This is a genomic window from Haloarcula onubensis (assembly GCF_031624605.1).
GTDB classification, from domain to species: Archaea; Halobacteriota; Halobacteria; order Halobacteriales; family Haloarculaceae; genus Haloarcula; species Haloarcula onubensis.
Map to the genome: position 1 here is coordinate 385763 of NZ_JAMQOS010000002.1, position 54120 is coordinate 439882.

Sequence of the window (54120 nt, forward strand, 5' to 3'; positions counted from 1 at the left end):
ATCTTCCGCATGAAGAAGATCAAGGCCAAGAAGGAGGAAGAGGAAGACGCTATCGCGGCCGAGGAGGCCGAGAAGTCGGACGCCGAGCGACTGACCGCCGACGACTGACGCTCGGACGCTTTCTCTCTCTCTCTATGTCCTGCCAGTCCTGTGGTGGCGAGACGCTCGCCGTGCCGGTGTCCACGGAGCTACGCGAGTATCTCCCCGGCGACGCCCCCGCTGTCACGGTCTGTCGCGCCTGTCTGGCGATGGAGCCGACCGACGACGCCCCCGAGACAGTTCCTGACCTGACGGCCATCGACGACGCCGTTCCCCGGAACGCCGAGGCAGCCGTCCCGCTGATGTTGCTCGTCGGCTTGCTCGACTCGCTGGCGCTGCACCGCGCGGAGATTACCGCCTTGCTCGAACGGGTCGAACGGGCCGGTACCGACCCGCTGCTCGTCGTGGACCGACTCGCCGACAGCTACGGCGCCGAGGCCCACGTCGACCTCGCGGCCCGTCGGCACCAGCTCGAACAGCTCCTCTGACGCGCGAGCCTAATTTGTTAGGCAGCGTTGTTTTACCCCTACGACCGCTCGTATCTAATGCGGTTGACGGAGCGTGTGTCCGCTCGCGGACCGACACTCTGTCCACTCCCCCCCACCCCACCCCATTCCCGTTTTACCGCTCTAGACGCCAGTCGAGTAGCGTAACAGTCCGGCGACGCCGCCGAAGGCCGTCAGTAGCTGCTCGCCCTTCTCGAAGTCCGTCGAGATGAAGACCGTCTCGGTCCCTCGCTGGTCGGCCAGTTCCATCAGGTGGTCGATGGCGTCCTCCCGCTCGCCGGCGTCGGCGTCGACCGTGGCGCTACAGCGCGTGCAGTCGTGGTCGGGCGTCGACTTGGTGCTCTCTATGAGCTCGAACTCGTCGTGGCCGTTCTCGCAGGTGTAGGCGACGACGTCTTTCCGGAGGTCCTCCGAGATGAGTAGCTCCTCGACGGCGCCCATGTTCAGGTTCTGGCGGGTCTGGTCGAAGCCGTAGGTTGCCTTGTCCCCGTCGTGGAGCTGTTTGAAGAACTCCTCCATGACCTGCTTGTCCTGGAGCATCTCGTGCTCGGCGAGGACGTCGTCGGCGGCGTCGACGAGGTCGTACAGCCCGGACTCGTCGGTGTAGGCGATGTCGAACTTCCCAAGCACCATGTCCTGTAGCTCGTGGTGGAGGTAGTCGCCGTCGAGGAACTCGTCTTTCGTCGGCGAGGGGCCGCCCACGAGGACGCCGTCCATCTCGTGGCGGTCCGGGACCATCAGGTCGTTGGCCATGCCGGCGACCTCCTGGTAGAAATTGTCGATGGCCTCCAGCCGCAGTCGGGCGAACCGCTGGGCGGACTGGCCACCTTTGCGCTGTTTGCCCGGCACCAGCGAGGAGGCGGACTTGACGGGTTCGACGCGCTTGCCCTTGAGCCAGCCGACGTTGGCCTCTCGCCGGTCGAGCACGATGAGGCCAAAGAGCCCCTTGTCGGCCAGCATGTTCTCCAGGGGCTCGGTGAGGAAATCGGAGTCACAGTGATAGCGAAAGGACTCGATGGGGTCCGGGGGCGACTCCAGCACTTTGGTGACCATGTCGGTCCGGCCGCCGCCGCTGTCGATGGCGCCCGAGAACAGCACCATCCCGTTTTCCGGCGGACGGGTCTCGTAGTAGCGCAGCCGGTCCTTGATGGAGGTCAGGGCGTCCTGGACGGCGGTGCGTGTGTCCTTGGACTTGATGTTCGACGCCTCCGAGTGCTCCTGGGTGACGTGGGCGACGACGTCGCTGAGGAGCTTGTCCTCGGGGACGTAGATAGAGACCAGCTGGGTCCCCGAGCCCTGATACCCCTTGAGTTCCTCGATGACCTTCTTGAACTCGTACTTCTGTTTGTCAGATTGCTCCTGTCCTTCCTGCTCACTCATTGTCTTTGTTTCGGTGAGGCCGCGTAAGAACCTGTTGACAGCGGGGAGTGCGAACGCAGTGAGAATCCCTCGAGCCGTGGCGCGACGGAGCGGGGTGTGTCTCTGGGGCGAACGGTGAACCCGCGAGCAGGGGCGCCCGGGGGGCCTCCGGACGGTCGAGCGGCGACCGTAGGGAGCCCGAGACGACGCGAGCGACCGGTGTAGAGTTCGATACGACACCGCCCGCACCCGCTGCATGCCCTCGCAGGTGATTACCGTACGGCGGGACCCCCGGCCGTGGGTCACGTGGCCGGAACTCGGGCTGTTGGACGGCTGTCATGACGACTGACGGACAGCCGGGTTTATATGACTGCCACTATTGGGAACAGACAACAGATTATGGCGGGGTATGTTTGTACCATCGCAGGCGGCAAAGGCGGGGTCGGCAAGACCACGACTGCTGTCAACGTCGGCGCGGGACTGCAGGAACTGGGCTACGACGTCGCCGTCGTCGACGCCGACCTCGGGATGGCCAATCTGGGCTCGATGCTGGCGGTCGAACCGGAGAAGAGCGTCCACGAGATTCTGGCCGGCGACGCGGCCGTCAGCGAGGCGCTCACGGACGCCCCCGGCGGACTGACCGTCATCGCCGGCGAGCAGTCGCTGGACGCCTTCGCCGACGCCGACCCCGCGAAGCTCCGCACGGTCATCAAGACGCTCCGGGCCGCCTACGACGTGGTCATCATCGACACCGGCGCCGGCCTGAGCCACGAAGTGGCCGTTCCCCTGGGACTCGCGGACGGCATCGTCCTCGTCACGACCCCCGACGAAGTCGCCGTCGGCGACACCGTAAAGACCGCCCAGCTGGCCGAGCGTATCGACGGCAACGTCATCGGTGGCCTCATCACCCGCGTCACCCGCCACACCGACGTCGCAGACATCAACGAGCGCTTCGAGTTCCCGCTGCTCGCCGTCATCCCCGACGACCCGCAGGCGACCCACGAGGAGCCGCTGGTCCGCAACGAGCCCGACAGCCCCGCCGCGGACGCCTATCTGCGCCTGACCGACGCGCTGGAGGGCGTCTTCTTCGAGGACGACACCGCCGAGGCCGACCTCGACACCATCGTCGACGACGCGTGGTTCCTCGACGAGGAGGCCGACGCCGAGAAGGACGACGCCGACGAGGAGAGCTCCGGCGGCGTCTTCGGCCTGTTCAACTGACCGGCGTTCAGACACTCAGCAGGATGGCGGTGTAGCCGACCAGCCCGACGGCGAAGGCCGGGACGCTGCTCTCGCGTTCCTCGGGAAGCTCTTCTTTGATGACGTTGAGGATGACGCCCCCCGCCAGGAACGCGAGCAGAAGGCCCAGAACCGTGGTCGAGACGGCGACCAGGACGCCGACGAGGGCGCCACAGCCGATACTCGCGACGAGTACCCATCGACCGATTCGACTGTACGCCGCCCGGTGGCGCTCGCGGAGGCCGTGGTCGTTGACGACGAAGTGCAGCGCCATCGCGACGAAGTAAAGCAGCAGGGCGACCGTCCCCGTCGCCTCCCGGTGGAACAGGAAGTAGCCGACGAGCACGTTGTACACCGCGAAAGAACCGATGTGGAGCCAGAAGACTCGCTCCGAGGTGGGTGTCGTCGCCCCGCCGGCGACAGCTCCCGGCCCCGACCGCCGGCGCGACCGTGCGGCGAGCTGTTCGAGCGCGTAGAAGACGGCGAAGCCGGCCAGTGCGACCGTAAACAGCGCCTGTTCGCCGGCGAAGACGCCGGGAAGCGGTGACTCGGCGGCCGCCGCGAGTTCCGCCTGACGGGCCGTTACCTCCGGGAGGAGGTGAGCGAAGACGTAGGCGACCGAGACACTGCCGGCCAGCGAGAGATACTGGCTCCGCGGTATCGACGTCAGGAACCGGAGACGCCCGGCGACGGCGTGGACGGCGGCCAGTCCGCCCGCGAGGAGGACGGCGACGCCGGTGGATGTGGCTGCCATTCCCGGCGGTAAGTCGGTCCCGCAGGTGAGCGGTCGCCTTGCAGTTGCAACCGCCGTCGGCGCTACATCGAGGTCGGGGCGTCGACGCCGATAGCGTCCAGCGCGTTCGCAACGGTGTGGCGGGTGCCGGCGACGAGCGCGAGTCGGGCCGCCCGCGTCTCCTCGTCCGCGTCGAGGACGGGACACTCCCGATAGAAGGCGTTGAACGTCTCCGCGACGGTCCGGGTGTACGTGGCGACGGTGTGGGGCTGGAGGTCGTCGGCCGCTTCCTCGACGACGGCGGGAAATCGTGCGAGCACGCGCAGGAGGTCTCGCTCCTCGGGTTCGCCCAGCCGGTCGAAGTCGGGCTCGTCGGGTATCTCGCCGTCGCCCGCTTCCTCCAGAATGCCACAGCAGCGCGCGTGGACGTACTGGACGTACGGGGCCGACTGGGCCTCGAAGTCGAGCGCGCGGTCCCACTCGAAGGTGATGCCCTTCGTGGGCTGTTTCGAGACGATATCGTAGCGGACGGCGCCGATACCGACCTGGTGGGCGATGCGCTCGATGTCCCCGTCCGTGAGGTCGCCCCGCGTCCGGTCGTCCAGTCTGGATTCGACTTCCTCGCGGGCGCGTGCGATGGCCTCGTCCAGCAGGTCGTCTAAGTCGATACCGGTGCCCTCGCGGGTGCTCATGCCGCCCTCGGGGAGGTTGACCCACGAGTAGAACACCTGGCTGAGCTGGTCGGTGTCGTCCCCGAGCAGTTCCAGCGCGGCGGCGAGCTGGTCGGCCTGCAGGCGGTGGTCCTCGCCCAGCACGGTGACCGCGCGGTCGTAGTTGGCGAACTTCCACTCGTGGTGGGCGAGGTCACGCGTCGTGTAGAGGGAGGTGCCGTCCGAGCGCAGGAAGACGAGGTTCTTCTCGAAATCGTCGAGTTCGAGCTGCCAGGCGTCGTCGTCGTAGACCGCACAGTCCAGTTCCTTGAGCCGGTCGACCAGTGCGTCGGTGTCGCCGTTGCGCATGAACCGCGTCTCCTTGACGAACTCGTCGAACTCGGCGGGGAGCCGTTCGAGGGTCGTCTGCATCCCGCCCAGCACGGTGTCGACCACTTCGGCGACCCGGTCGTAGGTGTCGTCGTCACCGTCTTCCAGCCCCTGCAGGATGGCCTGAATCTCGTCCTCGGCCGCTTCGACCTCGCTTTCGTCGCCCTCTTCGAGGAACGTGTTGCCCTTCCGGTAGTACCGGACCATCTCGTACTCGGGTGAGTCCCGCTCGGGCTCCGGGAGGTCGGACTCGTCGAACGTCTCGTAGGCCCAGGTGAACACCGCTATCTGGCGGCCGGCGTCGTTGACGTAGTAGTGGCGGTCGACGTCGTAGCCGGCGTAGTCCAGCACGCGGGCGACGGCGTCGCCGATGATGGGGTTGCGCGCTCGACCGACGTGGACCGGGCCGGTCGGGTTCGCGGAGGTGTGTTCCACGACGACGCGTTCCTCGCGGTCGGGCAGGCGGCCGTAGCCACCGTCCGTGGCCTCCGTCAGCGTCTCGGCGAAGTAGGCCTCGCTCGGCAGGAAGTTGACGTAGGGCCCCTGCGTGGTCACCTCGCTGACGTAGTCGAGGTCGTCGGCGTCGATGGCGTCGGCGACGTCGGCGGCCACCTTCGGCGGTGGCGCGCCGACCTCACCGGCCAGGCGGAAGGCGGCGCTCGACGCGAGGACGGCGTCGACGTCCTCCGGCGGCTCCTCGATACCGAGGTCGTCGGTCGGGAGGGAAAGCGCCGTCAACGCCGAACGGAGCGCGTCTTCGGCCTCGGAGCGGAGCTGTCTGAACATACGCCCACCTCCATCGGCGGGGAGTAAATGGGTAACGAAACGCCGGGCCAGCGGGGCCGTTGTCCATCAGTCCGGGACGTGCCGGTCCCGGGCGGCACGTCCCGGAACTCGGCACGATGGGGCCCCTCTCACGCGAAAAAGCGCGGGCCAAACAGCATCACGAAGAGGCCGCCTATCATCGACACCGTCACGGCGAGTGTCACGGCCGTCGTGAGGCTCCGGCGGTCAGGGACGGGGAGCCGCGAGACGACCGACTCGGTCGAGGCCCGGAGGATGTGGCCGCCGTCGAGCGGGAACGTCGGAATGAGGTTGAACTGCCCGATGACGATGTTTATCCACCCGGTCCAGAACAGGGCGTTCGCCAGCACGAAGACGGTCGAGTCACCCAGCAGCGAGAGCGGTCCCTGGACGGTGTAGAAGTCCGCCCAGAAGCCGGTGAAGCCGGGGAAGTTGTAGCCGAGGCCGCCGCCCGGGGCCTCACCGATGACGGGGAGGATGAACGCGAAGTAAATCTGGCGGAAGAAGCCGGTGTCGGCCCCGCCACCGCCGTCCCCGCCGATACCGTTCAGGAACGCCGCCGCGGGGTACTGGTCGAGGCCGAAGTCGCTGACCTCGATACCGGAGACGCCCGCCTGGGGGAGGATGCCCAGCAACGCGCCGCCCTCGCCGTCGTCGCCGGCGGTGACGTTGTAGGTCCGCCGGTCACCGTCGACGTAGGCGGTGACGGTGACCGTCTCGCCGGCCGAGCGGTTGTCGAGTACGGCACGCAGCGCGGCCGTGTTCACCGTCCGCTCGCCGTCTATCTGCGTGATGACGACACCGGTCTCGGCGGGTGCGCCGGCCCCGGCGAGGGCGCCCTCGGCGCTGACCAGCGCGTAGCTCCCGGTCGGCATCTGAACCGTGCGGCCCTCAGCCGTCCGAATATCCGCGACCGGGTTGGCCCGCGCGGCGTCGACGAACTGCTCGGTCGTCGAGACCTCGGTCCCGTTGACGCTGGCGACGGTCTCCCCGCTCTCTAGGGGCGCGCTCTGGATGGCGCTGCTGACGACCGCCGAGCGCTGGACCGTCACCGACTCCTTCTCCCGGAAGTTCACCGTCACGCGCGTCTCGTCGGTCGCCGCGAGCGTCGATTCGAGGTCGGCGGGCCGTTGCACCTCCTGGCCGTTGATACCCGTTATCACGTCACCCGACTCGATGCCGGCCTGGGCCGCGGGCGTCGACTCGACGGTGCCGCCGACGTGGTAGCCGTCGACGACGGCGATAGAGCCCGCTATCGGCCCGAACAGGAGCAACAGCGCGATGAAGGCGAGCGCGAAGTTGTTGGTCACACCGGCCGCGTACATCCGGACCTGTGCCCCGCGATTGGAGCGCAGCAGCTCCGACTCGTCGGGCTCGACGAACGCCCCGATGGGGACGACCGCCAGGAGCGCCAGCCCCATCGACTCGATGTCGATGTCCTCGACCCGGCAGAACAGCCCGTGACCGCCCTCGTGGACGACGAGCGCGAGGGCCAGTCCCAGGAGAATCTCGGGCGCGACCGACAGGGGCAAGAAGTCGTTGACGCCCGGTATCGCCAGCGCGTTGCGGGGTTCGTTCAGCGCCGACGGCTGCGGGTTGACCACCGCCTCGTAGGCGCTGAAAACGACCAGCAGGAACGAGCCGACCATCACGACGAGGCCGGCACCGACTCCCAGGTTCCCCCAGGCCCGCCAGAAGCGCTTGGGCCGGGCCAACCGCGTCAGTATCTGCTTCCCTCGCTGCGTGTGAACCGTCGCGAGCGGGCCGCTGATGTTTACGTACTCCGGTAACAGGCCGCGGGACTCGAGCGCCATCGCCGCCAGCGTGTACGCGGCGACCCCCGCGAGAACCCACGTCAGCGTACCTACCATTGCCCGACCTAAAGTGCCAGTGAGGGAAGAGCGCTTCCCTTCGACCTTTTTTCTGCGGGGGGTTTCCTCGGGCCTCTGGCCCTGCGGGAACCCCCGCTTGAAAAAACGTCGATGAAAAAGGCCGGAATCTCACTGCGTTCGATTCCGGTGAAACGGCGGCGGAGCCGCCGTATGCTAACAGCAACGTATCGTATCTCCGCAACTCACTGGAGTCCGCTGCGTTTGGTACGGCTTCAGCTACTCCCGACTGGCGACACCGAACAGCGCCAGCGCCGTCCCGAGCAGCGCGGCGTTTTTCAGGAAGTTAATCTGCTCCTGCTGTTTCTCGTCCTCGTCGGCGGCCCAGAAGTCGTGCATCATCGGGGTCACGCCGACGAAGAAGCTCGCGACGGCGAGGGCGGCCAGTCGCGGCAGTTTCCACAGCGCGACGCCGGCGCCGCCAAACAGCAACAGGCCGTGGGCGGCCTTGTTCGACACCTCGGGCATCGGGACGCCCTTCGCTTCGGCGTAGGCTGCGCGCTCATCGGCGTTTTGCAACCCGTCGACGGCCATCATCGCGAGGATACCGCCGTAGAGCAGTCGGCCGAGCCGAAACGTCGACGCCGTCGTGGGGGACCGGTCAGTGCCGTCCCTCGGTTCGTCGGACATGTACGTGAGAACGGTTCCCACGTACTTAGGGACACGTGTCAGTTGCGTCGTCCCGCGACAGACTCACGCCTCGCGGCTGAGCCGCTGCACGACGAACTCCCGGTCGAGCTTGCCCATGAACGGGCCCAGCTGTGGACCCTCGGTGTCGTCGAACAGCAGGCGGTAGCCGGCGGCGAAGAACTCCGAAATCTCGATGTCGTGTCGCTTTGCCGTCTCGTAGATTTCGCTCTGAATCTCATCGCCGTCGTGGCCCTCGGCGACGAAGTCGGCCAGTTCGTCGAGCGCCGCTTCCATCTCGGGGGCAAAGTCCACGTCGGGTAGCTCGGCGCGTTTGAGTTCGTAGTCGAACTCGTTGCCGGTGCGACGCGCCCAGCGCTGGGCGCGCTCGACGCGGGCGAGGGCCGCGTCGACGGCCCATTCGGGGGCGTCTTCGGGGATGTGGCCCTCCTTGCGAGCTATCTGCTCTCGCAGTTCCGGGTCCTCGGTCATCCCCAGGACGGCGGCGAAGGTGTAGGGGATGCGCACGCGCTGCTCGCGCACCTCGTCGACGACCATCGGATAGGCCCGCTCGGCGAGTTCGCGCTCGGCCTCGTCGCGGGGCTCCACGTCGCCGAAGTAGACGGCCTCGAACCGGTCGAACTCCTCGACCAACTGGTCGATGTGCTCGACGGAGAAATCGCGCTGCTTGCGCGGGTTCTTCACGAAGAAGTACCGCAGGACTTCGGGTTCGAGAATCGAAAGTACTTCGTCGACGGTGACGACGTTGCCCGACGACGAGGAGAGGGGTTCGCCCTCCAGCGTGAACCACTCGTACACCATCGGTACCGGCGGCTGGATGTCCAGCACGTTCTCGGCGATGTCCTCCCCGGAGGGCCAGGAGCCCTCCGCGTGGTCCTTCCCGAACGGCTCGAAGTCCACCCCGAGAATCTCCCACTGGCCGGGCCACTCGAAGCGCCAGGGCAGTTTCCCCTCGCGGAGGGTGGCGACGCCGTCGTGCCCGCAGCCCTCGATGGTCTGGTCGCCCGCCTCCACGTCCGCACAGACGTAGTGGACCTCGCCGGCCGCCAGGTCGACCTCGGTGACGCCTTCCGTGAGCTTGCCACACGCCGCACACTGGGGCAGGAAGGGAACGTAGTCGTCGTCGACCTTGTTCTGGTAGTCGGCCAGCACCTGGCGGGCGCGATCGGCCCGCTCCAGCACGCGCCGGGTGACGGCCTCGAACTCGCCGGCTTCGTACAGCTCGGTGTTGGAGACGAACTCGACGTCGACGCCGACGAGCTCGGCGCTCTTTCTCAGCAGGTTCGTGAAGTGGGCGCCGTAGGAGCCACAGTCGCAGTCGAAGGGGTCCGGGATGTCCGTGTAGGGCTTCCCGAGGTTGCGCCCGAGCGCGCCGGCGTCGACCTCTCCCAGCCCCACGATGTTCCAGTCGAGGTCCGCGAGCTGTCGGGGCACCGCCCGCAGGCGGTCCTTGTCGTCGGCGGTGAACACCTGACGGACCTCGTGGCCCCGTTCGCGCAGCGCCTCGGCGACGTAGTAGCCACGCATAATCTCGTTGAAGTGGCCGATGTGGGGCACGCCGGAGGGAGAGACGCCGCCCTTGACGACGATGGGCTCGTCGGGGTCGCGGGCCTCGACGGCGTCGGCGACCGAGTCGGCCCAGAACGCCCGCTCGCTGCCGCGGCCGACCTCGTAGGGGTCCTCGGCCATCTACGCCTCCGGGAGGATTTCCGTGCCGTCGAACGTCCCCGATTCGACCGCGTCGACGACGCGCTGGGGGTCGGTGCCGTCCAGCACGATGGTTCGGATGCCCGACCGCTCTATCACTTTGGCGGCCAGCAGGTCCACCGGCGCGCTGGAGCCGGCGTCCATCTCGATGTCGGCGATGACGTCGACCAGTTCGCCGGCTGTCAGCTGGTCGAACCGGGTCGCGTCGGCGTCGGTGTTCGGGTCGGCGTCGTAGACGCCGGGGACGGAGGTCGCGTACACCAGCAGGTCCGCGCCGACGTACTCGGCGAAGGCGGCGGCGACGGCGTCGGTGGTCTGGGCGGCGACGACGCCGCCCAGCACGGGGATGTCACCGCGGCGGATGGCCTCGCGGCCGGTCTCGTAGTCCTCGGCCGGTGTGGGCGCGGCACGGTCGTCCAGCGCCGCGATGAGCAGCCGGCCGTTCAGTCGGGTGACGGCGATGCCAAGCTGGTCGAGTTCGATCTCGTTGGCGCCCAGTTCGCGGGCGGTCGTGATGTACTCGCGGGCCGTGGGGCCGCCACCGACGACCGCGCCCAGGGTGTGGCCCGATTCGTCGAGCGATTGCACCGCGGCCGCGTAGTCTGCAACCCGGTCCGGTTCGAGGTCGGGGGCCAGCACGCTCCCGCCGACGGAGACGACGACTTTCATTGGCCCGGCGTAACCGCGAAAGGCGCTTAAGAGTTGTCAAGCCCGGACGGACAGCGTCTGACGAAGATGGGGTAATATATGCTGCTAAACGGCGCTGGAACCGGCACCGTTCGCCGTTTCACGGCCCCGATACGGTGGTCTCCCCCGAACCCAAACGACGGCTTCAGAGGTGCGTATGAAATGTCTCGGGGCTTCAGAAAGCGTTATAAAAAGTACTATTTAGCATGATTTGGCCTGAAAGTCCCCAAAGCGACGCGAACCTTCCTTCCTTTATATACTACTGCCGGACCACTGGAGAAGTGAGGTGACACAGATGAGCGCAACTACGCAGCCCTCCGGTGAGGAAGAGCCCTCGAAAGAACAGCGACTCAAGTCGTTCCTGGCCGAGAAGGCGGCCGACGGTGAGATGTACTTCAAGAGCAAGTTCATCGCAGACGAAGTCGGGCTCTCCCCGAAGGAAATCGGTGCGCTGATGGTCAAACTCAAGGACAGCGCGACGGAGATACACGTCGAGAAGTGGTCGTACACGAGCGCGACCACCTGGCGTATCGAACCCGCGTAGTGCCGGTCACACCCTGGTCCCCCTCCTCTCTCTCCGGTTCGCGGGAACACCGAGTATTAATGTCCTCGCCGTCTACCCGTAGTCGATGAGTGGTCACGGCGACGACGCGCCGTCCCCCGACGAACTCGCAGGCGTCTTTCGCGTGGCAGCCGTCGACCGGACCGACGGCGCCGTCCGGTACTTCGGCGAGCCGCTGGTCCGACCCGACGCCGTCGTCGAGACGCTCCGACCGCAGTTCTCCCAGTCGGGGTACTCGCTGTCGCTCGAACGACAGCCGGCGCCGCCCGGCCAGTCGGGCCCGAACTCCCACGCCCGGCCGGCCAGTGACGGGCTCGGCGTGCCACAGACCGAGCAGTACGCGCTGGTGGCCGAACCAAAAGACGACGGCGGGATTCCGTGGCTCAACGTCGTCTTGCTGGTCGCGACCATCGGGTCGACGCTGTTCGTCGGCGCGAGTAGCTGGTACTACATTCCCGTCACGGACGAGCCGCTGCGCATCTTCGAGGCCTGGCCCTTCGTCGTCGCGATGCTGGGCGTGCTGGGCATCCACGAACTGGGCCACTACGCCGCCGCCCGCTACCACGGCGTCGACGTGACGCTGCCCTACTTCATCCCCTTCCCGTCGCTGCTGGGGACGATGGGGGCCGTCATCAACATCCGCGGTCGCATCCCCTCCCGCAAGGCGCTGTTCGATATCGGCGTCGCGGGGCCGCTCGCGGGGCTGGTCGCGACGGTCGTCGTCACCGTCGTCGGCTTCACGCTCGACCCGATAGCGGTGCCCGAGCGCGTCCGCTCGGGCGGGGCCGAGTACGCCATCAACTTCCACGACCCACTGCTCATGCAGGCCATCGAGGGGTTCGTCACGACGCTGGGAATCGGGACGTCGGTCGGGCCCACGGAGGCGGTCCACCCCGTCGTCTTCGCCGGCTGGGCGGGGATGTTCTTCACGTTCCTGAACCTCCTGCCGGTCGGCCAACTCGACGGGGGTCACATCGTCCGCTCCATCGTCGGCCACCGCCAGGAGACCGTCGCCGCCGCCGTCCCCGGCGGCCTGTTCGCGCTGGCCGGCTTCCTCTATTTCACTCAGGACGCCCCGCCCGTCGGCTTCGGCGTCTGGACACTGTGGGTGTTCTGGGGACTGCTCGCGGCGGGGATGGCTTACGCCGGCCCCGCGCGTCCGACCGTCGACGAACCGCTGGACCGGCGGCGAGCGATACTGGGCGGCGTCACGTTCGCCCTCGGGCTGGCCTGTTTCACGCCGATTCCGTTCGAGATAGTCGCCGCCTGACCGGTCGAAACCGCCGAGAGAGAACGGTATAAGCCGCTTTTACTCAACGGTCGATAATCGGGGTTCACGCCCATCGCGACTGAAATCACGCGAATCGTGTAAACAGAACTGAACTATCGGCCGTTTATACCTATCTGTGGCGCCACTGTCCTGACAATACATGCCCTCCGACGCCGACGCCGCGGCCGACGACCCGCCGCCTGATGACCCGCCAGCGGGGTTGACCCACGAGGAGCGCGAAGGCGCCGCGACCAGAGCCGTCGAACAGGTGGCGCTGACGCTCGCCGCCCAGCGCCGGTAACGTACGGACTGTCGTAGCGTAGCCGGACCGTCCCGCCCTCTCGCTACGGCGGCCCGTCTCAGTGTGAGTAGCCCCGGTCGGGCAGCACCGTCCCGTCCAGCGTGACGCCCGACTCGGTGACAGTCCCGACCCGATGCAACGGGCAGGGCGTCGCCGCCCGCGCCGCCGCTAGCTCGGTCTCGGGCACCGTACACACCAGTTCGAAGTCCTCGCCGAAGAAGACCCCAAGCTCGCGCCGGTCCGTCTCGTCCGTCGCCACCTCGTCGACCCGTTCGTCGATGGGTAACGGCTCCGTCAGGGCTGTGCCGCAGTCGCTGGCCTCGACGAGTTGGTGGACCGACCGCGCCAGCCCGTCGCTGGAGTCGAGCATCGCCGAGGCGTGGGGGGCCAGCGCCCGCCCCGCGGCCACCCGCGGCGTGAACCGGAACAGCTCGTTTGCCCCATCGACGTCGCCTCGCTCGAACAGCCGCATCGCCGCTCCCGTCCGGCCAAGCGTACCGGTGACACAGAGCGCGTCCCCGGGGTCGGCCCCGGAGCGCCGGACGGGGGCGTCCGTCTCGCCCAGCGCCGTCGTGGCGACGGTGAACTCGTCGTGTCCGTCCAGGTCGCCGCCGACGTACTCGGCGCCGACCGCGTCACAGACCGCCGTCGCGCCGTCGAGGAAGGCCGCCAGTTCCGTCGCGTCGAACGCCGGGGCGGCGTACACCGCGACCGCCGCCGTGGCCTCGGCTCCCATCGCGGCCACGTCCGACAGCGACGCGCCGACGGCCCGCCAGCCGGCGGTGTAACGGGTCGTCCCCTCGGGGAAGTCCGTCCGCTCGTGGAGCATGTCCGTCGTGATGACCTGCCCGTCGACGACCGCGCAGTCGTCGCCGGCGGCCGGCAACCGGTCGCCGATAAGTCCGAGGGCGGTCTGTTCGTCCATACGCGGTCCTAGCTTTCGTCGGTAAAAACGGCCGTGGATGTCGTGTGCTCGTCGCGGAGACAGGAGCGTTCTGGCTGTCCCAACTGCCGTCCCCACAGCCTTCACGCACAGCCTCAGTCGACTGGTCGGTACGTTCAAACCCGAGACGGCCCACCGACACGATATGGACGGCAATCGCGCGGCGACGATAGCGGGCTTTCTGGGCGCGCTCGCCGTGCTCGGCGTGCTCGTGTGGGTCGTCGGCGTCGACCGGACCATCACGGCCTTGCTGACGGCGGACCCGGTCGCGCTCGTCCTCGTGGTCGTCGTCGCGGGGCTCTGGCTCACGACCTGGGGGCTGGCGCTGTGGTCGGTCCTGCGGGCGCTGGGGAGCCCGGTCCGGACCCACATGGCGGTGCTCGTCTACGCTGGCGCCGTCTTCTCGAACAACGTCACGCCCTTCGGACAGGCCGGCGGCGAACCGCTCTCGGCGCTGCTCATCTCCTCGGCGGCCGACACGGAGTACGAGACGGGGCTGGCGGCTATCGCGAGCGTCGACACGGCCCACTTCGTCCCTTCGGTCGGCTTCGCCATCGCCGGGTTCACGTTCGTCACGGCGGGGGCCGTCCAGCTCGGGCGGAACCTCGTCTTCGCCGCGGTGGCCATCGCGGCGCTGGCGGTCGGGCTCCCGGTCGCGGCCTTCCTCGGCTGGCGCTACCGCTACGAACTGGAGGAGACCGTCGTCCGCCTGCTCACGCCGGTCATCCGCTGGCTCGGGAAGACGGTGCCGAGGTGGTCGCCGCCGACGGCCGAAAGCATCCGGGCCCGAATCGAGAGCTTCTTCGCCGCCATCGACCGCATCGCCACCGATCGGCGGACGCTGTTGCAGACGCTCGGTTTCTCGGGGCTCGGCTGGGCCTGTCTGGCCGGTTCGCTGTGGCTCTCGCTGTACGCCGTGGGCTACGTGGTCCCCGTCTCCGTCCCCCTGCTGGTGGTCCCCATCGGCAGTATCGCCAGTCTCGCCCCGCTGCCCGGCGGCTCCGGTGCCATCGAGGCCGTGCTGGTGACGCTGCTGGTCTCGACCACTGCCGTCCCGGCGGCCGTGGCGGCGTCGGCGGTGCTCATCCACCGCGGGGCGACGTATCTGCTCCCGCTGCTCCTGGGCGCCGGTGTCGCCAGCGCGCTCGGTGCCGACCACGCGGCTACGAGTGCGAACGACTAGGGGGAGCGACTCCGAGGCCACGCGGTAGGACTGCGGTGCTGTGAGTGGACCCGGCGGCCCGGAGCGCCGACCCGGCGCCTCCTCCGGCCGTGTCGACCGTTCACGTCCCGGACCGGACAACGATGCGCTTAAATGACGCCGACGGGAACCAAGGGCCAATGACGACACTCTACGACGTGCCTGCGGAGGACCTCATCGAGGCCCTCACCGAGACGTTCGAGGACGAAGACGACATCGAGGCCCCCGAGTGGGCCGCCGTGGCGAAGACCGGCGTCGACCGCGAACTCCCGCCCGAGCAGCCCGACTTCTGGGAGCGACGCGCCGCCAGCCTGCTCCGGAAGGTCGCCGTCGACGGCCCCGTCGGCGTCAACAAGCTCCGCACCGAGTACGGCACCGCGAAGCAGGGGACGACCCGCTACCGCGTCCGCCCGCACCAGAAGGCTGAGGGGTCGGGCTCTATCATCCGCACCGTGCTCCAGCAACTCGAGGACGCGGGCTACGTCGAGACCAGCGAGGCCGACGGCCGCCGCGTCACCGGCGAGGGCCGCAGCCTGCTCGACGACACCGCCGGCGAGGTCATGGAGTCGCTCGACAACCCCGAACTCGAACGCTACGCGTAAGCCTCTCCGAAATCGTTTTCCGACCGAACGCGGTACCTTCTCGTATCTATGAGTGGCGACCCCAGCGAGGAGGAACTCGAAGAGCTCCGCAAGCAGAAGATGGAACAGCTCAAGGAGCAACAGGGCGAGGGCGACGCCGAGGCCCAGCAGGCCGCCCAGGAGCAGGCCGAGGCCCAGAAGAAGGCCATCCTCCGTCAGCACCTGACCGACGGCGCCCGCAAGCGGCTCAACACCGTCAAGATGTCCAAACCCGACGTGGGCGAGCAGGTCGAACAGCAGATAGTCGCGCTGGCCCGCAGCGGCCGCGTCGGTGACACCATCGACGAGGAGCAGATGAAACAGCTCCTCTCGGAGCTGACACCCGACTCGAAGAGCTTCGACATCAAGCGCCGGTAGATGCGCGCGGCCCTGCTGTACAGCGCCGGGAAAGACTCCACACTGGCGGCGCTCCTGCTGGAGGAGTTCTACGACGTGACGCTCGTCACCGCCAGCTTCGGCGTCGTCGACCCCGAACCCGCCCGCGAGGCCGCCGCCGCGCTCGGCTTCCCCCACGAGACGGTCGACCTGGACCCCGACGTGGCCCGCGAGGCGGTCGACCGGATGCACGAGGACGGCTACCCCCGTAACGGCATCCAGCGGGTCCACGAACACGCCGTCGAGCGAGTGGCCCACGTGACTGACTTCGACACCGTCGCCGACGGCACCCGCCGCGACGACCGCGTGCCCACCGTCGACCGCCCGCTGGCCCAGAGCGTCGAGGACCGCTTCGACGTGGACTATCTGGCCCCGCTCGCGGGTATCGGTCGCGGCGCCATCGACGACATGGTCGCCGACCGACTGGTCGTCGAGACCGGGCCGAGCGAGGCGATTCCCAAGGCCGACTACGAGGTGGAGCTACGCGCGCTGCTCGCCGACGAGTACGGCGAGACTGCCGTCGACGACGTCTTCCCGGACCACGTCCAGTCTCGGGTGCGCGGCCGCCGGTAGCGGGGGTATCTCGTCGTCGCGACGGGCTGGCGCCGATTTCACAGCCCAGGTGTCGGGTCATCGACGGCTCTGTACGACTGGACGGCCAGCGCCAGGCCGAGGAGGAACAGGGCACTGAACGACCAGACCTCGTTCAGAGCCGCGTAGGCGCTCAACCCGACCGCGACGAGACAGAGCGCTACCGACGCCAGCTTCTGGACGCTGGCGACGGACCGGTTCACCGGGACGAACTCGCTGTCATCGGTCGACGTCACTGTCCGGACTCCTGTGGCAGGACGGTGTAACTCTTTTCATGCCGACCGGGCAGTATATATATGCGGAGTGACAGGAGCGGGGCGGCTGGAAGCCGACAGCGGCGGCCGACCGCCCGGGACGCGAACGAACAGTTTCAAGCGCGCCCTCAGTGTACGCGGAGGTATGTACGACTCCGTCAAGGGATTTCGCGACTTCTACCCCGAGGAGATGGGCGCGCGGCGCTGGGCGATAGACACCATCGAGGAGACGGCGCGGCGCTACGGCTTCCGTGAGATAGGGACGCCGGCGCTGGAGCCGACGCGTATGTACACGGACAAGAGCGGCGAGGAGATAGTCGAGGAGCTGTACAGCTTCGAGGACAAGGGCGGCCGCGAGGTGGCGCTGACCCCGGAACTCACGCCGACGGTCGCGCGGATGGTCGTCGCCAAACAGCAGGAGCTCCAGAAACCCATCAAATGGGTGTCGACGCGGCCGTTCTGGCGCTACGAGCAGGTCCAGCAGGGCCGGTTCCGGGAGTTCTACCAGACCAACGTCGACATCTTCGGCTCCAGCGAACCCGACGCCGACGCCGAGATTCTGGCCGTCGCCGTCGACATGCTCACCGGGCTCGGCCTCGACGACGAGGACTTCGAGATTCGGGTCTCCCACCGGGACATCCTCTCGGGGCTGCTCGAATCGTTCGACGCCGACGTGAACACCCGCGCGGCCATCCGCGCCGTCGACAAGCGCGCGAAGGTCGACCGCGACGAGTACCTCGACTCGCTGTACCAGGCGGGGCTTTCCTACGAGGACGCCGAGCAGTTCGACGCCCTGCTTGAGACCGGCGAGGACGACCTCGACGCGCTCGCCGACCGCTCCGAGGACGTGGCCGCGGCGACCGAGAACCTCCGCGCGGTGCTCGCGGCCGCCGACGACTTCGGGGTCCGTGACCGGCTCACCCTCTCGCTGTCGACCGCCCGCGGGCTCGACTACTACACGGGCGTCGTCTTCGAGTGTTTCGACGCGACGGGCGAGGTGTCCCGGTCGGTCTTTGGCGGCGGGCGCTACGACGACCTCATCGAGGGCTTTGGCGGCCAGCCGACCCCCGCCGTGGGTTTCGCGCCGGGGCACGCCACGCTGCAGTTGCTCTGTGAACGGGCCGGCGTCTGGCCCGGAGAGGGGCTCGAAACGGACTACTACGTCCTGCAGGTGGGCGACACGCGGCCGACGGCGGCCCGCATCGCCCGCGACTTGCGCGAGAAGGGCCACGTCGTCGAGACCGACATCGCAGACCGCTCCTTTGGCGCACAGATGGGCTACGCCGACAACGTCGACGCCGAGACGGTCGTCATCGTCGGCGAGCGCGACCTGGAGAACGACGAGGTGACGCTAAAAGAGATGGACGACGGCGAGCAGGTGAGCGTCCCAGTCGCCGAGTTCCCGGGCGACCGCGACCGGCCGACCTTCGAGGACTTCCTATAGATCGCGTTCCATCTCGATTTCGACGTGCTCGCGCAGCCGGGTCTCGAAGCCGACCGCCCGGTAGACCCGCATCGCGACGTGGTTGCGCTGTGAGACGGCCAGCCAGACGTGGTCGAGACCCTCCGCCTGGCCGTGGCCCAGCAACACCTCGATGAGCCGGGTGCCGATGCCCGCCGACTGGTACTCTGGGTGGACGAAGATGGCCAACTCGGCGCTCCCGTCCTCGACCGGAACCAGGACGGCGTGGCCGACCGGCCGGTCGTCGTGGTGGACCACGACGTTGAGCCCCTCAGCTAGCAGCTCTTGCACCCACTCGCGGATGGCGGGTTCCTTCCGCGGCGGGACGCCCTGCGAGCGGGAGTTGGCGTCGAAATCGGTGTACATCGCCACCAGCGGTTCGGCGTCGCCGTCGTACGCCTCCATGGTCACCGTCCGGCCCTCGCCGTCGGTGAACTCCTGTGGCGGGCGCGGGAACTGTCGCGTGTCCTCGCCGGATGCTTCCATTCTGTTGCCAGCTACGGGCCGGACCCTGGTAAACCCCGCCGCTGTCCTCGCCGCGTGAGAACCGCCCCACTCGTCCGCGGACGGGACACACCAGCAGGGCGGCGCCGGACGGACACAAAGCCGAGGCCCACAAGTGCAAGGCCGCCAAACCCCGGTGCATGCGTGCCTACCGGGTCGCCTACGACGGCCGGCCATATAGCGGCTTCCAGCGCCAGCCCGACGTCCCGACCGTCGAGGGGGCCCTCCTCTCGGGCCTGGCCCGACTGGGCGTCTGCGAGCGCGACGCCGTTCCCGACGGCTACGCTGCGGCCGGCCGCACCGACGCCGGCGTCTCGGCGGTCGCACAGACCGTCGCCTTCGACGCCCCCGACTGGCTCACGCCCGCGGCCTTCACCAGCGAACTGCCCGCTGCCGTCCGCGTCTGGGCCAGCGCCGACGTTCCCGACGACTTCCACGCGACCCACGACGCCAGCGAGCGCCGCTACACCTACTTCCTCCACGCACCCGGGGCCGACGACGGCCTTGCTGCCGAGGCGCTCGCGGCCCTCTGTGGCCGCCACGACTACCACAACCTCACGACCGACGCCGAGGGGACGGTGCGGGAACTGGACGGCCGTGTCGAGCGAGACGGCGACTCGCTGGTCGTCCGACTTCGGGCTGGTGGGTTCTGTCGCCAACTGGTCCGCCGGGTCGTCGGCCTGCTCGACGAGATGCTCCGCGGCGAGGCCACGCTGGCGAAGGTCGACCGCGTCTTCTCGGCCGAGTCCCTGCCCGGTCCCGAGGGGGTTGCCCCCGCGCCCGCCTACCCGCTCGTTCTTTCCGGGGTCGACTATCCGGGGGTGGCGTTCGAGGCCGACGAGGACGCTATCGAGGACGCCCGCTCGGCGTTCGAGGCCCTGCGGGTCGAACGGCAAACGGCTGCGCGGGTTGCCAGGTATGTGGTTTCCGGACTGGAGTGATTCGGTGCTACTACCGACGGAGTGGATGGCTACACCAGCCCGAAAGCCCCGGCCGTGTCGACTCGGGGCTTTCTGGCTGGTGGCAGTAGCTCCCGTGGCACAGAATCCACACACTGCTAGCCCGGAAAGGCTTACTTCGGCGCCTTCCCTACGGCGAGCCATGAGTTCGGTACCCGCACGCGACGACATCGACGAGGAGTACAAGTGGGCGCTCGAATCCCTCTATGCCGACGACGAGGCGTGGGAGGCGGCCTACGAGGAAGCCGAGGACCTCATCGAGGACCTGGCGGCCTACGAGGGCCGCTGTACGGACGACGCCGCCACCCTCCTGGCGACGCTGGAGACCTACGAGGCGTTGATGCGGAAAGTCTCGAACGTCGCCTCCTACGCCCGGATGCGCCGGGACGAGGACACGACCGACGACACCTATCAGGCGCTGACCGCGCGCTCGCAGTCGCTCTCCTCCGAGGCGAGTTCGGCCGCGTCCTTCCTCGACCCGGAACTGCAGGAACTCGACGAGCGCGACATCGACGGCCTCGTCGAGGCGGAACCCGCCCTCGCGGAGTACGAGCACTACTTCGACGACGTGCTGCGGATGAAACCCCACACCCGCTCGACGGAGGTCGAGAACCTGCTGGCGGAACTGGGTGAGGTCACCGGCGCCGCCGGCGAGGTGTACAACATGCTCGCCAACGCCGACATGGAGTTCCCGACCGTGGAGGGGCCCGACGGCGGCGACCAGCCCATCACGCTGAACAACTTCACGACGCTGCAGAAAGAGTCCGACCGCGACTTCCGCCAGCGGGTCTACGAGACGTTCTACGACGAGTGGGAGGGGGTACGCAACGCCGTCGGCACCGCCTACAAGAACTCGGTGAAGACGGACGTGAAGCTCGCACAGGCCCGCAACTACGACACCGCACGGGAAGCCGCGCTGAACGGCCCCAACGTCCCGGTCGAGGTGTACGACACGCTCGTCGACACCGTCCACGACAACCTCGACAAACTCCACCGCCACGCCGAACTGAAGGCCGACACCGTCGCAGGTGACGACCTGCGGATGTGGGACCTCTACGTCCCGCTCGTCCAGGAGGAGTCACCCGAGGTCAGCTACGAAGCGGCCTGTGAGTACGTCACCGAGGCCGTCGCGCCGCTGGGCGAGGACTACCAGTCCCGGCTCGCCGAGGGCCTCGATTCGCGGTGGGTCGACGTCTACGAGACCAAGCACAAGCAGTCGGGCGCGTACTCGGGCGGGACCTACGACTCCCAGCCGTTCATCCTGATGAACTACCAGGACGACGTGGAGTCGATGTACACGCTGGCCCACGAACTCGGCCACTCGATGCACTCCGAGTACACCAGCGAGGAGCAACCGTACGTCTACTCGGGCTACGAGATATTCGTCGCCGAAGTCGCGAGCACGGTCAACGAGACGCTGCTGACCCACCACCTGCTGGACACCGTCGAGGACGAACGACTCCGTCGGCACGTCCTCAACGAGTACCTCGAACGGTTCCGCTCGACGCTGTACCGACAGACGATGTTCGCGGAGTTCGAACACCGCACCCACGAGATGGCCGAGGCCGGCGAGCCGCTGACGCCCGACAGACTCGACGACCTCTACGCCGAGCTGAAGGGCGACTACTACGCGCCCGCAGAACTGGACGACCGCATCGCCCGCGAGTGGATGCGCATCCCGCACTTCTACCGGGCCTTCTACGTCTACCAGTACGCGACCGGGATTTCGGCTGCGGTCGCGCTCGTCGACGGCATCTTAGACGAGGGCGAGCCCGCCGCAAAGCGGTACATCGACTTCCTCTCCAGCGGGTCGCGGGAGTACCCGCTCGAACTGCTTCGCGGGGCCGGCGTCGACATGGCCTCGCCCGACCCGGTCGAGTCGGCGCTGTCGACCTACGGCGAGTATCTCGACGAGTTCGCCAGCCTCCGGTAGGGTCGGCCATCCCCCGGCCGCGGGCCCGACCCGACTGCTGGCCGCGGCCCGAAACCGATGCCCCGTCGACACGAAGCGGGGTGTGTGACCCAAAGGCACTTTGTGTCTCAGCCGTGTAGTACCGGGCAGTCAAATGTCGCGCAGTCCCTCGCTTCCGGAACGACCACGCCTCGACCTCGACCCAGAGATGACGCCGTCAGAGCGTCTGGAGGCGCTCCGGGACCACTTCGAAGAGATAGTCCGCGTCAACGAACAGCTCACCGACCAGCTCGACAGCGCCCAGGAGCGACAGGCCGACCTCTCCGATGACGTCGACCAGCTCGAACGGGAGAACGAGACGCTGAAGACGTCGTCGCTGTACATCGCCACGGCCGAGGAGCTGACCGACGACGGCGTCGTCGTCAAACAGCACGGCAACAACCAGGAGGTGCTGACGGAGGTCTCCCCCTCCATCCGCGACACGCTCGAAGCCGGGGACCGCGTCGCCATCAACGACTCCTTCAGCGTCAAGCAGATTTTGGAAGCCGAGACCGACTCGCGAGCGCAGGCGATGCAGGTCGAGTCCTCGCCCGACGTGAGCTACGAGGACATCGGCGGTCTGGAGGAGCAACTGGTCGAGGTCCGGGAAGCCGTCGAGGAACCGCTGCTCAACGCCCAGCAGTTCGCGGACGTGGGCATCGAACCGCCCAGCGGCGTTCTGCTGCACGGCCCGCCCGGCACCGGCAAGACGATGCTCGCGAAAGCCGTCGCCAACGAGACCGACGCCACCTTCATCAAGATGGCCGGCTCCGAACTCGTGCGAAAGTTCATCGGCGAGGGCGCCCGCCTCGTGCGTGACCTCTTCGAACTCGCCAGCGAGCGCCAGCCCGCCATCATCTTCATCGACGAGATCGACGCCATCGCCGCCAAGCGAACGGAGTCGAAAACGTCGGGCGACGCGGAGGTCCAGCGGACGATGATGCAACTCCTCTCGGAGATGGACGGCTTCGACGACCGCGGCGAGATTCGCATCATCGCCGCCACCAACCGCTTCGACATGCTGGACCGCGCCATCCTGCGGCCGGGCCGGTTCGACCGCCTCATCGAGGTGCCAAACCCCGACATCGAGGGCCGCGAGCGCATCCTCGAAATCCACACCGAGGAGATGAACCTCGCCGACGACGTGGACCTGGCCGCCTTCGCCGCGGAGACGGAGGGGCTCTCGGGCGCGGAAATCGCGTCGCTCACCACGGAGGCCGGGATGTTCGCCATCCGCGACGACCGCACCGTCGTCGAGCAGGCGGACTTCCACGACGCGCTGGCGAAAATCGACCAGGACGAAGAGACGGGCAGTCAGCCGGTCGCGTTCGCCTGAACCTTTTTCATCGTCGCCCTTCCTCGCGCGCTCGCTGAGCGCGCTGCGGGAGGGCTCCTCGAAAAACGTTCGCGAAAAAGGCCGAATCCTCGCGTGGCTCGGATTCGGTGAAACCGCTCGCCGCTGGCGAGCGGTATGCTTCACCCGTACAGCCTGCCTTTCCCCGTCTTCGCTCGGACGCGACGGGAGTCGCGCCACTCGCTCACGGCCGCCGCTGACAGTTCTCAGTCAGACCCGGCGCGGGCGTGACTCGCCGTCGCCTGCACGTCGGCGCCGTCGGCGTGGAACTCGCCGAGGGCGTTGTAGAGGCCGCGTTCGTAGATGTCGGGCTCCTTGCTGATGCCGATGTGCGAGCCGATTTTCGCGTCGGCCCAGTAGGCCCGATGGGGGCCCTCGAAGAGGCGAAGCAGGAGTCGCGGGTCGACCTCCATCTTCACCCAGCCGTCCTCGTAGTCGTCCGTATCGAGGTCACGGGTGTAGCTGAATCCGGAGCCGTCCATCGACAGCTCCAGACAGACGTCGTCGACGAGCGGAATCAGCACCGTCGTCTCGGTCTCGAAGCCGATGTTGGCCCGCTTGCCCTCCATGTTCTCGTAGGCCAGCGGGACGTAGGCGCGGAACTCCGAGAGGCTGGGCATCGGGTCGGACTCGTAGTCGAACTCGCGGGGCGCCAGTTCGTTCTCGATGTACTCCCACTTTTCCTCCTGGTCGATGGGCTCGAAGGGGGCCGAGCGCTCGCCGGTGGTGACGTCGATGTGTTCCCCGGAGTTGAGGAAGACACACTCGTGTTCGGGGCCGGTGTGTTCCTCGAAGAACTCCTTGGCCTCGATGCGGGGCGGGTTCGCGGTGTACTCGTTGAGGTGGGCGAGGTCGCCCGCGAGGACGTACTCGCCGGCGAAGGGGAGGTAGTAGCTCGGCTCGAACAGGTCGATGAAGTTCAGCGCGAGTTCGTGTTTCTCCTGGATGACGCGGTCGCGCTCCTCGATTTTCTGCTCGTGGTCGTAGTTGGTGACCGCCTGCGGGTAGAACTGCGCGGCGCTGTACTGGTGACACAGGATGTCGATGTCGCCGTACTCCGATTTGATGGCCTTGCAACTGGACTCGGCGATGGGGTAGGGGCAGTCGTTGGTGTTGACCGCCGTCTCCTCGCTGTCGGCGATGACGGCCATCGAGTCGACCTGTGTCGAGCCGGTCTGGTCGGCCTCCTTGTCGTACCACGTACAGCCAAAGAAGTTGCCACAGAGCTCCGGGTCACAGCCGTCCGCGGCGAGAATCTGGATGTGCGTCTCCGGCCCGAGGTCGAACCGCTCGGCGTGTGGCAGTTCGACGGCCTCGAAGCCCAGGTCCTCGACGGCGTCTTTGAGGTAGTCCCAGCGGTAGTCGTGGATGAGGACGGGAATGTCGTCGTCCATCCGCTCCAGCGAGCCCGGGTGGAAGTGGTCCGGGTGGACGTGGGAGACGTAGATGTAGTCCACGTCGTTGAAATCCTCGGGCTCGAAGTCGGGGTCCGGGTAGTGCGCCCACGAGCCGTAGTACGCGCCGTCGACGAGCCACGGGTCACAGAGCACCGACGTGTCTTCGGTCTCGATCAGCACCGCCGCCGATTCGAGGTATGTGACTTGCATCACTCACTCGGAAGGACCACTTGTCCATTGTTATCGCCGCGTTGTCGGGTCCCGGCGGGGCGGGCGAGCCGGATAAGCCGGGCTTGCCGGCGAGACGGGGAGCCGCTATCGGCCGCCTGCGGGCCTCCCCGCTCGCGAAACGAAACCCCTTAGCGGCCGCGTCGTCCACGCTCTCACATGAGTACCATCCGGGTCGTGTGGGGGACCGCCACCGGCCCGACCGCGCTCTCGTCGTACGACGCGGCCCTCGCCGAGGCCGGCGTCCACAACTACAACCTGGTGACGCTCTCGTCGGTCATCCCCGCCGGTCCCGCCATCGAACTCGCGGGGACGGCCCCGGACTTGGGGCCGCCGGGCGAGGCCCTGGAGGTCGTCCAGTCGGCCGCGACGGCCGCGCCGGGCGAGCGGGCCGCCGCCGGTATCGGCTGGGCCCGCAGCGAGGGCGGCCCGGGCATCTTCTACGAGGTCGACGGCACGGAGCCCGACGCGGTGCGCGCGGAGATTCGCGAGGGACTGGCGGCCGGCCGGGAGCTTCGGGACTGGGAGTTCGTCGAGGAGGACGTCCACGTCGAGTCGGTCGCCCCCGAGGCGACCCACGCCAGCGCGGTGGTCATCGCCACCTACGGCGAGAGCCACCCCGTCGTGTGAGAGACGGGCTACGCGTCCGGACGGGTCGGCCGGCGTATAAGCCGGGCTTTCGGCCCCGTCGGGCGTCGCGCCCGCGCCGCGCCGGTTCGACGGCAACACTCTCGCAAAGCCACTGGGTTTTTATCGGTTAGCTACCTATCTAAAGCAGAACCTTCATGTACGGTAATTCGCCGCTCGGTGGCGAGACGGAGAAAGTAACGCTCACGCGCGACCAGCGCCAGACCCTGCGGCGCGACCTCGCCAGCGTCGCGGCCCGGACGCGGGAACTGCTCCCCGGAGAGTTCGTGGTGGGGTCGGAGGTCAGCGACAGCGAGACGGGGCCGCGCGCGACGATAGCGGTCCAGCCGCCGGTCGGCTCCGTGGTCAGCGCCGACTACCGGCCCGAAGACCCCGAGTCGGTGACCATCTCGGCAGAGGAACGGGACGACCTCGCCCAGGGTATCGCCGCCTCGGCGGCCCTGCAGGTCAAGCAGGTCATGGGCGAGGACCGGTCGCCGACGGCCCAGTAACCGTTCTGCGAACCAGTCACGCGTCGGTCGGCGGGTTGTAGAACAGCGCGTAGCCGATAGAGCCGGTCGCGGGTATCGAGCCCGCGGCCATGGCGACGGCGACGCTGAGCGAGGTCGCGACGGCGCCAAACGCCGCCAGCGCCATCACGATGGCGATGCTCGCGAGGACGAGGTCGGCCGGGGAGAGCGAGGGCGAGTCGGTCATCGTGTCCGTTCGAAGACACGCCGGCTAATTAAATATTATTACTCGCGCTCCGCGACCGTGCCTTCGCCCGAGACGAACTCGCGGACGTTCGGGCGTTCGTTGATATAGAACGGCGCGACGACGCCGACACCGAGCAGTATCGCCAGCAGGAGCGGGCCCGGTGCGTCCAGCCAGGCGGCGACGTGACTCAGTAGCGCCGCGAGGGCGCCACAGCCGAGGACAATCCGATTCTCGCGGGAGACCATCGCCGGCGATTCACCCCGGTCGGAAAAAAGGATGGCGCTACCGCGCGGGGTTCACTACTGCTCTGTGGCTCGCTGCGGTCGCCGTTTCGCTTGGAGGTTCCGCCCGCCGGGCGGAACCTCCCTACTTCCCCCAGAAGGGGTCCCGGTTCCGGTGCTTTTCGAGGTACATCGACAGCGCCTCGCGCTCGTCGACGGATATCTCCTCTTTGAGCTCCTGTTCGAGTATCTTGGCGTGTTTCTCGGGGATTTCCACCCAGAGGTCGTCGCCCTCCTCGATTTGCCGGCCGACGGTCGGCCCGTCGATGGAGGCCGCGAGTTGTTCGCCCCGCCTCGCGGCGTCGACGTCCTCACCCTCGTCCTGTAGCGACTTCAGGCGGCCGACCCGCGTGGGCTCGTTGCCGTCCCACTTGACGACGTTGACGTTCCGCCGGAGTTCGCCCGACAGCACCTCGACGCCGACGACGGCGGGGTCGTTCTGGCGGAACGTGTGGTCGGGCAGCACCCGGAACTTCGCCGGGCGGGTGATGTTCTCGAGAATCTGTTCCTGCTGGGACTCCTCGATTTCGGTGACGTGGTCGTCGTACCCCTCGACGAGCTGGTAGATGACGTCGTCCTCGAACAGCGTGACCCCCTCCTGTTCGGCCAGCCGGCGGGCGTCGTCAAGCACCTCGACGGAGAAGGCGAGGATGGCGCGGTGGGTCGGCTCGTTGGCCGTCTCGGCGACGCGGACGTCGCGTGGCGCGACGGCGCCGACCTCCGCGCGCATGATGGGAATCTCCTCCTCTTCGAGCGTGCTCGAAATCGCCTCCAGCGAGCCGAGCGTGTCGGCCTTGACCACGACGCCCTCCTCCTGGGTCGTGACCTCGATTTCGGAGAGCTCCTCCTCGACTTCGGCGATGACCTCGGCGCGGTCACGGTCCCGCAGGACGCGAATGGGCGCGCCGGCGATGGCGTCGTCTAAGTCCGGTGCGGCGATTTTCACGCCGTCGGCCGCGGCCACGGCGTCGACCTGCTCGAACTGCTTCTCGGTGCGTATCTCTTCGAGCGGGCGCGGGCGCAGCAGGGCGCGCACGTCGGTGACGATGGGACCCTGGAGGCCCCCGACGACGATGGTGTCGTCCGCCCGAATCGTCCCGTCGTAGATGATGGCGTCGAGCGTGGTCCCGAAGCCCTGAGTGTCTTTCACCTCCAGTACCGTGCCGACGCCGGGCCCGGTGGCGTCTATCTCCATCTCCGCTTTCATGTACCGCTGGGACAGCCCCATCATCACCGTCAGCAGGTCCGGGATGCCCTCGCCGGTCTCGGCGGAGACGGGGACGACGCCGATGTTGGCCTGGAAGTTCTGGACGCGCCAGTACATGTCGGCGGAGAAGCCGTTGTCGGAGAGCTCGCCGATGAGTTCGTAGAGCTTCTCGTTGACTCGTGAGACGACCCGCTCGGACTGGGCGTCCATTGTCTGCTGGACCGGCATGTTCTCGTTGGGGTTCCAGCCAGCGATGGTGTCTATCTTGTTCGCGGCGACGATGAAGGGCGTCTGGGTGCGTTTGAGGATGTCGATGGCCTCCAGGGTCTGGGGCTGGAAGCCGTCGTTGACGTCGACGACGAGGATGGCGATGTCGGCCAGCGCCCCGCCCCGCGAGCGCAGCGTCGAGAAGGAGTGGTGGCCGGGCGTGTCGATGAACAGCAGGCCGGGCAGGTCGAAGTCGGTGGGGTCGACCAGCTCTCCGGCGATGTTCGAGATGACGTCCAGTGGGACCGCGGTGGCCCCGATGTGCTGGGTGATGGCGCCGGACTCGCCGGCCGTCACGGCCGAGCCGCGGATGCGGTCCAGCAGGCTGGTCTTCCCGTGGTCGACGTGTCCCAGTACGGCGACGATGGGCGTCCGAAGGGTGTGTTCCGTCTCAGTGGTGGCGTCCTGGTCAGACATAGATGGGCCTCAGAAGTTACTGGAAGGTGTCGGCCACAGTAGTTAAGTTCGTCGTCATGGTCCGCCCCTGCGACGCCGTACCGTCCGCACAGCCCCGGAGACGGCGGCGCCCTACTCGTCGCTGACCGTGAACGAGCCGACCATCCCCAGTCTCTGGTGTGGCGAGCAGTGATACTCGTACTCGCCGGCGGTCTCGAAGGTGTAGCTGTAGCTGTAGCCGCTGGCGTACGTTCCGGTCCCCGACGTGCCGCTCCAGTCGCTGCCGTCGGGGACGGCGTCGGGCTTGACGTTGTGCCCGCCCGACGCCCACTCCCAGGTGACGGTGTCGCCCACAGAGACGGTGAACGACTCCGGGTCGAACCGGTAGTCGCCGTCCGGGCCGACGGCGACGGTCTCGGCTGGCGCCCCCCCGGTTTCAGTCGACGCGTCGGTTGCCGTCGGCGTCTCGGCTGGCGTCTCGGCGGCTGTCGGTGTGTCGGTCCCCGGCGTCTCGGCGGCTGTCGGTGTGTCGGTCCCGTCGCCGGTCGGCGTCGCGCTGTCGCCGCCACAGCCTGCCAGTGCCCCGGTGACGCCCGCCGTCAGTGCCGCCAGGAACCGCCGTCGGCTTTCTTCCATGGCCCATCTTCTGAACCCTGGGCTAATAGCTGTACTGCGTCCGTCAGACACCCCCGTGGCGTTTATGGTAGCTCGCTCAGAAAGGGGGGTATGGCCGAAATACTCGCCGAGAACCTCTCGGGGAAGGACGTCATGGGCAGCGACGGCAAGGAGCTGGGGAGCCTCTACAACATCACGATGGACCTCTCGTCGGGCTCGCTCAACCACCTCGTCATCGACCCCGCCGAGTCGCTTCGCAACACGGACTTCGAGTACAGCGACCAGGGCCGGCTGATGGTACCCGTCGACCGGGTCACGGCCGTCAAAGACCACATGATCGTCCAACGGTAGATGTACGTTCTCGACTCGTCAGCGTTTATCAACGATTACCACACCGACGAGCGGATAGCGACGATTCCGCTCGTCCAGGAGGAACTGGAGGGCGAGGCCGCCTACCGCTTCGACGCCCTGGAGGGCTCGGGGATGCACCTGCACATCCCGGAGGACAACACCGTCGAGCGCATCGAGCGGGCCGCTCGCGAGACCGGCGACCTCGCGGAGCTGTCGGCGACCGACATCCGCCTCGTGGCCGCCGCCTTCGAACTCGACGCTCCGCTGGTCACCGACGACTACGCGATGCAGAACGTCGCGGAGAAACTGGACGTGGCCGTCGAGGTCATCGCCCGCGACGGCATCAGCGAGCAACGCGAGTGGCTGTTCCAGTGTGCCGGCTGTGGCCGCGAGTTCGACGAGAACCACGACCGCTGTCCGGTGTGTGGGTGCTCGCTCTCCCGCAAGAACCCCGCCTAGACCGTTCGCTCATCGACGTCTTCGAGCCCGACCTCGACGAGCTGTTTCACGACTTCCTCCTCGGTGATGCCGTACCGACGGGCCAGCATCTGAATCGCCCGGGCCTGGCCGTCCTCGCACACGACCGTGTACCGGGTTGTCATAGTCCCCTGTTCGGCCGGTGACAGCTTAAACACCCGTCAGACAGCCGTCACACGGCGCCTGTGTGGCTCAGCGCCGCTGTCAGCCCGGCATCGTGACGCTCGTCGTCGCGATGTAGTAGTTCAGCACGAACAGTCCGGCGTTCCAGAGCCCGTGTGCCAGCGCGGGGACGGCGATGTTCTCCGTGTACTCGTACACCGCGCCCAGCACCAGTCCGAGCGCGCTGGCGGTGAGGATGTACGTCCAGGCGCTGCCGGAGCTGATGGCGAGGTAGTGGCCGAAGCCAAAGAGGAGGCTGGCAAAGACCAGGCCGGGGACCACGCCGAACGCGCGCCGGAGCAGGCCCTGTGCGACGCCGCGGAAGACGAGTTCCTCGGCCGGCCCGACGAACAGGAGCGCGACCGGGACCATGTAGAGAAAGAGGACGGGGTTCTCCCGGCCCTGTGTGATGATGCTGTTCTGTCCGCTCTCGACGGTCACGCCGAACAGCGCCGCGGCCAGCGCCGAGAGCGCCTGGACGACGACGCCCATCACCAGCGAGCCCAGCAGGATACCGACCACCCCGACCAGCGCCCACCCGAGGTCCGACGGGCGGGGCCGGCGGAGATAGACCAGCGAGCTGTCGTCTCTGACCTGGAGATAGGCGACGGCCGCGAGGATGAACCCGACGAACGAGATGGCGTTTATCGCCGCGTACAGCGCCGGAGGCGTCGAACTCGCGTCGAGCCCGTTCTGGACGTCGACGCCGAGCAGCGCCGCGCCGAGCGAGGAGAACACGCCCGCAAAGAGGAAGGCGCCGACGACGACGGCCAGCGCCCGGACGACGCTCTCGGTTATCGTGCGGCCGTCGGCGACGGAGACGTACGGCGGGGAGAGTGCCATAGCGGTTGGCGGACGTACGCGAGCGGGATTCAAGACCCCACCGATTGGCGTAGCGGGCCGCCTCGCCGCCGGGCCGTCCGGGCGCCGGTGCGTTTCGTCAGTCGATGCGGTAGCTGGGCCGCTGTGCGACGGTCTTGGTCTCCTCGGTCTCCTCGCCCGACAGCAGCCCGCGCGCGGCGCGCTTGCCCCACTCGACGGCGGGCTGAGTGAACGTCTCGATGTCGGCCAGTTCGCCGACGAGGACGGTGGCGGCCTCCATGGCGTACAGCAGCTCACCGAGCCCCTCGGCGTCGAGTTCGTCGAGCTCTATCTCGACGGCGGGTCGGCCGGCCTCGGCGAGGCTGGCGACGGTGGCGTCGTACTCGGCGTCCAGTAGCTGCCCGAGGTCCGCCCCGGCGAAATAGGACAGGGAGTCGTGCTCGCTCTCCGGAATCGGCACCTCGGCCCGCTCGCCGGGCCGGACGACGGTGACCATCTTGTCGTTCGGGCCGGCCCGATACAGCTGGAGCTGGGAGTGCTGGTCGGTCGCGCCGAGCGCGCGCGCGGGCGTCTGGCCCCGACCCTCCTTGCCGAGGCTCTCGGCCCACAGCTGGGCGAACCACTCCGCGAAGTACTCCAGGCGCTCGGCGTAGGGCATGACGGCGTTGACCGCGGCGCCCTCCTCTTCGAGCGCGTAACAGACCGCGCCGTAGGCGTAGCCCGGCGAGTCGTAGAGCGAGGGCCCGAGTCCGTCGGCGGCCGCGCTCGCTCCCGCGAGCAGCCCCTCGATGTCGACGTCCAGAATCGCGGCCGGGACCAGACCCACAGAGGAGAGCGCGGCGAAGCGGCCGGGCACGCCGTCGGGGACCGGGAGCCGGGGCAGGTCGTGTTCCGCGACCAGTTCGGCCAGCGGGCCGGACTCGCCGGTCGTCACGACCGTCAGCTCCGTCCAGTCGACGCCGGCGTCCTCGTAGGCCGCCCGAACCACGAGGAAGTTCGCCAGCGTCTCGGCCGTGGTGCCGGACTTCGAGACGACGTTGATGGCGGTGTCGTCGAGCGGCAGGTCCGAGAGCGTGCGTTCGACGTGTTCCGGGTCGACGTTGTCGAGGATGACGTGGCGGTGGGGGTCGTCGGCCAGCGCCGCCGTCACCGTCTTCGCGCCGAGCGCGGAGCCGCCGATACCGACCGTCAGGACGTACTCGGCGTCCGCTACCGGCTCGACCGCCTCGCGGATGACCGACGTGTCGGTCTCCTCGGGCAGGTTGAGCGCCGCGTAGCCGAAGTCGTCGTTCTCGCGGCCCGCGGCGATGGTCTCGTGGGCCTGTGCTACCTGTTCGTCGAGGTCGTCGAGGTCGCCCTCGTCGACGCCCGGCTCCGCGTCGTCACCGAGCGCCGCACCGATATCGAGATGCATAGGCGTACCGTCGAGGCCCTCTTACATATTTTCGGGGGAGTCCCGACGGACAACGTGGCGCTTAACCCCGTCCTGGCCCAACTGGCGGTGATGACAGACGCGCAGCCGGCCGAGAGCGAACGGAGCTACAACGGGCTGCCAGGCGCCTTTCCCTACGCTATCCGCTCCAGTGAGTCGCTGCTGTTCAAGGGCTACGTGGTCGTGGCCGTCCTGCTGACGGTCGCCATCGCACTCATCTTCACCTTCGGCCTCATCGGCGTCCTCGCGGGGAGCGCCGGCGCCCGCGGCGGGACGTTCACCTTCTCGCGGACCTTCTTCCTCTTCGTCGGCCTGCTCGTCGTCGCGCCGCTGCTGGCCCCTGTCTTGCTCGTCGCCCGTCGCCACCGCCGGACCGCGTCGTCGACGGCCTACGACCGCGGGCTGGCGCTGTCGGCGCTCGTGTTCGTCGCCTCGCTGTACGTCGGGCTGGTGATTTCGGTCCCGCCAGCGCTGCAGGAGTCGACGGACAGCGGCGTCGTGACGGCGCTGTACGACCTCCCACAGCTCGCCGGACTCGCCCCGCCGCTGCTGGCTGTCGGCCTGATGTACGTCGTCCACCGGATTCTGAAGTGAGTGGCAGCCGCTTGCGCTACCAGTCGGCGTGGCACGGTCAGCTACACGTGGGGATAGATGTCGGGCCCCAACTACGCCCACGACACCGACGGTAAGTCAGTCGTTCCGGTAACCAGGCTTTGATACGTTTGCATAAGTATTATATTTACAAAATATCTCTATGGTTGCATGGTTGGTGGGGAAAAATCCGTGCGGCTGGGCGAGAGAGGAGTCAGCCCAGTAGTGGGGGTAGTGTTGCTGGTCGCGATAACGATCATCCTGGCAGCGGTCGTCGCGACCGTGTTCCTGGGTGGCGGCACCACGCAGGAAGCGGCGCCCTCGACGGCTATCTCGGAGCAGATTCACGAACAGTCAGCCAGGTACACCTTCCAGGGTGGCGATAGCTTCACGGCGAACGAGGCCAACGTGACCGCCGACGTACTCGTCAACGACCAGTCGAGTGGCGCGACGAAGACCGTGAGCTTCGACACCGGTCTCGCCGGGGGCGAGACGAAATCGGTGACCGTCGGCGGAACGTCCGTCACCGTGGAATTCCAGCCGAGTATCAGCGGCACAGACGTACAGGCAGGTGACTCCTTCGCGCTGAAGCTGTCCGGCGCGTCGGATGTCAGTATCACACAGGTCGATACGTCGGTGGTCTGGAGTTCCGGTGGCCAGTCGTCGTCGGTACTCTACTCCGATAGCTCCACGGCAACTACCGGCGGTGGCGGCGGTGGCGTTTCGGCTCCGGCCGCCTCGTTCGCTGTCAGACAGGAAGCCCCGATGTCGGGGCCGGGCGATGCGGTCCGGGTCTGGTTCACGAACGTGAATAGCGGCTCCACGATCGACCCGGACGACATCCAGGTCGAGTTCGAAATCAGGGCCGAGAACCCGAGTAACGGGAACGCGGAGACGGTGACGAAGAGCCAGCCACTGTCTAGCTGGAGTTCGGCGAACGACGTCAGAGACTGGGACCCGGCGTTCACGACTCTCCACAGCGGCGGCAGCCCGCGCCTCTCCTACGCCGCGGTCACCACCTCGGACTGGAGCGAGCGGCCGACAACGGCCCCCCACCACTTCCAGATTGCCATCAGACCGAACGGCGGCTACGACGCCGATATCGTCGACTACAGGGTGACACTGACGCACGAACCGACCGGAACACAGCTCTACGAGACGGACACGTTCTGAGCTCTCCCGGTCGGCGACGGCGCTCGGGACTCACCGGTTGACTCCGGTAGCCCGACGCGGTGTGACGTCCGAGTGCACCTGTGTCTGTAGCACCGGGTATGCCGACGGGCGCGGCACTGCCCGCGCCCGTGGACTGGTCCGTCTCTATCAGCCCCGCCGAAGGCGCCGAGACTCGCTCACCGACAGTCTCCCCGTGTCTCGGCGACGGGTCCCAGACGAGCGAGAGGGCCCCTGTTCCCAGTCGAAACCCGGAAAAACGCCCCCGACCTACTCCGGTCCATGACACAGAAGGAGGGGACCTTTCTCGTTACCCACGCCGACGAGGAGTCCGTCACGGTTCGGGACGTGGTCGACGCGCAGGTACTGACGCTGTCGGCAAACCCCGGGCTGGAATCGGGGACGGTCATCGACGCCACACTCGAAGCGGAGCCGCCGATGGAGGTGACCTACGCGGTGGCCGACCTCGCGGCCGAACACGAGATACCGGTCGAGGTGGTCGACCTGGAGCCGACGGCACAGGCGAAGTCGCTGGCCGCCGACCAGCCGGTCGGCGAGCTGACGACCCGGGAGCGGGCGGGAACCGGCGAGCTACACGTCCTGACCGTGCCCGACGGCGAGGCCGCGGCGACGGCCGAGGCGGTCGCAGATGACGAGGAGACGGTCGCCCGGGCGGGGCGACTCGGGGTCGACCGCGTCGAGATTCGCACGGCGAGCGGGGTCGTCAGCGTCCGGTATCTCCCGGATTAGGCACCCAGTTGCTTCCCGCGCCGAGCCGCACGGATTAAGAAGGCTTATTCGGGGCCGTGCTCCACCCACGCCCATGGTCGCGTTCGAGGTCCCGGAAGTCGATTACACGCAGTACTCCAACCGCCAGCTCATCGCGGTGCCGCTCGCGGTGCTGGCGGTCGCCCTGGGGGTGCTCGCGGTCACGTTCGCGATGACCGGGTCGCCGGTCGTGCTCGGGAACGACTTCACCGGGGGCGCAGAGCTCAAGGTGCAGTCGTCCGACCCGATTTCGGAACAGCAAGCCACCGACGTCTTCGGCGACTCCGTGGTCTCTGTCCAGGAAGTCTCGGGACAGAACCAGTACATCATCGCGTTCGACAACACCGCGGAGATATCTGAGCTGACGACGGCGGCCGAGCAGGCCGACGGCATCACCGTCCTCCAGAGCGGGAGTACCTCGCCCGTCTTTGGCTCCCAGAACCAGCGTCTCGCGCTCATCGGCGTCGGGGTCGCCTTCGTCGGGATGAGCCTGCTCGCCTTTGCCCTCTTTCGCTCGTTCGTCCCGAGCATCGCCATCGTCATCTCGGCCTTTTCGGACATCGTCATCCCCGTCGCCATCATGAACCTCGTCGGCATCAAGCTCTCGCTGGGGACCGTCGCGGCGCTCCTGATGCTCATCGGGTATTCGGTGGACTCGGACATCCTGCTCAACAACCACGTCCTCCGGCGCTCCGGTGGCTTCTACGAGTCCACCTACCGGGCGATGCGGACCGGTGTGACGATGACTATCACCTCCATCGCCGCCATGGCCGTGATGGCCGTCGCGGCGACGCTGTTTGGCATCGAGCTGATGGCCTCCATCGGTATCGTGCTGGTGCTCGGGCTGACCGCCGACCTGATGAACACCTACATGCTCAACGTCACACTGCTTCGCTGGTACAAGTACGAGGGGGTCGCCCGATGAGTACCGTCCGCGAGAACTGGCGCATCATCGTCCTCGTCGTCCTCCTGCTTGGCAGCACCGTCGCGCTGTTCGTCCCCGGAGCGCCGCCGGGGACGAGCGCCAACGAGACCGCCGGCGGCGAACAGCTCACCAACCTCCAGTACGGCATCGACCTCTCGGGCGGCGCCCGCATCGAGGCGCCGGTCGTCGGGATGACCGCCGAGGGCGTCGACGTCGGCCCGAACGAGGAGGCCGCCGCCCAGCAGGCCGTCGCGACCCAGCTCGGTATCGACCCCATCGACGTCGAGGTCAGAGCGGCCCAGCAGGCGGGCCAGAACGGCACCGTCGAGGTGTTCAACGAGAACGTCACGCGCGAGCAGTTCCGGGCCGCGCTCCAGGCCGAGGGGTATCAGCCCGCGACTATCCGTGACGGCGTCACCGACGCCACTCGCCAGCAGATGGTCGAGGTCATCGGCGAGAAGATAAGCACCTCGGCGCTCAGCGGCGGCCGGGTCCAGGAGGTCAACTCGCCCGGCGGCCGGAACTTCATCAGCATCACCGCGCCCGGACGCGACGCCGACGACCTCATCGACATCCTCGAAGAGCGGGGCGTCGTCCGCGTCTACGCCGTCTACCAGAACGACTCCTCGGGCAACTGGACCCGCCAGGAGGTCCTCAGCCAGAACGACTTCCGTGACATCGGCAACGCACAGACCGTGAACAACCAGCCACAGGTCCCGGTCGTCGTCAGAGACCAGGCGGCCCAGCGGTTCCAGGACGACATGGCACAGGCGGGCTTCGGCAACGGGGCCACCTGCGGTGTCGAGGCGAGCGACCACGACTCCGTCGACACCATCGAAGCGAACTGTCTGGTGACGACGCTCAACGGCGAGCCCGTCTTCGTCGGCGGCGTCGAGCCGAGCCTCGGCCAGTCCTTCGCGGACGGCACGTTCGCCAACGACCCGCAGTTCGTCATGACGACCACCTCCATGACGGAGGCCCGCGACCTCCAACTGTCCCTGCAGGCCGGCCGCCTGCCGGCGGACCTGGACTTCGAGGCCGGCAACCAGAACTCGCTGTCGCCGGCGCTGGCCGACCAGTTCCGGACGAACTCGCTCATCACGGGCCTGCTTGCGGTGCTCGCAGTCAGCCTCGTGGTGTACGTCCGCTATCGCCGGCGTGAGGTCGCCCTGCCGATGATAGTCACCGCCCTCTCGGAGGTGTATATCCTGCTGGGCTTCGTCGCGCTGGCGCAGTACCCGCTGAACCTCTCGCATCTTGCGGGTTTCATCGCCGTCATCGGGACGGGGGTGGACGACCTCATCATCATCGGTGACGAGATTCTCCAGCAGGGCGAGGTCGGGACGGCCCGGGTCTTCCAGAGCCGCTTCCGCAAGGCGTTCTGGGTCATCGGCGCGGCCGCGGCGACGACCATCGTCGCCATGGTGCCCCTCGTGGGCTTCCCGCTGGGTGACCTCTCTGGCTTTGCCATCATCACCATCGTCGGGGTCCTCATCGGCGTGCTGGTCACCCGACCGGCCTACGGTGACATCCTCCGCGCTCTGGTGCTTGACGAGTAAGGACCGAACTTTTCGGTTTCACTGTCGGTTCTGTCGACTCCAGCACCGCTAACAGTCAGAAAGCCCCGACTGGCTACACTCCCGCGACTCGCTGTGGTCCTCAGTCGCTCTCGCCCCTTGCGGTCCTTACTTCGTCGGGGTTCGTGTAGCCAGTCGCCCATTTCAGTCCGCCCGTGTTGCGTATCCAATCGCTGCCACCGGTCCGGCTGGACGGTCTGCAGCCGTTCAAAACTCCCCGAGCGTCGACTGCTCGGCGGCGGCGAGCACGTCCTCGCAGGTCGACCACGACGCGCGGGCACAGTCCGGCAGGTCGCCGTGGTCGTCGACGTAGCCCGCCAGGAACGCTCGCGTGGTCGGGTCGCTGGGGTAGCCCGAACCCACTTCCCCGTGGACCTCGGTCAGTGATTCGACGTGGCTGTCGCGGGCCACCTTCGCGACGATGGAGGCCGCGCCCACCAGCGGGTCGGTCTCGTCGGCGCCGTGTTCGGCGTCGAGGTGGAGCGTCGCGTCGACCCGCTTGGCGACCCGGCGGCCGAATCGGTCGGCGTCGGTGTCGCCGGCGTCGACCAGCCCAGCCAGGCCGTCGCGGGCGACCCCGGAGAGCGCCTCGGCGTGGGCGGCGACGGTCAGCGTGTTCATGTCCGTCTCCGGGTCGTCGATTCGCACGACGGGGATTTCGGCGATGGCGACGGCGTCGGCGGCCGCCCGAATCCGCTCGTCGAGGCGCTCGCGCTCGGCCGGCGCGATGCCCTTCGAGTCCCCGACGCCGTCGGGCAGCATGTCGGGGACTGCCCGCACCGCGGCGGCGAACATCGACCCCAGCACGGGCCCCTTGCCGGCCTCGTCGACGCCTACTCGCATGGCCGGTGTGTTCGCGGCACGGAGTAAATCCGTTGTGGTCGCCGCCCTGTTTGTCGGCATAATTACAAGGGCCCCGACTGTCAAGCAAACGTCATGAGTGTCATCGCGGAGTTCACCATCAAGTCCTCCGAGTTCATCCTCGGGCAGGTCCTGGCACGGGACCCCGGAACGCACGTCGAGATGGAGCGTGTCGTCCCCGCGTCGGGGCGAGTGATGCCGTACGTGTGGGTCCACGACGGCGACTTCGAGGCGTTCGAGGAGTCGGTTCGGAGCAGCGACTACGTGCAGGCGCTCACCGCGCTCGATATCGTCGGCGAGAGCGCCCTCTATCGGGTCGAGTGGGCCGAGGACGTCGAGAGCCTCATCTACGGGATGGCAGAGACTAACGCCTCCATCCTCTCGGCGACGGGCAACGAGACATGGCTGTTCCGCATCCGCTTCGACGACCACGGCGGACTGACGGACTTCCACAACTTCTGTACGGACCACGGCATCAAGTTCCAGTTGAACCGCGTCTACACGCTGGCGGACAGGCAGGAGGGTGGCTACTCGTTCGACCTGACCGACGCTCAGCGACGGACGCTCGTCACCGCGGTAGAGCGTGGCTACTTCGAGGTGCCTCGCCGGGCCACGCTCGGTGACATCGGCGAGGACCTCGGCATCACCGAGCAGTCCGTCTCCGAGAACGTCCGACGCGGCGCCGACAAGGTTCTAAAGGGGGTCCTACTCGCCGCCTCGGTGTCGGACCTCTAGCTTTTGGTTGTTATATCCGGTATCGGCTGAAATTGGCCTGTTATGCACAGATGTGGTAACAAGCGCCTGAAATAACAGGCGGTATGCTTAGCCTTCGATACGCCAACCGACAACCTGTATGCCAGACCTAACAGAGACCGTCGACTGGTCGCGGATATTCGACGCGCTTGCCTGTTCCTATCGCCGGCAAACGCTTCGGTACCTCACGCAGGTGAACGACGAGGCGCGGGTCGAAGACGTCGCTGTCCACCTGGCCGAGACCACCGCGGCCCGTGACCGCACGCGGGTACTGCTGCACCACCAGCACCTACCCAAGCTTATCGACGCTGGTCTCGCACGCTGGGACCGAGAACGCGACGCGGTCTCACTGACGCCGCTCGCCCTGGAAATCCCCATCGGACTGCTCTCCCCGCAGCCGCTGACACAGCGGTCGAGCGCCGAGGTCGAGAGCGCGAGTGATTGAACCGCGATGTGTGACGACGAGACCGAGGTGCGGGAGGTAGTCAGACGGGCGGAGCGGTCGTCAGGCTCGGCGGTCGCCAGCGTCGTCGAGTGCGTCGCGGCCGCTCGGGACGTCTCCGTGACCGACCTCCCGCCGCTGGGGCAGGCGGTCGACCCCGACGCTATCGACCTGCTGTTCGCGGAGCGCACCCGACCGGAGTGTACCGTCTCCTTCGAGTTCGCCGGCACGATGGTCGATATCACCGGCCGCGGTGACGTCCGTGTGTCGCCACTCGGCGACGGTGGGTCGGACTAGAACCGCGGTTCCTGCGCTGTGCCGGGCGACAGTGTGGTGTCGCTGCTACCGGAACAACTCCGCCTTCTCGAACGGTTCGTCTTCGCCCTGCACGTCGACCACGTCGAGCGCGGTGACGACGCTCTCGACGCCCAGCAGTCCCGCGAGGCTCGGCTCGGTACGCCCTTCGTCGCTGGAAATCAGCTCTTTCACGTAGAGGCCGCCCTCGCCGTGGATGCGGATGTCTGCGTGCGTGTCGTCGACCAGTTCGCCGCCGGTCTCGTACACCTCGCGGGTCCGCGTGAGGTCCGCGCGTCGGTGGGCGACGCGCTGGGGCGTCTCCTGGTGGATGGTCGCGCCTTCGAGTTCGTCGAGGGCGGCTGCCAGGTCGTCTTCCGCGACCGGTTCGTCGAACTCCACGTCCATCCGGTAGGTCTTCGAGGCGTCGAGTTCCTTGACCCGCTCGACCATCTCGTGGGTCGCCAGCCGGAGCCCCTCGACCTCGACCTTGCCGTCGGCGAACTCGTTGATATCCCGTTCCAGCTGTTCGACGTCGATATCGCGAACGCGGGGCCCGTCCACCTCGATGACGAACGGTCGCCCCGATTCCAGCATCAGCGCGTCGACGTCCTCGCGGCCGGCGCCGTGGAACGTGCCCGCCTCGCCGTCCATCGCGTCGACGACGACGGGTGCCGAGAGCTGTTCGACGCTCTCGTCGTACCGGAAGCCGGAGCCGTCACACCCCTCGCAGGGCTGGCCCTGCCAGCGGCCGGTGCCGTTGCAGTCGTTGCAGGGCCACTTCGTCTGGGGGATGTCGCGTTCGAGCTTGCGGTAGCGGCCGTAGACGAACGCGGAGTTGACCTGCACGCCGACCTCGTCGGTCGCCAGGTCGAGGGTGAACTGGACGTCCGGGCGACCGAACTCCACCTCGGCGCCGGTCAGGTCGCCGACCCGCTTGCCGACCTCGCGGTTGAGTTCGGTCTTCAGCGCCTCGCCGGCGTCCGCGTCGAGGCCCACGTCCTCCCGGAGCAGGGCGTCGTTCTCCTCCAGCAGCGGCGGCACCTTCGTCCCCACCTGATAGGTGGCAAAGTCGTAGCCCCGGACGGCCGTCGCGGCCTGCTCGGCCCACCAGTCGACCCGCTCGCTCTCCAGTTCACACACCCAGCAGTCCCCGTCCGGTTCGAACGGCTCGTCGTCCTCCAGCGCCAGCGAGACACGCAACGCCCTGCCCCGCTCGGCGTTGGCAAGCCCGAAACTCCGCTCGGCGAACAGCCGGCCGAGGCAGGAATCACAGAGCGGCCCCGTGGCCAGCGCGGACGCCGCGTCCTCGAGTACGGTCATTATCCGTTCGTCGTGGCGGGTCGGTAACTGCGTTTCGACCTCGTTGTAACAGCTCCCGTCGCTACTGTGGATACTGCTGACGGCCAGAACGCCCCCGGCCGATGCAGTCGAGGGACTCGCTGTGCGCCTCGTCGCTCCCGACGGTCGCTCCTGTGGTGCTTGCATCGCCCGTCTTCCCGCATCGACCGGCCCCTCTCAGTCCCGCAAGACGCGAAGCGTCTGTCGACCTTCGCGGAGCCGTTGGCTCCGCTCAGTCCACCCACGTGGACTGCTGGGGCGGCTACCTGCCGTGGACTGTCTCACCGCTCCTCGTGCCCACCGTCGGAGCGGTGCTCGGACGCCGGCTGGCTCACCTCACCGGCAGCCCCGCCGTCCGTCGGAAACGGCTCGGCCGGCGGCTCGCTGGGTCGGTCGAATAGGTCTCCCGGCACGTCGGTGACGGAGACGGAGACGTCCCGCTGCGGGAACGGAATCTCGATGCCGTCGGTCTGGAAGCGCTTGTAGATGGCGCTGTTGAGCTTGTGGGTCGCCCGCGCCCGCTGGGCCGGATTCGAGACCCAGCACAGCAACTCGAAGTTCAGCGCCGAGCCGCCAAACTCCCGGAAGCGGACGCGGGGTTTGGGACGTTCGAGTACCAGTCCCTCCTCGGCAGCGATGTCCAGCAGGAGCGCTTCCAGGACGTCGATGTCGGTGCCGTAGGCGACGCCGATGGGCACCCGGATGCGGCGTTTCGTCTTCGGGGTGGACTCGTTGACGATGGCGGCGTTCGAGAGCTTCGAGTTGGGGACGGTGACGAGGATGTCGTCGCGGGTCCGGATGACCGTCGAGCGCACGGAGATGTCCTCGACGCGCCCGCGCTCGCCGGTCTCGAGGACGACGTAGTCGCCGACCTTGTAGGTCCCGTCCAGATACAGCGACAGCGAGCCGAAGAAGTTCGCCAGGGTGTCCCGCGCGGCAAGGCCGACGATGATGCCGGCGATGCCAGCGGAGGCCAAGAGCGGCGTCACGTCGACGTTCCACAGCACCAACAGCAGGAAGATGGCGACGGCGGCGACGACGGCGCTCCAGACGTTCTGGAGGATGGGGACCATCTGGCGGTCGATGTAGCGGCTGTCGGTCACCACCGTCGAGGCCTTCCGACCCACCCGCAGCAGCGTCACCGCCCAGACGACGATGACCAGCGACAGCGTCCCCGATTCCAGCGGGACGGCGATACCGGGCGAGATGTCGTACACCTGCGTCCCGACGTACGCGCCGGCGAGTCCGACGGTGAGATACAGCGCGGTGTGGACGCCGCCGAAGACGATTTCGTCCACGTCCCCGTCGATGCGGTCGGTCAGCCGCTTGAGATATCGGTCCCCGAGGTCCCGCACGGCGACGGAAAGCACCAGGCTGGTCACGATGAGCAGGCCAAAGCCCTGCCAGGGCGGGAGCCCGGCCAGCCAGTCGACGACACCACCCAGTTGCATACCAGCCGTTAGACAGGCAGTGTATAAATACTGATAGCTCCGTCGCCGTCTCCGGACCGAACCGCCTTTACTCTCGGCTGTCCGCTGGGTGGGTATGAACTCCCTCCTCGTCGCCGTCCTGCTCGGCATCCTGCAGGGGATTCTGGAGTGGATTCCCGTCTCCAGCGAGGGCGGCGTCGCGCTCGCTTCGACCGTCCTGGGCGGGTTCGCGCCCGCCGACGCGACGCGGCTGGCGCTCTTTCTCCACGCCGGCACCGCCGTCGCGGCTATCGCGTACTACCGGGCCGACGTCGCCGACATCCTCGCGTCGGTCCGCGAGCTCACGCGCCGCCCCTTCGCCGACGAGACGGCGGACCTCTCCTTTCTCGCCGTGGCGACCGTCGCCACCGGCCTCACCGGGCTGCCGGCGTATCTCCTGCTCGACGCCGCCGTCTCCGGGCTGGAAGGCGGGCTCTTTCTCGCGCTGGTCGGCGGGTTGCTCGTGCTGACGGGGCTGCTCCAGCGCTTCGCCGTCGCGCTGTCGCTCGGCGCCCGGTCCCGGCCGGACTGGGTCGACGCCGTCTTCGTCGGCGCGCTGCAGGGCGTGGCCATCCTCCCCGGCGTCTCCCGCTCCGGAACGACCGTCAGCGCGCTCCTGTTGCGCGGCCACGAGGGCGAGTCCTCGCTGCGACTCTCCTTCCTGCTGTCGATTCCGGCAGCGCTGGGGGCGAACGCGCTCGTGCTGGCCGACGACGGCGTCCCGGCTATCGACCCGCTGGGCGCCGTGGTCGCGCTCTCGGTTAGCGCGGTCGTGGGCTATCTGACCGTCGACGCGCTGGTCCGACTGGTGCGGCGGGTCCCGTTCTGGACGGTCTGTGTCGTCTTCGGCGGGCTGGGCGTCGTCGGCGGCCTGCTCGTCGCGCTGTGAGCCGACGCGCTCAGGTAGCTGGCGGCTCTACCGGCGCGCATGGCCGAGTACGACGCCCTGTTGCTTGACCACGACGGCGTCCTGCTGACGCTGACCGACCGGTCGACGCTCCGGGAGACCGCGCTGGCGGCGCTCCGTGACGCCGGCGTCGAGGCGCCCGAGGCGGCGGATGCCGAGCGGCTCAGCATCCGCGTCTCGACGGACGAACTGGTGGCGCTGGCCGACCGCCACGCGCTCGCGCCCGAACGGCTCTGGCGGTGTCGCGAGGACCGAATCGAAGCGTGTCTGCGTGAAGCGATCGAAGCGGGCCGGAAAGCGCCCTACGACGACGTCGCGGCGCTCGACGGCGTCGACATCCCGACCGGCGTCGTCAGCAACAACCAGCGCCGGGTTATCCACCACGCACTCGACAGCCACGACATGGCCGACTGGTTCGAGACGGTGGTCGCGCGCGAACCGACGCTCGACAGCCTGGCCGAGAAGAAGCCCGAGCCGACGTATATCCAGGCCGCGACGGCCGCCATCGGTGCGTCGAACCCGCTGTACGTCGGCGACAGCGCCACGGACGTCGTCGCGGCCGAGCGCGCCGGCGTCGACGTCGCCTTCCTGCGCCGGGGCCACAACGCCGACGCCACGCTCGACACGCGACCGACCCACGACGTCGAGAGCTTGCACGCCGTCGTCGACCTGCTCTGAGCCGCTGGGCTCGCGCCGTCTCGCCCGCGGCGGCCGGATCCACGCGAGCGGTGGTGGAACTTATATAGGATTCGGCGACAACTCTCCGACGATTGCGGCCATGAGTGGTGACGAACACAAGGTACTCGACGCGTCCGGCGACTTCCAGTACGTCGTCCGCAGCGGCGACCCGGTCGCCGACCCGCAGTGGCAGTCTTGCCGGCTCATCGTCACCAACAAGCGGGTCGTGCTCGCGACCAACGGCAACAAACAGCCCATCCCGCACTCGAACATCTCGTTGCCAGAGGACCCCGAGAGCGCCGTCCCCGACGACGTGCCGCCGGGCGCGACGGTCCTCTCCGTCGGCGACAACGTCCTGCTTGTGGACGCGAGCAACGTCTCCGACTTCGCCTTCGAGTACCGACGGGCGACCCTGCAGGGCGAGGTCATCCTGGCCCGGCATCCGGCGGTCGTCGGCGGCGTCATCCAGGACGACGCCGAGTGGAGCAAGGCCCGGTTTCGCCTGGACGACGCGGAGGTCCGCCTGCAGTTCCCCGGCGGGGACTCGACCGTCTTCGACATCGACGACGTGGGGACTATCGAGACCGGCCAGAGCACCGTCCTGGGCGAGCAGCGGGCGGTCGTCGAAGTCGAACACACGGACGAGCAGGACCGCAGCGTCGAGACGCACTTCTCCGGGATGGCCCACCACACCGACGCGCTCGAAGCACTCTTTGGCGCCGTCGTCGAGGAACGCGAGGACGACTACGAACTCACCGAGATGGAGAGTCAGGTGTTGATGGCGCTGTACTCGGGCGTCTCGCCGTTCGAGATGGCCGATTTCGTCGGAACGACGCCGGACGACGTCGAGGAGATATACCAGAAGCTGCTGGATGTCGGTGCGGTCGATAAGGTTCGGGAGCGGACGGAGGTCAGTCTGAACGCCCAGGGACGGAATATGGCGAGCGAAGCGATGAGTGGGGAATGAGAGATATCGAGCGTAGCGAGATATCTCTGCACAGGCGAGCGGTGACCGCAGGGAACCGCGAGCAGTAGCGAGGCCGCGACTGAAAGGAGCGGCCTCGAAACGGAACGGGGAGCGAAGCGAGGTGTCTCCGAACAAGCGAGCAGCGAACGAGGTGAGCCGTGGAGTGAGGATACCGACTGCAAGGAGCGGTTTACTGGCGCACCCACTCCCGCTTCTGGCATACGAGCAGGAGTACGGCGACCAGCACCGACACGACACCGAAGCCAGGGCCGGAACCAGACGAGGCCGAATCCTCTCGGCCGCCGGTGACAGTTATCGAGACTGGGCTGACCGATGCCTCTTGGCTGTTCGACTGATTCCCGTAGTAGTAGACCGACTGGCCACCGATACTGTAATTTCCGGGCTCGTTGAACCGCATTCTGACCCGGAGCGAATCCTGGCTGCCCCCGTCTATACTGATGAAGTTGGTCGTACTACGACTGGTGATTTGGCCCCCGTCGACACTCTCGATTTCGACCCCAGTATCGGGCAGAGCCAACCGGAGGCTGGCGTTGAGGCCGCGGTTGGGAATGTTGTTGTTCACACTGAACATGATGACCGCAGTCTCACCTGCTCTGACCTGTCCCTGGTTCGAGGTTAGTTCGAACGAGGCGTCCTGATCGACCGAGACCGTCTGAGACACCTGTGTGGTCACGCCTTCCGTACTGGTCGCTCGCAGCACGACCGTCTGATCGCCTGCTTCGGTGAACGCGTGCGACGCGGTGGCGCCGGTGTACGCTGCCGACCCGTCGATAATCCATTGGTAAGACCGAATCGCGTCCGCCGAACTGGCGGTTAGTTCGACCGGACTCCCCTCTATCGGATTGTCGGGTGTTATGGCCATCGACACCTCGGGTGCTGGATACACCGTAATGGTCTCTTCCAGTGTCCGTTCGTGGCCGGAGTTGTCGGTGACTGTGAGGGTAACACTACGTTCGCCCGTCCGGTCGAAGCTCCGGGAGACCGCCTCACCGGTCTTCGTTGTCCCGTCTTCGAATCGCCAGTGATAGCTGGTTATCCGGCCGTCTGGGTCAGTTGAGCCACTGGCGTCGAACGTCACCGACGCTCCGGTACCGATAGTGGCCGGCGATGTCGTCATTGATGGGTCGGGTGGGTTGCTGACGCCGACTGTCGTGGTGTTTGCCGCCGTCAGACCACCGTTGTCCGTCACCTCCAGGCGTACTTCGTAGGTTCCGCGTCGATCGAACTGGTATGAGAGCGCCTCGTCGTGTCCGATTTCGTCGCCGTCGATATACCAGGTGTACGATTCGATTTGTCCGTCCGGATCACCGGACCTACTGCCGTCAAGTTGGACCTGACCGCCCGGCGTCGGCATCGCTGGTGACACGCTGATACGGGCGTTCGGTGCAGTGTTTTCGACTGTGATTTGCTGAGTGGTGGTAACCGTTTTCCCGCCGTTGTCTGTTACTCGCAGACTCACCGTGTAGGTTCCCCCGGTACCGTACGACACGGTGGTGGTCTGGCCGTCGTCTGCATCGTCCCGATAATCGCTGTATTCTCCGTCGCCGTCGGTATCCCACTGGTAGGAGACGATGTTCCCGTCGGGGTCGTTCGCCGCACTTGCATCAAGCGTAATGGTATCGTCGGGATTCGGAGTCGAGGGGGAATAGCTGAACGACGCCGTCGGTGCCGGGTTCTCGACCGTGATTTGCTTCGTTACTGTCCGTTCCGTACCGCCGTTGTCGGTGACGCGAAGGCTGACAGTGTACGTACCACCGGTGCCGTAACTGACCGACGTGGTCTGGCCGTCGTCGGCGTCCTCGTTGTAATCGCTGTAGTCCCCGTCGCCGTTAGTGTCCCACTCGTAGGAGACGATGTTCCCATCGGGGTCGCCAGAGCCACTCGCGTCGAGCGTGATCGTATCGTCGGGATTCGGGGTCGAGGGGGAATAGCTGAACGACGCCGTCGGTGCCGGATTCTCGACGGTAATCTGCCGGGTGGTGGTGACACTTTTGCCGCCGTTGTCGGTCACTCGGAGGCTGACAGTGTACGTACCGCCCGTTCCGTACGACACTGTAGTCGTCTGGCCGTCGTCGGCGTCCTCGTTGTAATCGCTGTAGTCCCCGTCGCCGTTGGTGTCCCACTGGTAAGAGACGATGTTCCCATCACTGTCGTTCGAGCTACTGGCGTCAAGCGTGATCGTATCGTCGGGATTCGGGGTCGAGGGGGAATAGCTGAACGACGCCGTCGGTGTCGGGTTCTCGACCGTGATTTGCTTACTTACGCTTCGCTCCTTGCCGCCGTTGTCGGTGACGCGAAGGCTGACAGTGTACGTACCACCGGTGCCGTAACTGACCGACGTGGTCTGGCCGTCGTCGGCGTCCTCGTTGTAATCGCTGTAGTCCCCGTCGCCGTTGGTATCCCACTCGTAGGAGACGATGTTCCCATCACTGTCGTTCGAGCTACTGGCGTCAAGCGTGATCGTATCGTCGGGATTCGGGGTCGAGGGGGAATAGCTGAACGACGCCGTCGGAGCAGGATTGTCGACAGTAATCTGTTTGGTGATGGTCGATTCTTTGCCTCCGTTGTCTGTCACACGGAGGCCGACCGTGTAGGTGCCACCCGTCCGGAACGTCACCGAGGATGTCTGGCCGTCGTCGGCGTCCTCGTTGTAATCGCTGTAGTCCCCGTCACCGTTGGTGTCCCACTCGTAAGACGTGATCGATCCGTCGGAATCACTCGAGCTACTGGCGTCTAATGTGACGGTATCGTCGGGGTTCGGAGTCTCCGGCGAGAAACTGAACGAGGCTGTCGGCGCCGGATTCTCGACCGTAATCTGACGCCTTATCGTATCTGTATTACCGTTGCTGTCTGTCACTCTGAGTCCGACGGTGTAGGTGCCACCCGTCTGGAATGTCACCGAGGCGACTTGGCCGTCGTCGGCATCCTCGTTGTAATCGCTGTAGTCCCCGTCGCCGTTGGTATCCCACTCGTAGGACGTTATGGTACCGTTGTCGGTCGAATCACTCGCGTCGAGTGTAATAGTATCGTCAGGGTTGGGTGTTGAGGGTGAGTAGCTGAACGACGCGGTCGGTGGCGAGTGCGTCGAAAGCAATGGTTGACTCCCACCGCTTGTCAAGTCGGCCGTCGGTTGTGCTGCAACACCACTCGTCGCAACCGAGACAGCCGGCGCGGCAATCAGGACCAGCACCACAGCTATCAGGCCGAGCCCCGCGATACGACTTCGTGGACTCATTCTCGCACCATCCCTGACACACCTGTCACGGTCGTTACGGTGGCAGAATCAGCAGTCATTGTAGCTCCGTTGTTACTGACCCGTCCGACGTGCGATGAGCAGCGTCCCGAGAGCAGCGGCAACGAGCGCAGGAACGAAGGCAAACCCACCGGCACCGGAGCCGCCCGAAGCCTGGGTCCCGGCGCTCTGGCTACTAGCTGTAGGCGTCACGGATTCCTCGACGTTGAAACTGAAACTGAGGCCGTCGATCTCACGGTTGAGGTCCTGGTGGCCCTGTGGCCAGTACTGGATGTCCGCGGTCACTGTCTTCTCACCGGTGTCCTCGCTGTAGACGGTCGCCCGGACGTCCCGAATGTTCGCTCCGGGGCGGACGGTGAACCGCGTCGACACCAACCCGGCACCGCTCGATGCGAAGTCCGATCCTCCGGAGATCGTCATCCCACTGGGGACGCTCATCGTAATGACGACTACGACCGGGCAGTTGGCAACTGGTGATACCTGGAAGCCGCCGGCTATCTGCCCGGGGCTGTCCTGATTGACCGTCGTATCACTCGCGTAGAGGCGTGCCTGATCCATCTCCGGCTCGTTGGGTCCCGGCGTACACGTGGCGTCCGATGTCGCAGTCTCTGCTGCCTGTGTGTCCGTGGCGGTTGTATTTTCCGACTGTAGCGCGGCAGCCGGGGTTGCGAGTGAAGTCAGCACGACGAGTGTCGCAACGACCAGAATACTTCCATATTTGATACCGTCAGTAACCAATTTAGAACGTTTACTATTCATGGAAAGTCGATAGTGGATTAATCGTAAATATCTTCCGTTATATTGTATCCGAAATCGAAGGAAGGCGTTGGATGTATATCTATACGCTCAAAATAAACTAACCGGTTTGTAGCACATATCCGGTCGGGGCACGAGAGTGAACTACGGTGCTACCCCCGACCGCCGTCACTCCCCGGCCCGCGCCGCTTCCAGCGACCAGAAGAAGCCGTAGTAGGCGACGACGCCGCTGGCCATCGCCAGGTAGTAGGCCCACTGTGGCGGCGAGGGCAGCAGTGCGAACAGGGCCGACACCACCGTCACCCACGCCATCGCGAAGACGAGGTCGACCAGCAGGCCGCCGCGGTGCTCGCGGACGTGCTCGCCGACGGCTTCGAGGAGGCTCATACGGGGGCACCCCGTCGCCGACCCTCGCTCACTCCTCGCGGACCCCCTGTTCGTCGACGACGAGGATGGGCAGGTGCGAGGACCGCAGGACGCGCTCGGTGACGGAGCCGAGCAGGGCGCGCTTGACGCCCGAGCGGCCGTGGCTCCCCATCACGACGAGGTCGATGTCCTCGCTGTCGGCGTATCTGGTGATTATCCGGTGTGGCGTGCCGGCCCGGACCTCTTCGATGGCGTGTAAGCCGCGCTCGCGGGCGGCGTCGGCGACAGCGCCCGTGGCGTCCTCGGCGTCGGCTTCGAGGTCGGTCAGGTCGCCGAAGTCGCCCTGTCTGATGCGGTCGAGCTGCTCCGTGCCGAGGCTGTAGGTGAGCCAGTCGGGGTCGACGACGTACAGCGCGTGGACCGTGGCGTCGTACTTCTCGGCGATGTCGACCGCGTGGTCGACGGCGACCCCGGCGACGGCGCTGCCGTCCGTGGGAACGAGGATTTCGTGGTACATGGTCAGTCACCTCCCGTAGCGCCGTCGTCGCTCGTTCCGCGGACCTCACCGCCGTCCGTCGCGGCGACCTCCTCGGCCGACTGCATCTTCGACATCGGCTCGGGGCTGTGACACTGGCGGACCAGCCGCTTGGTCGCCAGGTCGGGGTCGTCCGTCGCCAGCGAGACGCCGATGGTGACGGCGAAGACGACGGGCACGGCGATAAGTGCCGACCCGATAGCAGGGAGCCACTGGGCCAGGACGGGCCACAGCGGCCCCTCCAGCCCGCCGACGTAGCTCGGCAGGACCTCGTTTATCATCGGGACGGTCCAGATGACGAGCCCGGTGGTCATCCCGGCCAGCGCGCCGGGGCGGTTCGTGTTCTCCCACCAGAGGCCGAGGAAGAACATCGGGAAGAGGACCGCGCCGGCCAGCGAGAAGGCATACGAGACCAGCGCGGCGATTGGCGCGGCCGGGTCCAGCGCCGCGAGCGTCGTGATGACGCCCAGCGCGACGATGGAGAGCCGGCCCACGAGCACCTGCTGGCGCTGGCTGGCGTCCTCGTTGACGATGTTGGCGTAGATGTCGTGGGAGATGGCCGAGGAGCCGGCGATGAACAGGCCGGCGGTCGTCGCGATGGCGGCGGCGATGCCGCCCGCGGCGACGAAGCCGACGAACCACTGCGGGAGGTTCGACAGTTGTGCGGCGAGAACGACGATGACGTCACCGGCGGCGCTGGTCATGCCGGGGTCGCCGTACACCGGACCGATGTCCTGGCTGTAGAGGTCGGTGCCGAAGGCGGCGAAGGCGGGCGCCGACAGGTAGAGCAGGCAGATGAAAAAGAGGCCCCAGACGGTCGACCAGCGGGCGGTGCGCTCGTTCTCGACGGTGTAGAAGCGCACGAGGACGTGCGGTAAGCCACAGGTCCCGACGACGAGCGAGAACGCCGTCGCTATCCAGAGGTAGTAGCCGCCGGTGACGAACGGCTCGCTGAACTCGCTGGACAGCGTCGCAAAGAGCTGTCCGTACTCGACCTGTGGCAGCACCGTCGAGTACCCCTGCGTGAAGCCGACGACGTACAGCCCGGCCAGGAAGGCGACGATGAGGATGACGTACTGGACGGCCATGTTCTTCGTCGCGCCCAGCATGCCCGAGAGGGTGAGGTAGCCGACGGTGATAGTCATCATGAAGATGACCATCGACTGGTAGCCCGAGAAGCCGGGGATGCCGATGTCGCCGAAGATGTACAGACCGACCAGGCCCATCCCGCGGGCCTGCCCGATGGCGTAGACGAAGCCGATGAGGAACGTGGTGACGGCGGCGATGACCCGGGCCGTATCGGAGTTGAAGCGGTCGCCGACGAAGTCCGGCGCCGTGTACTTCCCGAACCGGCGCATCTGGGCCGCGAGGAAGATGAGCAGGATGAAGTAGCCCGTCGACCAGCCGACGACGAACGCCAGCCCGTAAAAGCCCGAGAGGGCGATGAGCGCCGCCATTCCCAGGTACGACGCGGCCGACATCCAGTTGGCGCCGATGGCCATCCCGTTCTCGACGTTGCCGATGGAGCGGCCGGCCACCCACATCCCCTCGGTGTCGGCCACCCGGAAGGCGTAGCCGATAGCCAGGAACAGGCCGAGCATCGACAGCACCAGTATCGCGGGCACGAGTTTGAACGAGACGTTCAGCCCCTCGGGCAGGAGGCCGGTCTGTAGCATCATGGGTGGCCTCCGTCGGGGCGGCCACCGTCGGCCGCCGTCGTCTCCTCGGTGCCGGCGTCCTCGGCCGCGTCCGCGTCACTCCCGTGTGTGATACCGTACTTCTGGTCCAGTTGGTCGCGTTTACGGGCGTACCAGAACGACAGGCAGAGCGCCCCGCCGGGCGCGCCGATGGCGACGAGGAAGTAGTGCAGCGGAAAGCCCAGTCCCGGGATGGTCGTCGTCATGACACCCGGGACAATCGCCGTCAGCGTCACCGGGCCGAAGACGATGAGCGCCCAGGCGACGAAGCCCGTCCAGACCACCCGCAGGTGGTCCCGCATGAACGGCGTGCTCGGCCGCAGGAGGTTCACCTCCTCGTCGAGGTAGTTCGTGTTCCGGTGGCTCTGTGCCGCCCGTGACAGACCTCCGTCAGAACGCAGTTCTGCCGTGGCTCGGCTCACGTCGTTCGCCTCACCGCCGTCGGACCGCTGGTCCGACGAGGTCCGGTTCGTTTCACTCGCCTCACTCCCCTCTGACCGCTGGTCCGATATGTCTCGCTGTGCGTTTCCCACCTCGTCTTCGGCCGCCGCGACAGAATCGTCGTAGTTCGTACTATGTGTGTCCTTATCTATCATGGTCGCGTCCGCGCCGGACCGGTACCGCGTGTGTTCGAAAAGCGGTGCCCCGACAGGCGGGGAACTCTGTGCGCCGTTACCGACCCGCGTCGGCGATATCCGGGAGACCGGTAGCAGTCCCGCTCAGTCGTCGCTCACTTTCGACTGGATGTCGCTGACCACGTCGGGGTTGCGCAGCGTGCTGGTGTCGCCCAGTTCCTCGCCGTTGGCGATGTCTTCGAGGAGGCGACGCATTATCTTGCCCGAGCGGGTCTTTGGCAGTTCGGGCGTGAAGATGATGGCCTCCGGCCGCGCGATGGGGCCGATGGCGTCCTCGACGCCCTCGATGATTGCGTCTTTCAGGTCGTCGTCCTCCGTGGTGCCGTCCTCGGTGATGACGTAGGCGTAGACGGCCTCGCCCTTTATCTCGTGTTTCCCGCCGACGACCGCCGCCTCGGCGACGCCCTCGACGCCGACGATGGCGCTCTCTATCTCCATCGTCCCGAGGCGGTGGCCCGAGACGTTGAGCACGTCGTCGACCCGACCCAGCACGGTGATGTAGCCGTCCTCGTCGAGTTTCGCGCCGTCCTCGGGGAAGTACACCCACTCGTCGCGGTCGGGGTTGGAGTACTCCCGCCAGTACTCGTCGATGAAGCGCTCGTCGTTGTTGTACAGCGTCCGGAGCATGCCGGGCCAGGGCTGGTTGACGACGAGATAGCCCGCTTCACCGGCGCCCACGGGGTCGCCGCCAACGTCGACCACGTCGGCGCTGATACCCGGCAGCGGCGGCCCCGCGGAACCGGGCTTCATCTCGCCGATTGCGGGCAGCGTCGTCAGCATCATCCCGCCGGTCTCGGTCTGCCACCAGGTGTCGACGACGGGACAGGACTCGTTGCCGATGTGTTTGTAGTACCACTTCCACGCGCGGGGGTTGATGGGCTCGCCGACGGTCCCCAGCAAGCGGAGACTGGAGAGGTCGTGCTCGTCGGGGTACTCCTGCCCCCACTTCATGAACGCGCGGATGGCCGTGGGCGCGGTGTATAGCTGGGTCACGTCGTAGTCTTCGACGATTTCCCACAGCCGGTCTTTCTCCGGGTAGTCCGGCGTCCCCTCGTACATCACCGTGGTCGTCCCGAGCGCCAGCGGGCCATAGACGATGTAGGAGTGGCCGGTAATCCAGCCGATGTCGGCCGAACACCAGTAGGTGTCGTCGGGTTTGACGTCCAGTACCGCGTGGCTGGTCCAGGCGGCGTAGGACAGATAGCCGCCGGTCGTGTGTTTCACGCCCTTTGGCTGGCCGGTCGTCCCGGAGGTGTACATGAGAAACAGCATGTCCTCGGCGTCCCGCGTCACCGGGTCGACCTCGGCGCCCTCGTGGTCGGCGACGAGTTCGTCGTAGTCGTGCTCGCCGTCTTTCATCGGGTGGTCGTAGTCGTCGTCCAGTCGGTCGACGACCACCGTCTCGACGTCGTGACCCACGTCTTCGAGCCCTTCGTTTGCCTTCTCTTTGTGTGGCAGCGGGTCCCCGCGGCGGTAGTAGCCGTCGCAGGTGACGAGGAACTCCGAGTCGGCCGACTCCATCCGGGTCGCCAGCGCGTCCGCGGAGAAGCCCGCGAAGACGACGGAGTGGGGCGCGCCGATGCGGGCACACGCCAGCATGGCGATGGGAAGCTCCGGAATCATCGGCATGTACATCGTGACCACGTCATCCTCCTCGACGCCCAGCTCGCGCAGCGCGGCGGCGAACTCGTTGACCTCCCGGTGGAGGTCGGCGTAGCTGTACGTCCGCGTCTCCCCGAGTTCGCCGACCCACTCGATGGCCGCCTCGTCGCCCCGCTCGTCGAGGTGTCGGTCCAGGCAGTTGGCCGAGGCGTTCAGCTTCCCGTCCGTGAACCACTCGTAGAACGGGGCGTCGCTGTCGTCGAGCACCTGGTCCCACTCGTCCTCCCAGTCGAGCAGTTCCGCGGCCCGCTCCCAGGCTTTGGCCCCCTCCTCCTCGAACTCGTCGTAGATGGCGGGGTCGGCGACGTTGGCCTGCTCTACGAACGACTCCGGTGGCTCGAAGACGTCCTGCGCTTCGAGTCGTGCTTCAAGTTGGACCTCCTCATCTGACATGGTCTATCACAGACAACTCGGGGGTCAATGATAAACGGAGGGGTCGGTCACCCCCGGTAGG

General features: G+C 67.1%; 57 protein-coding genes (1 of these 57 running past the window's edge). 29 read left to right on the forward strand and 28 right to left on the reverse strand.

What is annotated here, in order from left to right:
- On the forward strand, positions 1-108 hold the final stretch of the coding sequence (locus tag NDI86_RS08735) for a V-type ATP synthase subunit D (protein ID WP_310900031.1). It extends 585 nt beyond the left edge of the window; the window shows 108 of its 693 coding nt (coding positions 586-693); its start codon lies off the left edge, out of view; it ends in the stop codon at positions 106-108.
- A gap of 26 nt (positions 109-134) precedes the next feature.
- Complete coding sequence (locus tag NDI86_RS08740) at positions 135-527, forward strand: DUF6276 family protein (RefSeq protein ID WP_310900032.1); 393 nt, start codon at positions 135-137, stop codon at positions 525-527.
- A gap of 141 nt (positions 528-668) precedes the next feature.
- Here the strand turns inward: NDI86_RS08740 and prf1 are convergent, their stop codons facing one another.
- The gene (gene prf1 / locus NDI86_RS08745; protein ID WP_310900033.1) at positions 669-1925 is read right to left on the reverse strand and encodes a peptide chain release factor aRF-1; all 1257 of its coding nucleotides are present in this window, start codon (positions 1923-1925) and stop codon (positions 669-671) included.
- Between the two features lie 378 nt (positions 1926-2303).
- On the opposite strand from prf1, the gene NDI86_RS08750 reads away from it, so the two are divergent.
- Positions 2304-3125: a MinD/ParA family ATP-binding protein gene (locus tag NDI86_RS08750; protein ID WP_310900172.1), complete on the forward strand. Its 822-nt coding sequence runs from the start codon at positions 2304-2306 to the stop codon at positions 3123-3125.
- Positions 3126-3132: 7 nt separating this feature from the next.
- Here the strand turns inward: NDI86_RS08750 and NDI86_RS08755 are convergent, their stop codons facing one another.
- From NDI86_RS08755 to pyrH, 6 genes are all read right to left on the reverse strand, one after another.
- Positions 3133-3897, reverse strand: coding sequence for a hypothetical protein (locus tag NDI86_RS08755; RefSeq protein ID WP_310900034.1), 765 nt, complete (start codon positions 3895-3897; stop codon positions 3133-3135).
- Positions 3898-3959: 62 nt separating this feature from the next.
- Positions 3960-5702 (reverse strand): arginine--tRNA ligase, encoded by a 1743-nt coding sequence (argS, locus tag NDI86_RS08760; protein WP_310900035.1) that lies wholly within the window; start codon positions 5700-5702, stop codon positions 3960-3962.
- 128 nt (positions 5703-5830) lie between these two features.
- Positions 5831-7591 carry a site-2 protease family protein gene (locus NDI86_RS08765; protein ID WP_310900036.1) on the reverse strand — a complete coding sequence of 587 codons (1761 nt, stop codon included), beginning with the start codon at positions 7589-7591 and terminating at the stop codon, positions 5831-5833.
- Between the two features lie 237 nt (positions 7592-7828).
- Complete coding sequence (locus NDI86_RS08770; RefSeq protein ID WP_310900037.1) at positions 7829-8239, reverse strand: DoxX family protein; 411 nt, start codon at positions 8237-8239, stop codon at positions 7829-7831.
- A 63-nt stretch (positions 8240-8302) separates the two neighbouring features.
- Complete coding sequence (gene lysS / locus NDI86_RS08775; RefSeq protein WP_310900038.1) at positions 8303-9946, reverse strand: lysine--tRNA ligase; 1644 nt, start codon at positions 9944-9946, stop codon at positions 8303-8305.
- Positions 9947-10633, reverse strand: coding sequence for a UMP kinase (pyrH, locus tag NDI86_RS08780; protein ID WP_310900039.1), 687 nt, complete (start codon positions 10631-10633; stop codon positions 9947-9949). It abuts the gene before it with no gap.
- A 313-nt stretch (positions 10634-10946) separates the two neighbouring features.
- On the opposite strand from pyrH, the gene NDI86_RS08785 reads away from it, so the two are divergent.
- The 3 genes from NDI86_RS08785 (at position 10947) to NDI86_RS08795 (ending at position 12784) form a co-directional block, all read left to right on the forward strand.
- Positions 10947-11195 (forward strand): DUF7123 family protein, encoded by a 249-nt coding sequence (locus tag NDI86_RS08785; protein ID WP_310900040.1) that lies wholly within the window; start codon positions 10947-10949, stop codon positions 11193-11195.
- Between the two features lie 85 nt (positions 11196-11280).
- A complete protein-coding gene (locus NDI86_RS08790; protein ID WP_310900041.1) occupies positions 11281-12483 on the forward strand; it encodes a site-2 protease family protein in 1203 nt (400 codons plus the stop codon).
- A 160-nt stretch (positions 12484-12643) separates the two neighbouring features.
- A complete protein-coding gene (locus NDI86_RS08795) occupies positions 12644-12784 on the forward strand; it encodes a hypothetical protein (protein ID WP_310900042.1) in 141 nt (46 codons plus the stop codon).
- Between the two features lie 58 nt (positions 12785-12842).
- Here NDI86_RS08795 and thiL read toward each other — a convergent pair whose 3' ends face one another.
- Positions 12843-13709 carry a thiamine-phosphate kinase gene (gene thiL, locus NDI86_RS08800; RefSeq protein WP_310900043.1) on the reverse strand — a complete coding sequence of 289 codons (867 nt, stop codon included), beginning with the start codon at positions 13707-13709 and terminating at the stop codon, positions 12843-12845.
- Between the two features lie 163 nt (positions 13710-13872).
- Here thiL and NDI86_RS08805 point away from each other — a divergent pair, with 163 nt between their 5' ends.
- From NDI86_RS08805 to NDI86_RS08820, 4 genes are all read left to right on the forward strand, one after another.
- The gene (locus tag NDI86_RS08805) at positions 13873-14910 is read left to right on the forward strand and encodes a lysylphosphatidylglycerol synthase transmembrane domain-containing protein (protein ID WP_310900044.1); all 1038 of its coding nucleotides are present in this window, start codon (positions 13873-13875) and stop codon (positions 14908-14910) included.
- Between the two features lie 158 nt (positions 14911-15068).
- Entirely contained in the window at positions 15069-15530 is a 462-nt protein-coding gene (locus NDI86_RS08810) for a 30S ribosomal protein S19e (protein WP_310900045.1), read from the forward strand.
- A 48-nt stretch (positions 15531-15578) separates the two neighbouring features.
- On the forward strand, positions 15579-15926 hold the full coding sequence (locus NDI86_RS08815) for a DNA-binding protein (protein WP_310900046.1): 348 nt from the start codon (positions 15579-15581) through the stop codon (positions 15924-15926).
- On the forward strand, positions 15927-16517 hold the full coding sequence (locus NDI86_RS08820; protein WP_310900047.1) for a DUF7411 family protein: 591 nt from the start codon (positions 15927-15929) through the stop codon (positions 16515-16517). It abuts the gene before it with no gap.
- Positions 16518-16555: 38 nt separating this feature from the next.
- On the opposite strand, the gene NDI86_RS08825 is transcribed toward NDI86_RS08820, so the two are convergent.
- Positions 16556-16771 (reverse strand): hypothetical protein, encoded by a 216-nt coding sequence (locus tag NDI86_RS08825; RefSeq protein ID WP_310900048.1) that lies wholly within the window; start codon positions 16769-16771, stop codon positions 16556-16558.
- A gap of 163 nt (positions 16772-16934) precedes the next feature.
- On the opposite strand from NDI86_RS08825, the gene hisS reads away from it, so the two are divergent.
- Positions 16935-18233 carry a histidine--tRNA ligase gene (hisS, locus tag NDI86_RS08830; RefSeq protein ID WP_310900049.1) on the forward strand — a complete coding sequence of 433 codons (1299 nt, stop codon included), beginning with the start codon at positions 16935-16937 and terminating at the stop codon, positions 18231-18233.
- Here the strand turns inward: hisS and NDI86_RS08835 are convergent.
- On the reverse strand, positions 18228-18737 hold the full coding sequence (locus NDI86_RS08835; RefSeq protein ID WP_310900050.1) for a GNAT family N-acetyltransferase: 510 nt from the start codon (positions 18735-18737) through the stop codon (positions 18228-18230). The genes hisS and NDI86_RS08835 overlap by 6 nt on opposite strands.
- Before the next feature lie 158 nt (positions 18738-18895).
- On the opposite strand from NDI86_RS08835, the gene truA reads away from it, so the two are divergent.
- The 3 genes from truA to pan2 all read left to right on the forward strand — a co-directional run bounded on the left by truA (position 18896) and on the right by pan2 (position 23001).
- Positions 18896-19696: a tRNA pseudouridine(38-40) synthase TruA gene (gene truA / locus NDI86_RS08840; protein WP_310900051.1), complete on the forward strand. Its 801-nt coding sequence runs from the start codon at positions 18896-18898 to the stop codon at positions 19694-19696.
- 160 nt (positions 19697-19856) lie between these two features.
- Positions 19857-21647 (forward strand): oligoendopeptidase F, encoded by a 1791-nt coding sequence (gene pepF / locus NDI86_RS08845; RefSeq protein ID WP_310900052.1) that lies wholly within the window; start codon positions 19857-19859, stop codon positions 21645-21647.
- A gap of 133 nt (positions 21648-21780) precedes the next feature.
- Positions 21781-23001, forward strand: a complete 1221-nt coding sequence (pan2, locus tag NDI86_RS08850) for a proteasome-activating nucleotidase Pan2 (RefSeq protein ID WP_310900054.1) — start codon at positions 21781-21783, stop codon at positions 22999-23001.
- 224 nt (positions 23002-23225) lie between these two features.
- Here the strand turns inward: pan2 and NDI86_RS08855 are convergent, their stop codons facing one another.
- Positions 23226-24626, reverse strand: coding sequence for an MBL fold metallo-hydrolase (locus tag NDI86_RS08855; protein WP_310900055.1), 1401 nt, complete (start codon positions 24624-24626; stop codon positions 23226-23228).
- A gap of 177 nt (positions 24627-24803) precedes the next feature.
- Here NDI86_RS08855 and NDI86_RS08860 point away from each other — a divergent pair, with 177 nt between their 5' ends.
- Complete coding sequence (locus tag NDI86_RS08860; protein WP_310900056.1) at positions 24804-25274, forward strand: pyruvoyl-dependent arginine decarboxylase; 471 nt, start codon at positions 24804-24806, stop codon at positions 25272-25274.
- A gap of 155 nt (positions 25275-25429) precedes the next feature.
- Positions 25430-25783, forward strand: a complete 354-nt coding sequence (locus NDI86_RS08865) for a DUF5811 family protein (RefSeq protein ID WP_310900057.1) — start codon at positions 25430-25432, stop codon at positions 25781-25783.
- A gap of 16 nt (positions 25784-25799) precedes the next feature.
- Here the strand turns inward: NDI86_RS08865 and NDI86_RS08870 are convergent, their stop codons facing one another.
- The 4 genes from NDI86_RS08870 to NDI86_RS08885 all read right to left on the reverse strand — a co-directional run bounded on the left by NDI86_RS08870 (position 25800) and on the right by NDI86_RS08885 (position 28775).
- Positions 25800-25988, reverse strand: coding sequence for a DUF8015 family protein (locus NDI86_RS08870; protein ID WP_310900058.1), 189 nt, complete (start codon positions 25986-25988; stop codon positions 25800-25802).
- A gap of 38 nt (positions 25989-26026) precedes the next feature.
- Complete coding sequence (locus NDI86_RS08875) at positions 26027-26233, reverse strand: DUF7987 family protein (RefSeq protein ID WP_310900059.1); 207 nt, start codon at positions 26231-26233, stop codon at positions 26027-26029.
- Between the two features lie 121 nt (positions 26234-26354).
- Complete coding sequence (gene infB, locus NDI86_RS08880; RefSeq protein WP_310900060.1) at positions 26355-28160, reverse strand: translation initiation factor IF-2; 1806 nt, start codon at positions 28158-28160, stop codon at positions 26355-26357.
- Positions 28161-28271: 111 nt separating this feature from the next.
- Positions 28272-28775 carry a plastocyanin/azurin family copper-binding protein gene (locus tag NDI86_RS08885; RefSeq protein ID WP_310900061.1) on the reverse strand — a complete coding sequence of 168 codons (504 nt, stop codon included), beginning with the start codon at positions 28773-28775 and terminating at the stop codon, positions 28272-28274.
- A 90-nt stretch (positions 28776-28865) separates the two neighbouring features.
- Here NDI86_RS08885 and NDI86_RS08890 point away from each other — a divergent pair, with 90 nt between their 5' ends.
- Together NDI86_RS08890 and NDI86_RS08895 are read left to right on the forward strand one after the other, a co-directional pair.
- A complete protein-coding gene (locus NDI86_RS08890) occupies positions 28866-29105 on the forward strand; it encodes a PRC-barrel domain-containing protein (RefSeq protein WP_310900062.1) in 240 nt (79 codons plus the stop codon).
- Complete coding sequence (locus NDI86_RS08895) at positions 29106-29564, forward strand: NOB1 family endonuclease (protein ID WP_310900063.1); 459 nt, start codon at positions 29106-29108, stop codon at positions 29562-29564.
- Here the strand turns inward: NDI86_RS08895 and NDI86_RS08900 are convergent.
- The 3 genes from NDI86_RS08900 to NDI86_RS08910 all read right to left on the reverse strand — a co-directional run bounded on the left by NDI86_RS08900 (position 29561) and on the right by NDI86_RS08910 (position 31980).
- Complete coding sequence (locus tag NDI86_RS08900; RefSeq protein WP_310900064.1) at positions 29561-29707, reverse strand: CopG family transcriptional regulator; 147 nt, start codon at positions 29705-29707, stop codon at positions 29561-29563. The genes NDI86_RS08895 and NDI86_RS08900 overlap by 4 nt on opposite strands.
- Positions 29708-29786: 79 nt before the next feature.
- Entirely contained in the window at positions 29787-30587 is an 801-nt protein-coding gene (locus NDI86_RS08905; RefSeq protein ID WP_310900065.1) for a CPBP family intramembrane glutamic endopeptidase, read from the reverse strand.
- Between the two features lie 97 nt (positions 30588-30684).
- Positions 30685-31980, reverse strand: coding sequence for a glucose-6-phosphate isomerase (locus NDI86_RS08910; RefSeq protein WP_310900066.1), 1296 nt, complete (start codon positions 31978-31980; stop codon positions 30685-30687).
- Between the two features lie 90 nt (positions 31981-32070).
- On the opposite strand from NDI86_RS08910, the gene NDI86_RS08915 reads away from it, so the two are divergent.
- The 5 genes from NDI86_RS08915 (at position 32071) to NDI86_RS08935 (ending at position 37011) form a co-directional block, all read left to right on the forward strand.
- On the forward strand, positions 32071-32592 hold the full coding sequence (locus NDI86_RS08915; RefSeq protein WP_310900067.1) for a DUF8056 family protein: 522 nt from the start codon (positions 32071-32073) through the stop codon (positions 32590-32592).
- Between the two features lie 168 nt (positions 32593-32760).
- Complete coding sequence (locus tag NDI86_RS08920) at positions 32761-33762, forward strand: type IV pilin domain-containing protein (RefSeq protein WP_310900068.1); 1002 nt, start codon at positions 32761-32763, stop codon at positions 33760-33762.
- A gap of 279 nt (positions 33763-34041) precedes the next feature.
- Positions 34042-34509, forward strand: coding sequence for a DUF5812 family protein (locus tag NDI86_RS08925; protein ID WP_310900069.1), 468 nt, complete (start codon positions 34042-34044; stop codon positions 34507-34509).
- A 73-nt stretch (positions 34510-34582) separates the two neighbouring features.
- Positions 34583-35452, forward strand: a complete 870-nt coding sequence (gene secF / locus NDI86_RS08930) for a protein translocase subunit SecF (RefSeq protein WP_310900070.1) — start codon at positions 34583-34585, stop codon at positions 35450-35452.
- Positions 35449-37011: a preprotein translocase subunit SecD gene (locus NDI86_RS08935; RefSeq protein ID WP_310900071.1), complete on the forward strand. Its 1563-nt coding sequence runs from the start codon at positions 35449-35451 to the stop codon at positions 37009-37011. The genes secF and NDI86_RS08935 overlap by 4 nt, the downstream gene beginning before the upstream one ends.
- Positions 37012-37236: 225 nt before the next feature.
- Here NDI86_RS08935 and rnhB read toward each other — a convergent pair whose 3' ends face one another.
- Complete coding sequence (gene rnhB, locus NDI86_RS08940; RefSeq protein ID WP_310900072.1) at positions 37237-37872, reverse strand: ribonuclease HII; 636 nt, start codon at positions 37870-37872, stop codon at positions 37237-37239.
- A 93-nt stretch (positions 37873-37965) separates the two neighbouring features.
- On the opposite strand from rnhB, the gene NDI86_RS08945 reads away from it, so the two are divergent.
- The 3 genes from NDI86_RS08945 to NDI86_RS08955 all read left to right on the forward strand — a co-directional run bounded on the left by NDI86_RS08945 (position 37966) and on the right by NDI86_RS08955 (position 39382).
- Positions 37966-38625: a helix-turn-helix domain-containing protein gene (locus NDI86_RS08945; protein WP_310900073.1), complete on the forward strand. Its 660-nt coding sequence runs from the start codon at positions 37966-37968 to the stop codon at positions 38623-38625.
- A gap of 118 nt (positions 38626-38743) precedes the next feature.
- Positions 38744-39088 (forward strand): DUF7344 domain-containing protein, encoded by a 345-nt coding sequence (locus tag NDI86_RS08950; RefSeq protein ID WP_310900074.1) that lies wholly within the window; start codon positions 38744-38746, stop codon positions 39086-39088.
- 6 nt (positions 39089-39094) lie between these two features.
- Complete coding sequence (locus NDI86_RS08955; protein WP_310900075.1) at positions 39095-39382, forward strand: HalOD1 output domain-containing protein; 288 nt, start codon at positions 39095-39097, stop codon at positions 39380-39382.
- Between the two features lie 45 nt (positions 39383-39427).
- Here the strand turns inward: NDI86_RS08955 and NDI86_RS08960 are convergent, their stop codons facing one another.
- Together NDI86_RS08960 and NDI86_RS08965 are read right to left on the reverse strand one after the other, a co-directional pair.
- The gene (locus NDI86_RS08960) at positions 39428-40702 is read right to left on the reverse strand and encodes a tRNA pseudouridine(54/55) synthase Pus10 (RefSeq protein WP_310900076.1); all 1275 of its coding nucleotides are present in this window, start codon (positions 40700-40702) and stop codon (positions 39428-39430) included.
- A gap of 299 nt (positions 40703-41001) precedes the next feature.
- Positions 41002-42171, reverse strand: a complete 1170-nt coding sequence (locus NDI86_RS08965) for a mechanosensitive ion channel family protein (RefSeq protein WP_310900077.1) — start codon at positions 42169-42171, stop codon at positions 41002-41004.
- A 94-nt stretch (positions 42172-42265) separates the two neighbouring features.
- On the opposite strand from NDI86_RS08965, the gene NDI86_RS08970 reads away from it, so the two are divergent.
- The 3 genes from NDI86_RS08970 (at position 42266) to NDI86_RS08980 (ending at position 44741) form a co-directional block, all read left to right on the forward strand.
- Positions 42266-43078 (forward strand): undecaprenyl-diphosphate phosphatase, encoded by an 813-nt coding sequence (locus NDI86_RS08970; RefSeq protein ID WP_310900078.1) that lies wholly within the window; start codon positions 42266-42268, stop codon positions 43076-43078.
- A 39-nt stretch (positions 43079-43117) separates the two neighbouring features.
- On the forward strand, positions 43118-43774 hold the full coding sequence (locus tag NDI86_RS08975) for an HAD family hydrolase (RefSeq protein ID WP_310900079.1): 657 nt from the start codon (positions 43118-43120) through the stop codon (positions 43772-43774).
- A gap of 100 nt (positions 43775-43874) precedes the next feature.
- Positions 43875-44741, forward strand: coding sequence for a CheF family chemotaxis protein (locus tag NDI86_RS08980; RefSeq protein ID WP_310900080.1), 867 nt, complete (start codon positions 43875-43877; stop codon positions 44739-44741).
- Positions 44742-44931: 190 nt separating this feature from the next.
- On the opposite strand, the gene NDI86_RS08985 is transcribed toward NDI86_RS08980, so the two are convergent.
- The 7 genes from NDI86_RS08985 to acs all read right to left on the reverse strand — a co-directional run bounded on the left by NDI86_RS08985 (position 44932) and on the right by acs (position 54059).
- Entirely contained in the window at positions 44932-47997 is a 3066-nt protein-coding gene (locus tag NDI86_RS08985; protein ID WP_310900081.1) for a PKD domain-containing protein, read from the reverse strand.
- Between the two features lie 72 nt (positions 47998-48069).
- Positions 48070-48573, reverse strand: coding sequence for a hypothetical protein (locus NDI86_RS08990; RefSeq protein WP_310900082.1), 504 nt, complete (start codon positions 48571-48573; stop codon positions 48070-48072).
- A gap of 366 nt (positions 48574-48939) precedes the next feature.
- Positions 48940-49158 (reverse strand): DUF8119 family protein, encoded by a 219-nt coding sequence (locus tag NDI86_RS08995; protein WP_310900083.1) that lies wholly within the window; start codon positions 49156-49158, stop codon positions 48940-48942.
- 28 nt (positions 49159-49186) lie between these two features.
- The gene (locus NDI86_RS09000) at positions 49187-49654 is read right to left on the reverse strand and encodes a universal stress protein (protein ID WP_310900084.1); all 468 of its coding nucleotides are present in this window, start codon (positions 49652-49654) and stop codon (positions 49187-49189) included.
- A 2-nt stretch (positions 49655-49656) separates the two neighbouring features.
- Positions 49657-51351: a sodium:solute symporter family transporter gene (locus tag NDI86_RS09005; protein ID WP_310900085.1), complete on the reverse strand. Its 1695-nt coding sequence runs from the start codon at positions 51349-51351 to the stop codon at positions 49657-49659.
- Entirely contained in the window at positions 51348-51881 is a 534-nt protein-coding gene (locus NDI86_RS09010; protein ID WP_417936257.1) for a DUF4212 domain-containing protein, read from the reverse strand. Before NDI86_RS09010 ends, NDI86_RS09005 begins: the two co-directional genes overlap by 4 nt.
- Positions 51882-52088: 207 nt before the next feature.
- Positions 52089-54059 (reverse strand): acetate--CoA ligase, encoded by a 1971-nt coding sequence (gene acs, locus NDI86_RS09015; RefSeq protein WP_310900086.1) that lies wholly within the window; start codon positions 54057-54059, stop codon positions 52089-52091.
- Positions 54060-54120: the final 61 nt, after the last annotated feature.

What these genes read in the sequence shown, in the direction of transcription:
- argS (WP_310900035.1), bottom strand. Translation starts at nt 5,702, where the DNA reads ATGTTCAGACAGCTCCGCTCCGAGGCCGAAGACGCGCTCCGTTCGGCG.
- rnhB (WP_310900072.1), bottom strand. Translation starts at nt 37,872, where the DNA reads ATGCGAGTAGGCGTCGACGAGGCCGGCAAGGGGCCCGTGCTGGGGTCG.
- NDI86_RS08955 (WP_310900075.1), top strand. Translation starts at nt 39,095, where the DNA reads ATGTGTGACGACGAGACCGAGGTGCGGGAGGTAGTCAGACGGGCGGAG.
- NDI86_RS08805 (WP_310900044.1), top strand. Translation starts at nt 13,873, where the DNA reads ATGGACGGCAATCGCGCGGCGACGATAGCGGGCTTTCTGGGCGCGCTC.
- NDI86_RS08975 (WP_310900079.1), top strand. Translation starts at nt 43,118, where the DNA reads ATGGCCGAGTACGACGCCCTGTTGCTTGACCACGACGGCGTCCTGCTG.
- NDI86_RS08950 (WP_310900074.1), top strand. Translation starts at nt 38,744, where the DNA reads ATGCCAGACCTAACAGAGACCGTCGACTGGTCGCGGATATTCGACGCG.
- NDI86_RS08870 (WP_310900058.1), bottom strand. Translation starts at nt 25,988, where the DNA reads ATGACCGACTCGCCCTCGCTCTCCCCGGCCGACCTCGTCCTCGCGAGC.
- NDI86_RS08980 (WP_310900080.1), top strand. Translation starts at nt 43,875, where the DNA reads ATGAGTGGTGACGAACACAAGGTACTCGACGCGTCCGGCGACTTCCAG.
- NDI86_RS08770 (WP_310900037.1), bottom strand. Translation starts at nt 8,239, where the DNA reads ATGTCCGACGAACCGAGGGACGGCACTGACCGGTCCCCCACGACGGCG.
- NDI86_RS08740 (WP_310900032.1), top strand. Translation starts at nt 135, where the DNA reads ATGTCCTGCCAGTCCTGTGGTGGCGAGACGCTCGCCGTGCCGGTGTCC.
- NDI86_RS08785 (WP_310900040.1), top strand. Translation starts at nt 10,947, where the DNA reads ATGAGCGCAACTACGCAGCCCTCCGGTGAGGAAGAGCCCTCGAAAGAA.
- NDI86_RS08855 (WP_310900055.1), bottom strand. Translation starts at nt 24,626, where the DNA reads ATGCAAGTCACATACCTCGAATCGGCGGCGGTGCTGATCGAGACCGAA.
- NDI86_RS08885 (WP_310900061.1), bottom strand. Translation starts at nt 28,775, where the DNA reads ATGGAAGAAAGCCGACGGCGGTTCCTGGCGGCACTGACGGCGGGCGTC.
- NDI86_RS08990 (WP_310900082.1), bottom strand. Translation starts at nt 48,573, where the DNA reads ATGGATCAGGCACGCCTCTACGCGAGTGATACGACGGTCAATCAGGAC.
- NDI86_RS08915 (WP_310900067.1), top strand. Translation starts at nt 32,071, where the DNA reads ATGACAGACGCGCAGCCGGCCGAGAGCGAACGGAGCTACAACGGGCTG.
- NDI86_RS08860 (WP_310900056.1), top strand. Translation starts at nt 24,804, where the DNA reads ATGAGTACCATCCGGGTCGTGTGGGGGACCGCCACCGGCCCGACCGCG.
- thiL (WP_310900043.1), bottom strand. Translation starts at nt 13,709, where the DNA reads ATGGACGAACAGACCGCCCTCGGACTTATCGGCGACCGGTTGCCGGCC.
- NDI86_RS08835 (WP_310900050.1), bottom strand. Translation starts at nt 18,737, where the DNA reads ATGGAAGCATCCGGCGAGGACACGCGACAGTTCCCGCGCCCGCCACAG.
- pyrH (WP_310900039.1), bottom strand. Translation starts at nt 10,633, where the DNA reads ATGAAAGTCGTCGTCTCCGTCGGCGGGAGCGTGCTGGCCCCCGACCTC.
- NDI86_RS08895 (WP_310900063.1), top strand. Translation starts at nt 29,106, where the DNA reads ATGTACGTTCTCGACTCGTCAGCGTTTATCAACGATTACCACACCGAC.
- NDI86_RS08995 (WP_310900083.1), bottom strand. Translation starts at nt 49,158, where the DNA reads ATGAGCCTCCTCGAAGCCGTCGGCGAGCACGTCCGCGAGCACCGCGGC.
- pepF (WP_310900052.1), top strand. Translation starts at nt 19,857, where the DNA reads ATGAGTTCGGTACCCGCACGCGACGACATCGACGAGGAGTACAAGTGG.
- NDI86_RS08810 (WP_310900045.1), top strand. Translation starts at nt 15,069, where the DNA reads ATGACGACACTCTACGACGTGCCTGCGGAGGACCTCATCGAGGCCCTC.
- secF (WP_310900070.1), top strand. Translation starts at nt 34,583, where the DNA reads ATGGTCGCGTTCGAGGTCCCGGAAGTCGATTACACGCAGTACTCCAAC.
- NDI86_RS08970 (WP_310900078.1), top strand. Translation starts at nt 42,266, where the DNA reads ATGAACTCCCTCCTCGTCGCCGTCCTGCTCGGCATCCTGCAGGGGATT.
- NDI86_RS08925 (WP_310900069.1), top strand. Translation starts at nt 34,042, where the DNA reads ATGACACAGAAGGAGGGGACCTTTCTCGTTACCCACGCCGACGAGGAG.
- NDI86_RS08960 (WP_310900076.1), bottom strand. Translation starts at nt 40,702, where the DNA reads ATGACCGTACTCGAGGACGCGGCGTCCGCGCTGGCCACGGGGCCGCTC.
- hisS (WP_310900049.1), top strand. Translation starts at nt 16,935, where the DNA reads ATGTACGACTCCGTCAAGGGATTTCGCGACTTCTACCCCGAGGAGATG.
- NDI86_RS08765 (WP_310900036.1), bottom strand. Translation starts at nt 7,591, where the DNA reads ATGGTAGGTACGCTGACGTGGGTTCTCGCGGGGGTCGCCGCGTACACG.
- NDI86_RS09000 (WP_310900084.1), bottom strand. Translation starts at nt 49,654, where the DNA reads ATGTACCACGAAATCCTCGTTCCCACGGACGGCAGCGCCGTCGCCGGG.
- NDI86_RS08965 (WP_310900077.1), bottom strand. Translation starts at nt 42,171, where the DNA reads ATGCAACTGGGTGGTGTCGTCGACTGGCTGGCCGGGCTCCCGCCCTGG.
- pan2 (WP_310900054.1), top strand. Translation starts at nt 21,781, where the DNA reads ATGTCGCGCAGTCCCTCGCTTCCGGAACGACCACGCCTCGACCTCGAC.
- NDI86_RS08900 (WP_310900064.1), bottom strand. Translation starts at nt 29,707, where the DNA reads ATGACAACCCGGTACACGGTCGTGTGCGAGGACGGCCAGGCCCGGGCG.
- NDI86_RS08905 (WP_310900065.1), bottom strand. Translation starts at nt 30,587, where the DNA reads ATGGCACTCTCCCCGCCGTACGTCTCCGTCGCCGACGGCCGCACGATA.
- infB (WP_310900060.1), bottom strand. Translation starts at nt 28,160, where the DNA reads ATGTCTGACCAGGACGCCACCACTGAGACGGAACACACCCTTCGGACG.
- NDI86_RS09005 (WP_310900085.1), bottom strand. Translation starts at nt 51,351, where the DNA reads ATGATGCTACAGACCGGCCTCCTGCCCGAGGGGCTGAACGTCTCGTTC.
- NDI86_RS08795 (WP_310900042.1), top strand. Translation starts at nt 12,644, where the DNA reads ATGCCCTCCGACGCCGACGCCGCGGCCGACGACCCGCCGCCTGATGAC.
- NDI86_RS08755 (WP_310900034.1), bottom strand. Translation starts at nt 3,897, where the DNA reads ATGGCAGCCACATCCACCGGCGTCGCCGTCCTCCTCGCGGGCGGACTG.
- NDI86_RS08815 (WP_310900046.1), top strand. Translation starts at nt 15,579, where the DNA reads ATGAGTGGCGACCCCAGCGAGGAGGAACTCGAAGAGCTCCGCAAGCAG.
- truA (WP_310900051.1), top strand. Translation starts at nt 18,896, where the DNA reads ATGCGTGCCTACCGGGTCGCCTACGACGGCCGGCCATATAGCGGCTTC.
- acs (WP_310900086.1), bottom strand. Translation starts at nt 54,059, where the DNA reads ATGTCAGATGAGGAGGTCCAACTTGAAGCACGACTCGAAGCGCAGGAC.
- NDI86_RS08890 (WP_310900062.1), top strand. Translation starts at nt 28,866, where the DNA reads ATGGCCGAAATACTCGCCGAGAACCTCTCGGGGAAGGACGTCATGGGC.
- lysS (WP_310900038.1), bottom strand. Translation starts at nt 9,946, where the DNA reads ATGGCCGAGGACCCCTACGAGGTCGGCCGCGGCAGCGAGCGGGCGTTC.
- NDI86_RS08935 (WP_310900071.1), top strand. Translation starts at nt 35,449, where the DNA reads ATGAGTACCGTCCGCGAGAACTGGCGCATCATCGTCCTCGTCGTCCTC.
- NDI86_RS08920 (WP_310900068.1), top strand. Translation starts at nt 32,761, where the DNA reads ATGGTTGGTGGGGAAAAATCCGTGCGGCTGGGCGAGAGAGGAGTCAGC.
- NDI86_RS08875 (WP_310900059.1), bottom strand. Translation starts at nt 26,233, where the DNA reads ATGGTCTCCCGCGAGAATCGGATTGTCCTCGGCTGTGGCGCCCTCGCG.
- NDI86_RS08910 (WP_310900066.1), bottom strand. Translation starts at nt 31,980, where the DNA reads ATGCATCTCGATATCGGTGCGGCGCTCGGTGACGACGCGGAGCCGGGC.
- prf1 (WP_310900033.1), bottom strand. Translation starts at nt 1,925, where the DNA reads ATGAGTGAGCAGGAAGGACAGGAGCAATCTGACAAACAGAAGTACGAG.
- NDI86_RS08790 (WP_310900041.1), top strand. Translation starts at nt 11,281, where the DNA reads ATGAGTGGTCACGGCGACGACGCGCCGTCCCCCGACGAACTCGCAGGC.
- NDI86_RS08945 (WP_310900073.1), top strand. Translation starts at nt 37,966, where the DNA reads ATGAGTGTCATCGCGGAGTTCACCATCAAGTCCTCCGAGTTCATCCTC.
- NDI86_RS08985 (WP_310900081.1), bottom strand. Translation starts at nt 47,997, where the DNA reads ATGAGTCCACGAAGTCGTATCGCGGGGCTCGGCCTGATAGCTGTGGTG.
- NDI86_RS08865 (WP_310900057.1), top strand. Translation starts at nt 25,430, where the DNA reads ATGTACGGTAATTCGCCGCTCGGTGGCGAGACGGAGAAAGTAACGCTC.
- NDI86_RS08820 (WP_310900047.1), top strand. Translation starts at nt 15,927, where the DNA reads ATGCGCGCGGCCCTGCTGTACAGCGCCGGGAAAGACTCCACACTGGCG.
- NDI86_RS08750 (WP_310900172.1), top strand. Translation starts at nt 2,304, where the DNA reads ATGGCGGGGTATGTTTGTACCATCGCAGGCGGCAAAGGCGGGGTCGGC.